Origin of the sequence: Burkholderia sp. WAC0059, assembly GCF_002870125.1 — a bacterium.
Lineage (GTDB): Bacteria > Pseudomonadota > Gammaproteobacteria > Burkholderiales > Burkholderiaceae > Paraburkholderia.
Genome location: NZ_PNEO01000025.1, coordinates 1 through 54830 on the forward strand (window position 1 = coordinate 1; position 54830 = coordinate 54830).

Genomic DNA, 54830 nt, shown 5'->3' on the forward strand with positions numbered 1-54830 from the left:
TGACGGTGGGCACGGACAACGTGCACAGCCTGCAGCCGTACGTGGGGGTGTCGTTCGGCAGGACGTTCGGCCGCGTGCGGCCGGTGACCGTGGGGCTGGACCTGGGGTACGCGCACGAGCTGCTGGGCACCGCGCGCGCCGTGTTGGTCCAGGCCCCGGACGGCACGCCCTTCGGGGCCCCCGGGGTCGCGCTGCCCCACAATCGCGTGAGCGTGGGCCTGCACCTCGAGGACACCCTCACCTCCAACCTCCGGATCGGCATCGGATACGGCGCCACCTTCGGCATCGGCTCGGGCTCCACTCAGGCCGTCAACCTCTCCATGCGATATGTCTACTGAGCGTACTAACAGGGATTTGCAATGAAGACGCAATTGATCGCCGGGCAATACGCCATTCCGATGATCAATCCATTTTCGGATCTGCCCGCGCCGTTCGGCGAGGGACAGTCGTTGCCGCCGGAGCAGCCGGCGGCGGAGGCGCCGCGCCATCTCGTGGTCGTGAGCGAGCCGGCGGTCGAGGCGTCGTTCGAGAGGATCGCACCTGAAGGCGCGCGTCCGCGATCCGTCACGCGCTATCTCGTGCTGTTCGGCCTCGTCTGCGCGAGCCTCGCGGCCGGCATGGCGTTGCGCAGCCTCTACGACGAATCGGGCAGCGTGCTGCTCGCCCGGTGGGGCGGGGCGCATCGGTCTGCCTCCACTGGGGCGTCTGCGTTGCCGGCGCCCGCGAGCCGCGCGGCGCCGGCCGTGCCGCTGCCTGCCGCGCCGCCTCCTGCTCCTCCCGTGCAGGCTCCGTCGCCTGCCGCGCCCGCCGTGTCCACTGTGCCCGCCGTTCGGCACGAAGAGCCGGAGCCGCGGCGCGCGCCGCCGTCGCCTGCGTCGCGTAGAACGGAAGACCCGCAGCGGGCCGGCGCGCATCGTGCCCGCCGGGCCGCGCCCGCCGTCGGGACCGGGCGCGAGCGCGACCTGTCCGTTCGCGAGGTGATCGTTCCGGATGCCGGCGATGCCGCGCCGCAGGATCCGCTCGCGGCGCCGGCGGCATCGGGCGGCGATTCCCGACCGCCGTCGCCGGACGACGACGGCGTATGGCTGCAGCAACGCCGGCTGACCGACGAATGATGTACCGCGTCCAAACCGTTGTACCCTCCATGCGAATTCACGAGACTGGCTGAACAGGTGCGACCCACGATGAAGCAACCCGAAACGACTCCTTCCGGCGAAAAAGCGGGCGCAGGCGCGCCAGTCAAACCCGCGTCGGCCCAGACGCAGAAACCGGCCTATCCGCCGCCTGCACCGGTGCCGGTAGAGGCGGGGCCGCACGGCATCCGCTTCGACTTCAACGACGGCTGCCGGGTCAGTCTGCCGCCCGGCAGTTGGCGCGTCTGCCTGCGCGATCTCGACACCGGCAACGTGCTGTTCGAAACGGAGATCGGCGCGGGCTCGGTGGCGAGCACGAAAAAGTACTACGTGCGTTTCGGCGTCACGGTGTGGGATCTGTCCTTGCCGAAAGGGCGGGACGCCGAACCGATCTTCGATCACGCGCTCGACCTCAAGGACCGGGACGTGCTCGTGCAGTTTCCCGTCGGCACGCTCGGCGATACGGTCGGCTGGCTGCCCTACGCGGTGCAGTTCCAGCGCAAGCACGGTTGCCGGCTCACCTGCGCGATGTCGGGCCTCATCATTCCGCTCTTTCGCGACGCCTACCCGGACATCGAGTTCGTCACGCACGAGGAGATGAAGGTCGAGCGCTACTACGCGACCTACAGCGTCGGCCTCTTTTTCGACGATCACGACGGCGTGCGCCAGCCGAGCGATTTTCGTCTCGTGGGCCTGCATCGCACGGCCGGCTACATTCTCGGCGTCGATCCCGCCGAACATCCGCCGCGCATCGTGATCGAGGACGATTCGCGGCCGATTCCCGAGCCCTACGTCTGCATCGCGACGCAGAGCTCGACGCAGAGCAAGTACTGGAACAACCCGAACGGCTGGCACGAGGTCATCGCGTTTCTCAAGGAGCGCGGCTACCGCGTGATCTGCATCGACCAGAAGCCCGTGCACGGCTCGGGCATCGTCTGGAACCACCTCCCGCACGGGGCCGAAAACGAGACCGGCGACCGGCCGCTCGCCGAGCGGGCGCGCTGGATCAGGCACGCGGACTTTTTCGTCGGCCTCTCGAGCGGGCTGTCGTGGCTGGCCTGGGCCGTGGGCACGCCGGTCGTGATGGTCAGCGGCTTCACGCATCCGAGCAACGAATTCAGCACGCCGTACCGGATCGTCAACTATCACACCTGCAATAGCTGCTGGAACGATCCGCGCCTGCGCTTCGACCACCACGACTTCCTCTGGTGTCCGCGCCACAAGGGCACGTCGCGGCAGTTCGAATGCACGCGGCTCATCCAGGCGAAGCAGGTCATCGATTCGATCCGGACGATTCCGGCATTCGTGCAGCGCGCCGCGGCTTTCGCGACGGCGTCCGCCGCGTCCGCGCCGTCTGCACTGTCTGAGCCGTCCGCGCCGAAGGAATCCGCCGCGCCCTCGGGCCAGCGCCGTTCGCGCGCATAGAGATCGGGCGCAGGCCGGGCCGGCCCGCCTCCCCGGGGCGTCGGTGCGGGGCTGTTTCCGGGGCCGCCTCGTCCCGCGCATTGCGTACCGGAGAACGCTCCGGAGCGGGCAGGCGCGCACCGGAACGCTCTGGCGCGTTCCAGGACACGCCAGGGCTATCCGGCGGCGCTCCCGCTCCGGCCGTGCCGGTCCGGCATTCCGCGCTTCGGGCGCCAGGCCGGCCGTGCGGGTTCGCCGCCTTGCCGCGCCGATCCCTCTGTACAATGGGTTCCATCGACAACCCGGGCCGGGCCGCGCGTCTTCGCGCGCCCGCCGTCCCGAAAGAGCACGTCCCTCATGGCCATTACCTACAAGTCCCCCGCCGACATCGAGCGGCTGCGCGTTTCCGGCCGCCTCGCGGCCGACGTGCTGGCGATGATCGGCGAACACGTGCAGGCGGGCGTTTCCACCGACGATCTCGACGCGATCTGCAACGACTACATCGTCAACACGCTCAAGGCGGTGCCGGCGAACGTCGGCTATCTCGGCTTTCCGAAAACGATTTGCACGTCGGTCAACCAGGTCGTCTGCCACGGCATTCCGAATCGCAAGGAAGTCCTCAGGGACGGCGACATCATCAACATCGACGTGGCCGTCATCAAGGACGGCTACTTCGGCGACACGAGCCGCATGTATTGCGTCGGCACGCCGGGCGCGGCGGGGCGCAGGCTCGTCGACACGACCTACGAGGCGATGGTGGCCGGCATTCGCGCGGTGAAGCCGGGCGCGACGCTCGGCGACGTCGGCCATGCGATCCAGCAGCGCGCGCAGGCCGAGGGCTTTTCGATCGTGCGCGACTACTGCGGCCACGGCATCGGCAAGGTCTATCACGAGGAGCCGCAGGTATTGCATTTCGGCCAGCCGGGACAGGGCCTGCGCCTGAAGACGGGCATGGTGTTCACGATCGAGCCGATGATCAACGCGGGCCGCGCGGGCACGAGCGTGCTCGGCGACGGCTGGACCGTGGTGACGCGGGATCGCTCGCTGTCGGCGCAGTGGGAGCACATGGTGGCCGTGACCGACGACGGCTTCGAACTTCTCACGCCCTGGCCCGACGGCACCGGCGCCTACGAGGCGCCCTGACCTTGTCGTACGGTGCACCGCTTTGTTGCGAAATAAGGATTTGACTCGGGTGTGGGTTAGGGTTAAAGCTAGGCGTTACTGCTTTCAGGGATTTACGACTGCATGAGTCCGTCACTGACCGTCCGCCGGATCGCCGCCGATCAGGGTGCCGTGCTCCTCGAGTTGCGCAATGCCTCGCTGCGAGACGTCCCCCACGCATTCGGCGATCTGCCCGGGGACACGCTGTCGGCCGACACGTCGGTCTGCAATGCCGCTGCGGAGCGCCACGCGGTTTCGCGCGACAGCACGACGTTCATTCTTTACACGGAAGGCTATCCGGCAGGTCTCGTCGGCGCGGCCTTCGAGAGCGCCGCGCCGCGCCGCGCGTTCGTTTTCGCGCTGTGGGTGGCGCCCGCGGTACGGCATCTGCGCGGCGGCGAACTGCTCGTCAACACGGCGGGCAGATGGCTCGCGAACGAGGGCGCGACGCAGATCTACGCATGGGTGCCCGACACCAACGTGACCGCGAAACGTTTTTACGAGCGCCTCGGTTTCGCGCCCGCCGGAGAGCGCATCCGCAGCAGCGACGCCGAGGATCAGTGGGCGACGCTCCTGATGCGCGACGCGCCGCACGCATCGCCCTCCGCGTAATCCTCTCGTCCGCGGCGGAATTTTCCCGGCTATTTTCGATTCTTCCGCGGCTTTTCCCTGTTTCGCCGCGGTTTCCCCGTTGTTTCGCTTTCGGCGGCGATTTCGACGCTCGCGCATCGGCTGGCATGGCGCCTCGTCGCGCGCGCCGCATTTGCGCTTTTCTGCCCGATTGAACGGCATCGCTAAAAATAATGGCCGGGTGCGTCGACGCCTGTAAAATACGCAAAATTTTTCGCCGAACGCCATGTCGCCCAGAAAATCGCCTTATTTCGAGCTGAAGAGCGGTTCAGTCGATACGCTTCTGTTCGTGGTTAAAACGACCGGGCTCGACGCGATGCGCGCCGAGCTGACGAGACGGTTCGAGGCGACGCCCGAATTCTTCGCGAACGACGTGGTCGCGATCGACGTGCGCCGCCTCGGCGAGGACGAACAGGTGCCGCTCGACGACATCGCGCGGCTGCTCGAAAGCGTGCGCATGCGGCCCGTCGGCGTGGTCGCGCATCCCGGGCAGGGCTGGGCGGCGCAGGCCGGTCTGCCGCTCCTCGAGGCGCGCGACCGGCGCGCGGCGAAGCCGGTCGAGGACGAAGCGCCGGCGGCGGTCGTTCCCGTCGTTCCCGTCGAAATCGGCGTGACGCCCGAGTTTCCCGAAATGGCCGAACTGGTCCCTCCGGCCGCTCCGGCCACGGCGTCGGCCGACGTCGAAGCGCCGCCGGCCGACGCCGCCGAACGCGGCACCGCGCCCGTGCCGGCGCTCGTCGTCGACCGGCCGCTGCGCTCGGGCCAGCGCATTTACGCGAAGGGCGACCTCGTCGTGCTCGGGCTCGTCAGCAACGGCGCCGAAGTCATCGCGGAAGGCAACATTCACATCTATGCCCCGTTGCGCGGCCGCGCGCTCGCGGGCGTGCACGGCAATCACGACGCGCGCATTTTCTGCACCTGCCTCGAAGCGGAACTGATTTCGATCGCCGGCATTTACCGCACCACCGAAAACCCGCTGCCGGCCGAGGTGCTGGGCAAGCCGGTGCAGATCCGGCTCGACGGGGACGAGAAGCTGCTGATCGAGCCGCTGCGGCTCACCTGAAGCTTCCGGGCCATCGCGCACGGGGCGGGGTAGACCAGGCTGAAGAATTGACGAACTGACGAATGCAAGGGAACGGAATGGCAAAAATCATTGTGGTGACTTCGGGCAAGGGCGGGGTCGGCAAGACGACCACGAGCGCGAGCTTCGCATCGGGCCTCGCGCTGCGCGGCCACAAGACCGCGGTCATCGATTTCGACGTGGGCCTGCGCAATCTCGACCTCATCATGGGTTGCGAGCGCCGGGTCGTCTACGACCTCATCAACGTGATCCATGGCGAAGCGAACCTGAATCAGGCGCTCATCAAGGACAAGAAGTGCGAGAACCTGTTCATCCTGCCGGCTTCGCAGACGCGCGACAAGGATGCGCTCACGCAGGAAGGCGTCGAGAAGGTCATCAACGGCCTCATCGAGATGGAGTTCGAGTACATCGTCTGCGATTCGCCGGCCGGCATCGAGTCGGGCGCGCTGCTTGCGATGTATTTCGCCGACGAGGCGCTTATCGTGACGAACCCGGAAGTCTCGTCGGTGCGCGACTCGGACCGCATTCTCGGCATTCTCTCGTCGAAGACGAAGCGCGCCGTGGAAGGCAAGGAGCCGATCAAGGAGCATCTGCTCATCACGCGCTACAACCCGAAGCGCGTCAGCGAGGGCGAGATGCTTTCGCTGACCGACATTCAGGAAATCCTGCGCATCGAGCTGATCGGCGTGATTCCCGAATCGGAAGCCGTGCTGCAGGCCTCGAACCAGGGGCTGCCGGCCGTGCATCTGGACGGCACCGACGTGGCCGAGGCCTACAAGGACGTGGTCGTGCGGTTCCTCGGCGAAGAGAAGGCGCTTCGCTTCACCGACTACCAGAAGCCGGGCCTGCTGCAGCGCCTCTTCGGCAACAAGTAAGGGAGTCGCTCGCCATGTCGATTCTTTCGTTTTTGCTGGGCGAGAAGAAGAAGTCCGCGTCGGTGGCCAAGGAGCGCCTGCAGCTCATCATCGCTCACGAGCGGGCGGGCGGCCATCCGCCCGCCGATTATCTGCCGGCGCTGCAGCGCGACCTCGTCGCGGTGATCTCGAAGTACGTGAAGATTTCCGACGACGACATCCGCGTGAGTCTCGAGCGTCAGGACGACCTCGAAGTGCTCGAGGTCAAGATCGAGATTCCGCAGGCCTGAGCCGGGCGGCGGAATCATGGCGCGCCGATTTGCCCCCGGCGCGCCGCGTTGCCTTGCGCGCTACGAATGCGGCGGCGCGCCGTCGGTGCCCGTCGGTTCGGGTTCGGCGCTGCGCAGCGGCTCGGGCACTTCGGGCGTCGGAGCCGGCGCCGGTTGCGGTAGCGGCGCGTGATAGCGCTGCGACAGCGTTTCGTAGAGCGGCGGCGCGAACAGGCGCGACACGCGGCTTGCGATCAGCGAGGTTGCCATCAGCGAGATCACGAGCGCGTGGCCGTTGATCATTTCCATCACGATCACGAACGAGGTGATCGGCGCCTGCGTGACGGCGGCCAGATAGCCGACCATCGCGAGCGCGATCAGCATCGTGAGCTGCAGGCTGCCGAACACCGAGTGCAGGAGGTTGCCGAAGCCGGCGCCGATCGACAGCGACGGCGCGAAAATACCGCCGGGAATGCCGGGCAGATACGAGCCGACCATCGACGCCATCTTGAGGAACGGATACGCGGGCGACAGATGCTCGTGCCCGTCGAGCAGGCCCTGGGCCTCGGCATAGCCGCTGCCGAAGGTCGTGCCGCCCGAGACGAGCCCGATGGCGGCGATGGCGAGCCCGCAGCCGGCCGCGAACGCTACGGGCCGCGTGCCGTGCAACTGGCGCAGCGGGCCTGGAATCCAGCGCGCCGTGTTGAGCAGCAGCCAGCAGAACGCGCCGCCCGCGATGCCCGTGACGATGGCCGTGAGCACGACCGCGACGGCCAGCAGGTCGGGGAAGCGCGAGCCGATCTCGATCGTGCCGAAGTAGGTGTAGTTGCCGTTCAGGCCGAGCGCGATCACGCCCGCGATGATGATGGCGGTGATGACGGTGCCGCTCGCGCGCGCCTCGAAGCTGCGCGTGAGCTCCTCGATGGCGAACACGATGCCGGCCAGCGGCGTGTTGAACGCCGCCGAGAGCCCGGCGGCGGCCCCGGCGAGGACCAGTTGCCGCCGGATCAGCGCGCTCGAACGCGGATAGAGCCGCTGCAGATTGAACATCAGCGCTGCGCCGACCTGGACGGTCGGTCCTTCGCGGCCGATCGTGAAGCCGCCGAGGATGCCGAGGAACGAGACGGCGATCTTGCCGAGCAGGATGCGCAGCGTGAGGAGTTGCGCGCCCGATTCGCCCGGTTTCGCGTGCAGCGAGGCGATGACCTGGGGGATGCCGCTGCCTTCCGCGCCGCGAAAGAACGTGCGCGTGAGCCAGACGGACAGCGCGGCGAACGCGGGCGTGACGAGGAGCGGCAGCCAGACGTGCCGGTGCTGGGCCGCGCGAAACGCGGCGTAGCCCCAGTCGATCAGTCGTGCATAGAACACGGCGACGAGACCGACGGCGATCGCGCCCAGCCAGAACACGCCGTACTGGCGCCAGAGGCGCCGCGCGTGGCGCGCGACGCGCGAGTCGAAACCGGACCGGGCGTGGAGCATGATGGGTTGGGCGACGGGAAAGAAGGCCGATTATAGCGGCGCGATGGGGGTCGTCGGCGGCCGTTCGCGCAGTCCGCTAGAATTCCGCTGCGGAGAGTTCGCAGTCAATACGTAACGTAGATAACGATGAAACGGATTCTGATAGTCAAGGTGACCTCGCTCGGCGACATCGTCGAGGCGCTTCCCGTCGTCGCCGACGTGCAGCGGGCATTTCCCGGCGTCAAGGTGGACTGGGCGGCGGACGAGGCCTTTGCCGACATCGTGCGCTGGAGCACGCGCGTGGACCGCGTGCTGTGCGCGCCGCTGCGGCGCTTCAAGAAAGCGCGCAAATGGAGCGATTTCAGGGCGATCGCCGCTTCCATCGCCGAGCTGCGCGCGCATCGCTACGACGCGGTGATCGACATTCACGGCGTCTACAAGAGCGCGATCATCGCCCGGCTCGCGCGCGCGCGGCGGCGCTTCGGCTATCGGAACAAGGATCTCGGCGAGCTCGGCGCGGCGTTCGCCTATAACGGCCGTTTCGGGCCGCGCCCGCAATGCGACGCCTGGCACGGCATGCGGATCAGCACCTCCGAGGCGCTCGGCTATACCGTCGAGGGTCCGCCGCAGTTCGACCTGCGCGTGCCGCGCGACGCGCAGGCTGCGCGCGAGCCGGACGGCGCGCCGGTCGCGATGCTGTTTCACGCGACTTCGAAGGACGAAAAGAAATGGCCCGTCGCCCACTGGGGCGAGTTGGGTCGCGAGCTCGTCTCGCGCGGTCTGCGTATCGAACTGCCGTGGGGTTCCGCGCATGAGCACGCGACCGCGCTGGAAATCGCCGCGCTCGTGCCCGGCGCCGCCGTGCTGCCGAAGCTGAGCATCGCCGAGCTTGCGCAGCGCATCGAGGATGCCGCGCTCGTCGTCGGCACCGACACCGGCCTCGTCCACCTTTCCCACGCGCTGCTCAGGCCGACCGTGATGATCTTCGTCGCGACGTCCGCCGATCATTGCGGCGTGCATGCGCCGCAGCGCTCCGTTTCCATCGGCAACGGCCGCTACGTGCCGGACGTCGCCCAGGCGATCGACGCCATAAACCAGGTGTATCCGCACCGGCATGCCGCTGCGGCGGCGGCCTAGGCCGACCTCGACTTCGCCGCGTTCGCGCCGCATTACACGTCTGTTAAATCTGTCGCCGCCGGTTGGCCGGAGCGCCGTGCAAGGCCGCGCGCGGCGCAAGGCGTAACGGCGTCCGCACCGCTACTTACAAATTGCAACGCCTCCGGCGAGCCCCGTCGTGTTCAATGGGATCGTGCCTGGCCGCCCTTCGGGCTGCCGCACCCCTGATCCTGATTCGATGGGAGAACGAAGTGAAACGACTGGCGCGCGCGCTGATTGCGGGGATGTTTCTGGCGGCGACCCTCGGCGGATGCATCGTGGTGCCGGCGCCGGGCTACTACCACGACGGCGGCCATTACCGTCACTGGCACGATTACCACTGATGGGCCCCCGCTCATGCGAGGGCCCGGCGGCAGGGCGTCAGGCCAGTTGGACGTCGCGCGTTTCTCGCATGCACAGCACGCCGAACAGGCTGACGAGCGCCGCGATCGACACGTAGGCGCCGACCCAGCTCAGTCCGCCATGCGCGGCCAGCACCTGGGCGATGTACGGCGCGACCGAGGCGCCGAGAATCCCGCCGACGTTGTAGGCGACGCCGGCGCCCGTGTAGCGCACGCTGGTCGGGAACAGCTCCGGCAGCAACGCGCCCATCGGCGCGAACGTGGCGCCCATCAGGAACAGTTCGATGACGAGGAAGAGCAGCACGAGCGGCATCGACCCGCTGCCGAGCAGCGGCGCCATCGCGAAGCCCGACGCGACGGCGAGGAGGCAACCGGCGATCAGCACGGGCTTGCGTCCGTAGCGGTCGCAGGCCCAGGCCGAGAGCGGCGTGGCGAGCCCCATGAAGACGACGGCGACGCAGAGCATGCCGAGGAAGGTCTGACGCGGGAAGTGCAGGGCCGTCACGCCCCAGGAAAGCGAGAACACGGTCGAGATGTAGAACAGCGTGTAGCAGACCACCATCGCGAGCGCGCCGAGCAGCGTCGCTCCGCCGTGTTTCGTCAACAGCGCGACGAGCGGCACGCGCACACGTTCTTCCCGTTCGATCGCCGCCCTGAACGCCGGGGTTTCGGCGATCTTCAGACGCACGTACAGCCCGAGCGCGACGAGCACCGAGCTGACCACGAACGGCACGCGCCAGCCCCACTCGCGGAACTGCTGGTCGGAGAGCGACAGCGCGAGGCCGAAGAACAGGGCGTTCGAGGCGAGAAAGCCGATCGACGGTCCGAGCTGCGGGAACATGCCGAACCAGCCGCGCTTGCCGGCGGGCGCGTATTCGGTGGCGAGCAGCGCGGCGCCGCCCCATTCGCCGCCGAGGCCGATGCCCTGGCCGAAGCGCAGCAGGCACAGCAGGATCGGCGCGAGGCTGCCGATCGAGTCGTAGCCGGGCACGAAGCCGATCAGCGTCGTGGAGAGCCCCATGACGAGCAGCGACGCGACGAGCGTCGACTTGCGGCCGATGCGGTCGCCGAAGTGTCCGAACAGGAACGAGCCGATCGGCCGCGCGACGAACGCGATGCCGAACGTGACGAAGGCGGACAGCGCCTGCGCGGTGGCCGAGCCGTGCGGAAAGAATACCGGGCCGATCACGAGCGCGGCGGCCGTCGCGTACACGTAGAAATCGTAGAACTCGATCGCTGTGCCGATGAAGCTCGCGAAGATCACGCGCGACGTGCGGGTCTGCCGTGCCGTGTCCGACGGGCCCGAGTGCGCGAGAGGGGAGGTAGACATGCGGGTCTCCGTTTGTGCGACGCACGCGGCTCGCGGCACTGTGGCGCGAGCCGCGCGTGCCGCGCCTTTCTCGAGGGGCGGGCACGGCATGATGCGTCTTTGCTTTGTTCAGGGTTCGGAGCCGGGATACCGGAGCGGCCGCGCGATGTTCGCGAGGCCGGGCGAGGGCGCCGGCAACGATTCGACGTATTGCATCGCGCGACGCCGGCTGAGTGCCGCACGGCGTGAGAGGGCGATGCCGGATCGTCGGAGCGCGTCGCACGGATGAGGCGGCGCAGCGGCGATCCCGGCCTGTCGGCGCGCAGCGGATGGGCGGGCGGCGGCAAGCGTGCCGGACAGGGCCGGCGGGCGTTAGCGCGCAATTATAGCGATCGTGCCGTCCGCGCAGCAAGGCGGGGCGGACCTGGGTGAGCCGGCGACCCGCGCAAGCTTGTTGCCGGCGTCGGCAGACGCTAGTCGAAGCTCTGCGCCTGGGGCGAGGCGAGCGTGCGCAACTGGAACTTGCCGTCGTCGTCGAAGAGCCAGTCTTCCATCAGCTCGATCTGGCCGCGGGCGTTGAGAAGTTGCGGAGGCGGCGGTGGCAATGGGCCGGCGCGGCGCAGCGTCGAGAGCGCGGTGTGGTTCGCCTCGTCGTCGCCGTTGGTCCGGTAGACCGACGACGCCACGATTTGCCCGCGGCCGTCGACGGTGAACGCGACCACGACGAGCGAGCGCAGCATGGCCTGCGGATTGCCCGCGAACACGCGGGACGGGCTGCGTTCGACGATGCGCTCGGCGACGGCCAGGCGGTATCGGTCGAGCGCCGCGCGATCGACGGATTCGGGGAAATGGCCGGTCAGCGGGCGGGGCGGCGTGACCGTGCAGGCCGCCACGAGGGCGGCTGCAAGCATGGGCAGGACGCGTGAGGCGCGTCCGGCGCGGGCCGGGAGGCCTCGACGGGAGACGCGTGCGCTGGCGGGCATGGGCCGTGGACCGGGGAGCTGAGGGTATCCCGATCGTAGCGGAAACCGCCGCCGTGCAGGCGGGGAAACGGACGGATCAAACCGGCCGGAGGGCGTGGGCCCGGAACCGGGGGCTTGCCGGCCGCATCTACCGGATACGGCAGGATGCGGGGTTCAAACGATTGCTTCGGCGGCTTACTGAACCGGCAATTGCGCGCACGGGTCGTTCACGGCCATGGAGCAGGCGTACGAGTATTCGCCGCTTTTCACGAACAGCTCCTTGCCCTGTTGCAGGCCGAAGCGCAGGTCGGGCGAGGTTTCGTAGGCAATGAAGGCGGAGCAGAGCGCTGCGGACATGACGACGAACGTAAAGGCGATTTTTTCGAGCAACTGATAACGGTGTGGCATGGCAGTACCTTCCTTGATGTCGGAATGATACCGCAAAACTAGGGTTTTCACCTAGTCAATAATTGTCGAGTCTGGCCCAAGCCTTGCTTGGAAATCGGGCCAAATGGACTCGTTTGCTTATGTTTTGTGAAAGGAAGGCGGGCTAAACTGTCGACCTCCCAACTGAAGGATGTTTATTTCACATGAAGTCTCGTCATTTCGCCGTCGCGGTTCTGGGTAGTGCCCTGTTCGCCATTTCCGGGGCGGCTTCGGCCGCCGGTTGCCTGAAGGGCGCTGTCGTTGGCGGCGTGGCCGGGCACTATGCCGGGCATCATGCCGTCGTGGGCGCCGTCGGCGGCTGCATCGTCGGCCACCATCTCGCGAAGAAGCAGGCGCAGGAACGGGCCACGGCCAAAGCCCAGGCGCAGCAGGCCGCGGTTGCGGCGAATTAGGCGAATCGGTTTTTCGGGTGGACTTTTCCGGTCCGCCTTTCGCTGCGGGCCATGGGGGGGCCTTGGTGTGGCAGCCGGCCATGAGATGCCGTTCGAGTGGAGCGCCAGGGTCCCATCAGGCCGCGTCATATGGCGAACGGCGTCATGAAGCGAGAGCCGGTATCGGCTGCACGTTTCAAGTCTTGCTGGGCGGGGCTGTCTGTTTTGGGTGCCGTGCGAGTCGTGCGAATCGCTCGCGCCGCCGCTACGGAAAATGGCGGCCTTTGTGGCAGGCAGAAATTGAAAACGGGCTAGGAGGCCCGTCCGATATGCCTCTCTGGCGGAGGCGGTGAGATTCGAACTCACGGAAGGGTTGCCCCTTCGCCGGTTTTCAAGACCGGTGCATTCAACCGCTCTGCCACACCTCCGAAGGCGCGCATTGTAACCTGAAACCGTAGCGGGGCCGTGTGCGCGCCGCCTCGCGCGTTCAGCCCCGGTCCTTCAGAAACAGCGCCTGCAGGTCGTTCAGAAAGCGCTGCCCGAGCGGGGTCGGTGCGATTTTTTCGTGCGTGCGCTCGAGCAGGCCGCGTTGTTCGGCTTCTCGCAAGGCGGGCTCGATCGCCGTGATCGAGAGGCCCGTGAGTTCGGCGAAACGGTGCACGGGAAAACCTTCCGCGAGCCGCAGGGCATTCAGCATGAATTCGAACGGCAGGTCGTGCGGCCCGACTTCGTGTTCCTCCTGCACCGGCTTGCCGGCGCGCGCCTCCTCGATATAGGTCGCCGGGTGCCTGTAACGCGCCTGACGCAGGATGCGCTGCGGAAACGACAGCTTCGAGTGCGCGCCCGCGCCGATGCCGAGGTAGTCGCCGAAACGCCAGTAATTGAGGTTGTGCCGGCTTTGCCGGTGCGGCCGGGCGTAGGCGGAGACCTCGTAGCGCTCGTAACCGGCGGCGGCCGTGCGCTCGTGGATCCAGTCCTGCATGTCGGCCGAGGCGTCGTCGTCGGGCAGCGCCGGCGGAAACTTCGCGAACAGCGTGTTCGGCTCGAGCGTCAGGTGGTAAAGCGACAGATGCGGCGGCGCGAACGACAGCGCGGTCTCGACGTCGGCCTGGCATTCGGCGAGCGTCTGCCGCGGCAGCGCGAACATCAGGTCGAGGTTGAAGTTGTCGAAGTTGCGCGCGGCGATCTCGACCGCACGGCGCGCTTCCCCCGCGTCGTGAATGCGGCCGAGCGCCTTCAGGTGCGCATCGTTGAAGCTCTGGATGCCGATCGACAGCCGGTTCACGCCGCTCGCGCGAAATTGCGCGAACTTCTCCGCCTCGAACGTGCCGGGGTTGGCTTCGAGCGTGATTTCGGCGTCGGCGTCGAGCGGCAGCAGCGCGCGCGCGTCCGAAAGCAGCCTGTCGAGCCCGGCTGCCGAGAGCAGGCTCGGCGTGCCGCCGCCGATGAACACGGTGTGCACCTGGCGTCCCCATACGAGCGGCAGCGCGTGCTCGAGGTCCGCGCGCAGCGCGTCGAGATAGTCGTCTTCGGGGAAGCGCTCGCCTTTCCACTCGTGCGAATTGAAATCGCAGTACGGGCATTTGCGCACGCACCACGGAAAATGCACGTACAGCGCGAGCGGCGGCAACGCGGTCAGCCGGATGCCGCCCGGCTTCGTGAAGGTCGCGATGACGCCCGCGCGGCCGGCTGAGGGCCTCATGCGTCCTCCTGCAGCCGCGCGAGCAGATGGCGGAGCGCGAGTGCGCGATGGCTCATCGCGTTCTTGACCGCCGGTTCGAGTTCGGCGGCGGTCCGGTTTTGCCCGGGCACGAGGAAATACGGGTCGTAGCCGAAGCCGTTCGCGCCGCGCGGCGCATCGAGCACGACGCCATGCCAGCGGCCTTCGGCAATCAGCGGTTCGGGATCTTCCGCGTGACGCACGAGCGCCAGCACGCAGTAGTAGTAGGCGCGGCGATCGGCGTGCGCGCGCAATTGCCCGATCAGGCGTGCGTTGTTGGCCGCGTCGCTTTTCTCGCCGCCGGCGAGTTGGGCATAGCGCGCCGAATGGACGCCCGGCGCGCCGCCGAGCGCGCGCACGCACAGGCCCGAGTCGTCGGCGAGCGCGGGCAGGCCGGTCAGCTTCGAGGCATGACGTGCTTTCGCGAGCGCGTTTTCGACGAACGTGGGGTGGGGTTCGTCGGCTTCGGGTACGTTCAGGTCGCCCTGCGGCACGAGTTCGATGCCGGCCGCGCCGAGCAGCGCGGTGAACTCGCGGAGCTTGCCCGCGTTGTTCGACGCGAGCACGACGCGCGCGAGCCCATCTTTTGCCGTGCCGGCGGGCGCTTGCGGATCAGCCATGCGCGATCTCCAGCGCAGCCTTCTGCTTGCCGATCAGGGTTTCTATGCCGCTTTGCGCGAGGTCGAGCAGCGAATTCATTTCGGCGCGCGAGAACGGCGCGCCTTCGGCAGTGCCCTGGACTTCGACGAGACCGCCCGAACCCGTCATCACGACGTTCATGTCGGTGTCGCACCGGGAGTCTTCCGCATAGTCGAGGTCGAGCACGGGCACGCCTTCGTAGATGCCGACCGAGATCGCGGCCACGTAGTCGGTGATCGGCGAGCGTTCGATACGGCCAGCCTCGAGCAGCTTCGAGACCGCGTCGTGGGCGGCGACGAACGCGCCCGTGATGCTCGCCGTGCGCGTGCCGCCGTCGGCCTGGAGCACGTCGCAATCGAGGTTCAGCGTGCGCGGCCCGAGCGCCTCGAGGTCGAACACGGCGCGCAGCGCGCGGCCGATGAGACGCTGGATTTCCTGCGTGCGGCCGGTCTGTTTCCCGCGCGCGGCTTCGCGATCGCTGCGGGTGTGGGTGGCGCGCGGCAGCATGCCGTATTCGGCCGTGAGCCACCCCTGGCCGCGATCGCGCAGAAAATCCGGCACGCGTTCGGAGACGCTCGCCGTGCACAGCACCTTCGTGTCGCCGAATTCGACCAGTACGGATCCTTCGGCATACTTCGTATAGTGGCGGGCGATGCGAACTTCGCGTAGCTGGTCGGCGTTCCGGCGGCTGGGGCGGAGGAGGGAGGAGTCGGTCATGGTCGGGTGCGCGTCCGGCGGTCGGGGAGGGAAACGCTGATTTTACCGTCTGCGCGGCGCGAGGGCGGTCCGTGCTTCGGGTCGCGCCGGGCCGGCCGCCGATTATCGCGAGCCGCGGCGAGGCCGCCCGCCAGGGCGCAGGCTCAAAAATGGGATAATGGATGCTTGTCCGCCCCGCGTTCCGCACACGCCGGGCGCCTCCCTGGTTTTCCCCCCCGCGCATCGCGGCAGCATGCGATGCGCCGGCTTTCCCGCGAGACGAACCATGATTTACAGCATGACCGGCTACGCAAGCGCGACACGCGAGCTTGCGGCGGCATCGGGCACCGGCGGCGTGAGCGTATCCGTCGAGTTACGCACCGTGAATTCGCGTTTTCTCGACCTGAACTTTCGCATGCCCGAGGACGTGAGGGCATGCGAGCCGACGCTGCGCGAAATGCTGATGACCCGGCTGTCGCGCGGCAAGGTCGACATCCGCATCAACCTGCAGCGCAGCGAGCAGACCGCGAACGCGGGCGCGCTGAATCGCGAGGCGCTCTCGCAGCTCGCCACGTTCGAACGCGCGGTGCTCAACGCGTTTCCCGAGGCCGGGCGGCTGGGCGCCGGAGAAATCCTGCGCTGGCCCGGCGTACTGGCCGAAAGCAGCATCGCGCCGGAAACGCTGCGCGACGCGGTGCTCGATTGCGGCAGGCAGGCGCTTGCGGAACTGATCGACGTGCGCGCGAGGGAAGGCGCGCAACTGGCGAACGTGCTGCTCGCCAACGTCGCCGAAATGGAGACGATCGTCGCGAAGATCACGCCGCTCGTGCCGGAGCTGATCGTCAGGCATCAGCAGAAGATCGTCGAGCGGCTCGAGGAAGCGCTCGGCATCGTCGTGCCCGAGGGCAGCGCCGGCGGCGTGTCGCGCGAGGAGATCGCCGAGCGCATTCGCCAGGAGGTGACGATGTACGGCATTCGCATCGACGTCGCCGAGGAGCTGGCGCGCCTCACCGCGCATCTGGGCGAAACGCGCCACGTCATCGAGAAGGGCGGCAAGGTCGGCAAGCGGCTCGACTTCATGATGCAGGAGCTCAATCGCGAGGCGAACACGCTCGGCTCGAAGGCGGCGGCGAGGGAACTCGCGGACGCGTCGATGACGCTCAAGCTGCTCATCGAGCAGATGCGCGAGCAGGTACAGAATCTCGAATGACGCAGCGAGGAGGACACGAACGATGACCGTAGAGACGAGCGAAAGCGGCAAGCCGCAGAGTCCCAATCCGTACGCGGGCGTCTATCCCGGCAACCTCTTCATGGTGGTGGCGCCCTCGGGCGCGGGCAAGTCCACGCTCGTGAACGCGCTGCTTTCGGAGGACCGCGCGATTCGCCTGTCGATTTCGTACACGACGCGCGCGCCGCGTCCGAAGGAGCGCGACGGCGAGCACTATCACTTCACGACGGCCGACGACTTTCTCGCGCGCCACGCGCGGGGCGAGTTTCTCGAGAGCGCGGAGGTGCACGGCAACTACTATGGGACTTCGCGTCTGTGGATCGAGGAGCAGATGAAAAACGGCCACGACGTGCTGCTCGAAATCGACTGGCAGGGCGCGCAGCAGGTCCGGAAGCAGTTTCGCAACGCGGTCGGCATCTTCATCCTGCCGCCGTCGCTCGAGGCGCTCGAGGAGCGGCTGAAGAAGCGCGGCCAGGACGAGCCGAACGTCATCACGCGACGCCTGCTCGCGGCCGGCAGCGAGATGGCGCACGCGAGCGAGGCCGAGTACGTCGTCATCAACGAGCACTTCGATACGGCGCTCGACGAATTGCGCCGCGTCGTCGCCGCGACGCGACTGCGCTTCGTTTCGCAATACGCGCGTCATACGGCGCTTTTCGTGCAGCTCGGCATTCACCTGCCTCAGTCCGGCGCATCGGGCACATAAGGTAGAATAGGAACGTATTGAGAAAGAAGGAAACCGACATGGCCCGCATCACCGTCGAAGATTGCCTGAAACAGATTCCGAACCGTTTCGAGTTGGCGCTTGCCGCGACCTATCGCGCGCGTCAGCTCGCGCAAGGTCACACGCCGAAGCTCGAAAGTCGCGACAAACCCACGGTGGTCGCGCTGCGCGAAATCGCGGCGGGCCAGGTCGGCGTGGAAATGCTGAAGAAGGTGCCCGTTTAAACCTGCTTGATATGCGCTGCCGCACCTCGTGCGTTTCAGCGTCTGCCATGTAGTTTATCGCGTGTGCAGTCGGATCGCGCCTGGTCGACGGTTGACCTGATACGGAGGCGAACATGAGTACCACCCCCTCGCCGGCCGCCACGGAAGTGGACCAGGAAGCCGAGACCGTCGCGCCTGCACGCAACTATATCGACGCGGTCCTCGAACAGTCGTTCCGGCATCTGTTCGGGCCGACCGCGACGCCGGAGCAGCCTCGCAAGCACGGCGTCGTCTCCATCGCCAGTCTGACCGCCGCCCTCGCCGGCTATCTGTCGCCGGACGAGATCAAGGAGGTCAAGGCCGCCTTCCATTTCAGCGACGAGGCCCACCTCGGCCAGTATCGCCAGAGCGGCGAACCCTACATCACTCATCCCGTCGCCGTCGCGGAAATCTGCGCCGGCTGGAAGCTCGACGCCCAGGCCATCATGGCCGCGCTGCTGCACGACGTGATGGAGGATCAGGGCGTGACCAAGGCGGAGCTTGCCGAACGCTTTGGCCCCAAGGTCGCGGAACTGGTGGACGGTTTGTCGAAACTCGACAAGATGGAGTTTCGCAACCGCGAGGAGGCGCAGGCCGAAAACTTCCGCAAGATGCTGCTCGCGATGGCGCGCGACGTGCGCGTGATCCTCGTGAAGCTCGCGGACCGTCTGCACAACATGCGCACGCTCGGCGCGGTGCCGATGGAAAAGCGCCGCCGCGTCGCGCGCGAAACGCTCGACATCTATGCGCCGATCGCTCACCGGCTCGGCCTGAACAACACCTACCGCGAGCTGCAGGATCTGAGCTTCGCGAACTTCAATCCGCACCGCTACGCGACACTCGAAAAGGCGGTGAAATCGGCGCGCGGCAATCGCCGCGAGGTGGTCGGCAAGATTCTCGAATCGGTGCAGCGCGCCATCGCGGACGCGAAGCTCGACGCCGAAGTGACGGGGCGCGAGAAGACGATCTACAGCATCTACAAGAAGATGCGCGACAAGCAGTTGTCGTTCTCGCAGGTGCTCGACGTGTACGGCTTTCGCGTCGTCGTCGAGAGCGCGCTCGAATGCTATACGTGCATCGGCGCGCTGCATGCGCTCTACAAGCCCGTGCCGGGCAAGTTCAAGGATTACATCGCGATTCCGAAGGTGAACGGCTACCAGTCGCTGCATACGACGCTCGTGGGGCCGTTCGGCGCGCCGATCGAATTCCAGGTGCGCACGCGCAAGATGCACGAGATCGCCGAAGCGGGCGTGGCCGCGCACTGGCTCTACAAGAACGGCGGCGCCGATCTGAACGACGTGCAAAAGCGCGCGCACCAGTGGCTGAAGTCGCTGCTCGACATCCAGAGCGAGGCCGGCGATTCGAGCGAATTCCTCGAGCACGTGAAGATCGACCTGTTCCCGGACGCGGTCTACGTGTTCACGCCGAAGTCGAAGATCATGGCGCTGCCGCGCAGCGCCACGGCGCTCGACTTTGCCTACTCGATCCACAGCGACCTCGGCAACCAGTGCGTCGCCGTCAAGATCAACAACGAGCTGCTGCCGCTGCGAACCGAGCTCAAGAGCGGCGACATCGTCGAGGTCATCACGGCGCCGTATTCGAAGCCTAATCCCGCCTGGCTCGGCTTCGTGCGTACCGGCAAGGCGCGTTCGGCGATCCGTCACTACCTGAAGACGATGCGCCTGACCGAGTCGGTGCAGCTCGGCGAGCGGCTCGTCGAACAGTCGCTGAAGGGCTATGGCTACGTGCTGGCCGACGTGACGCCCGAGGTCTGGGACAAGCTCGTGCAGTGGACCGGCAACAAGGATCGTCAGGAAATTTTTGCCGACATCGGGCTCGGCCGCCGGGTCGCGGCCGTGATGGCCAAGCGCATCGAGGTGCTGATGAGCGGCCAGGATGCGGACGACGACGATCACCATGCGCGCGACGCCGCCCACGCGCCGCATGCGCCGCCCGTCGTCATTACCGGCACCGAGGGCATGTCGGTGCAACTGGCGGCGTGCTGCCGGCCGATTCCGGGTGACGACATCATGGGCTACATCGGCATCGGTCTCGGCATGGCGATTCACACCACCGATTGCCGCGTCGCGCAGCGCATTCACCGGCGCGATCCGGGTCGGTGGATCGACGTCGCCTGGGCGCCGCAGCCGGGACGGCTCTTCGACGTGGCCGTGAAGGTGCTGGTCAAGAACACGAAGGGCGTTTTCGCGCGCGTCGCCGCGGACATCACGTCGGCCGACGCGAACATCGTGCACATCGCGATGGACGAGGACCTGTCGCAGGAATCGAATTTGCTGCGCTTCGTTATCCAGGTCAGCGACCGCGTGCATCTCGCGAACGTGATGCGCCGCGTGCGGACCAATCCGGACGTCATGCGCATTGCGCGCGAGCGTCCGAGCGACGAGGGGCATCATCGGCATGATGGCGGCATGCGCATCGACCGCGAGCGCGCGGATTACTGATCCGTCCGGGCGGGACGACGAGTAGAGAAAGAGAAATCCGGGCCGAAAAGCAAAAGGCCTTCCTGATTGCTCAGGAAGGCCTTTTCACAGGTGGTGCGGCTGGCAGGATTCGAACCCACGACCCCTTGGTTCGTAGCCAAGTACTCTATCCAACTGAGCTACAGCCGCACGCTGAAGACGGGTTTCGCGCCTTTTCCGTATGGAGACGACCATTGTCGGGCGCGAAATAAAAGGGCCTTCCGGATGAGGAAGGCCCTCGAAAAAATGGTGCGGCTGGCAGGATTCGAACCCACGACCCCTTGGTTCGTAGCCAAGTACTCTATCCAACTGAGCTACAGCCGCACGCAGAAACGGGATTATAGCAAAGCTGTGAAAAAAGGGAAGATGAGGGCGGCGATTTGCCGGACGAGAGGCTTCGTGTAACCTGTGAAGCAGTTATGTATTGTTGCCATTTCGATCATGAACAAGGCTTTTGTCAAGGAGTCGTCCGATGAGGGCGACGACGACCTCGATGTCGCCCAGCCCGAGATTCCGGCGGGTGCGAAGAACTACATCACCCCGGCCGGCTATCAGCGCATGCGGGCCGAACTGCTGCACCTGATCGACGACGAGCGGCCCGAGGTCGTCAGGCTCGTGTCGTGGGCCGCGTCGAACGGAGATCGCTCCGAGAACGGCGACTATATTTACGGCAAGCGCCGGCTACGCGAAATCGACCGGCGGATCCGCTTTCTGACCAAACGCCTCGATCTGGCCGAAGTCGTCGACAGCAGCCGTCAGGAGAACGTCGATCAGGTGTTTTTCGGGGCGACGGTCGAGTACGGGAGCGAGGACGGAGAAACGCATACGGTGACGATCGTCGGCGTGGACGAAGTGGATCTCGACCACGGGTGCGTAAGCTGGATTTCTCCCGTCGCGCGCGCCTTGCTGAAGGCGAAGATCGGCGATCAGGTCACGCTGCATACGCCGGCCGGCCCGGAAGCGATCGACGTGCTCGACGTTCTCTATCCGCCGGCATCGGGCGGGTAGGCCGCGGGGAGGCGGCCGGAGCGGGACCGATTCCCCGCCCCGATCCTGGCCGGGGCGGGAATAAAAAAGGCGCCGCAAGCGGCGCCTTTTGCTACTGCATCAAGCCTTGTGGGGCTTAGAAGCGGTGACGCATACCGATCGTCACAGCGACCTGGCTTTGAGCCGGATCGGCACCGCCGTTCGACGGGGTCGACAGACCGTTGATCCACGGAGCCAGACCAGCGCTGTTGCTGCTGATGTGCTGGTATTCGCCCTGGACGTACACGTCGGTACGACGCGACAGGAAGTAGTCAGCCTGCAGGTTGACCTGGTTCCAGTTCGGCGAGATTTCGCCGAGGTTGCCGCGGGTGTACACGTACGAACCGTTCAGGCTCAGGGCCGGGGTCAGCGCGTAGCGGATGTTGCCTTCAAAGTTCTGGAAGCGGGCGCTGTCGCCTTCGGCGAGGCCAGCCACGGCCAGACCGTGGATCGGATCCGTGCCAGCACCACCCACGCCGCTCAGGTTCGTCTGCGTGTAGACGAAGCCGACCGTCGCCGGGCCGAACGTGTAGTTCAGGCCGCCACCGAACGTGCGTTGACGCGCCGCGACGAAGCTGCCGTCGCCAGCGATCGAGCCCGACGAGGAAGCGCCGAAGTTCAGCGTGCTGTCCGGGTTGTTGTTCAGTTGCAGGTAACCGGCAGCAGCCTTCAAGCCGCCGTAGGTGTACGACGCGCCGAAGCTGTACGAGCGGTCGGTGTCGAAGCCGTCGGCGTTGTTCGAGAAGCCATACAGGCCGCCGAACTGGAAGCCGGCGTAGTTGACGCTCGTGTACTTGATCGTGTTGTCAAGACGGAACGAGTTGTTCAGGTTGTCGTTGTCGAACGGGTGGGCGAACTGCGTGTCCCAGGCCATCGACAGCGGAGCGACGTAGTCGACCACGCTATCGTATTGGCGACCGAGGGTCACGGCACCGAACTGGTTGCTCGACAGGCCGACGAACGCTTGACGACCGAAGATACGGCTCGATTGACCGAGCTGGCCGTTGTTGATCGTGAAGCCGTTTTCCAAGGTGAAGATCGCCTTCAGACCACCGCCCAGATCTTCGGAACCGCGCAGACCCCAGCGGCTGCCGTTGATCGAACCGCTGGTTTCTTGCCAGTTGCTGTGGCCGCCCTGGTTGTTCGTGTAGGTGAGGCCTTCATCGATCAAGCCGTACAGCGTGACGCTGCTTTGCGCGTGCGCGGCCGTTGCAAAAACGCCCGTGAGGGCAGCGACCATGAGAGTCTTTTTCATCTTTGTAAACTCCGAGAACAGGATGGGTTTGGGTGAACCCAGGCTTGTGGAAACCGCCATGCGCACGCAACAAGAAGCAAAAACGCACATGCAACGTATTGGTCCGGCAAGCGTGTCGGTTTCCGGACAGGCAAAGTTTAGAGACGGCTTACTGGAGCGGGGATTTCAATTTAAGCAATAAAGTGTTGTGTAATTTGAAATTGTTGACCGATGCCCCGAAAGCCTTGCTGGTGAAGGGTTTGGCGGGGGCGGGCTTTCTGGGGCCGCAGGTGTCAACCGGAATACCGTTGTGCGATTGCTACAGCCCGTAGGCCATGGAAGCCGCTTTGCGCAAGCCTCTCCGGTTTTTCAGGCTATTTGTCCGCCCGGTGTTGGGCGTGGGGGCAAAGAAAACGGATTGTACCGTGCGGTCCTGGCTGATTTCCAGGGCCGGATTGCATTTCGGGGATTGTCGGGGTGGCTTTTCGCTGCCGGAAAAGCGGACTGACGGTCGGCGCGATGAGCGCGCTCTATATAGATACGGCTATGGCGGTATCTGCCGGGTGAGGGGGCGTGCTCCGGCGGGTCCGGAGTCCGCCTGCGATCAGAGGCTCCAATCTTCCATGACGTAGTGCCGCGCATCCATCGGGCAGCTCAGCAGATTTTGCCAATGGTTGCCGTGCGGGATGAAGTCGAACGTGGTTGCTGACTCGGCGGAACCGACCGTCGGGACGGTTGCGGAATGGTCGGATTGAAAGAGCCAGGCGGCAAGGCGTTGCAGGCCGGTCATCATGATTTTCTCCTGAAGCAGGCTGACGCAATAAATCATGAATTACGAATATTGCGCAGACAACCGGGGGAAATACTTACGCTTGACACTAATTGTTACATATCGGGAAAAATTCCTCGGCTTGCTAATCGCGGAACATATTCTGGTAAAAATGACGCGGCGGGGCCGGTAATTTTATCTGTCTTGTTTAATGCGGTTTTCAGCATGCCTTTGCTTTTCGCATAAACGGGAAAGCTGCTATAAAAAATTCGCTTGACGGTCGATTTGGGTTCCCTCTATAAAACGATGGTGCCGGTTCCACGGCGCCCTGGGAGTCCGCCGACGGCAGGCACCAGGGCTGGCTGGCGGAGATCGGTCGTCAGTGCATGGGTGATGCGTGCGTCATTAAAATTTCGAGGGAAACTGGATTATGGAAACCGGCATTGTCAAATGGTTTAACGACGCGAAGGGATTTGGTTTCATTACGTCCGATGTTGGCGGAGACGATCTGTTTGCGCATTTTTCAGAAATTCGTAGCGAGGGGTTCAAGTCTCTAAAGGAAAACCAGCGCGTTTCGTTCGATGTCAAGGTCGGACCGAAGGGCAAGCAGGCCGCGAACATTCAGCCGATATAACCGATGACTGGATGATTGGCGGCCCCACTGGAAAAACCCCGCATTGGCGGGGTTTTTATTTTGTCGGCTCCGGGAACGGTAGTCGGGATGCGGTTCGATTGTGGCTGCGAGATCGTGGCGACGCGGCGAACTGATGCATACTTGACCCGGTTCCGTTCGCCTGTTTTCGCTTTTATTTCCCATCCATGTCCGAAGCGCCTTTGCCTGTCTGTACCGAGCCGATTGTCGACGGTCCTGTTGTGTTCGTCGATCTCGAAACGACCGGCGGGCTTGCCGGCGAGCATCGCATTACCGAGGTCGGGGTGGTCGAGGTCGCGGACGGGCAGGTGTCGCAATGGAGCACGCTCGTCAATCCCCGGCAGCCGATTCCGCCTTTCATCCAGCAGTTGACCGGCATTACCGACGAGATGGTGTGTGACGCGCCGACTTTCGACGAAATCGCCCCGTCCCTGTTCGAACGGCTCTCGGGCCGGCTGTTCGTTGCTCATAACGCAAACTTCGATCGCGGGTTCCTGCGCGCCGAATTCGAGCGGATCGGGCTTTCGTTTCATCCGGACATGCTCTGCACCGTGCGTCTTTCGCGCGCGCTGTTTCCGTCCGAGAAGCGGCACGGCCTCGACGCGCTGGTCGAGCGCCATGCGCTGGTTCCGTCCGGCCGCCATCGGGCGCTCGCGGACGCCGACCTGCTGTGGCAGTTCTGGCGGCGCCTGCCCGCGCTCGTGCCGCCGGCTGTATTGCGCGCGCAAGTCGAGCGCACCGTGCGCCGCTATCGTCTCGCGGGAGAAATCACCGGCGATCTGATCGAAGCCGCGCCGGCGGGACACGGCGTCTACGTTCTCTATGGCGAGAACGACGCCCCCCTTTATGTCGGCCGAAGCGTGCGCGTTCGTCAGCGGCTGCGCGCCCTGTTTGCCGGCGAGCGCCGCTCGGCGCGCGAACTGCGCCTGGCCGGGCAGGTGCTGCGAATCGAATGGCAGGCGACCGGCGGCGAGCTCGGCGCGCTGCTGGTCGAAGCGCAATGGATCGAAAAGCTGCGTCCCGCGTTCAACCGTCTGCCGCGCCGGGTAAAGGGCGAGCCGTCGACGGCGCCCTGGCCTTTCGACGGCGCCGTGCTGTTCGAGCAGACGGACGAGGCGACCGGCGAGCGGGCGTTTCACGTGATCGACGGCTGGCGCTACGCCGGGCAGGCGTCGACGAGGACCGAAGCAGCCGCGCTGGTGTTCGGGCGCGGCGCGGGCGCCTTCGAGCCGGCGACCTGGCGGATTCTGCAGACGCACCTTGCGCGCGGACTGCGTTTGCTCCCGGTCGAGCGTACCGCGCCCGCCATCTGATCATCTCCGGCGCGCCGCCGCCCGGCGGCGACGTCGTTACGCCGTGCCGCCGACGCCGCCCGATTCGCAGACGTGCTCGAGCGCCTGCGTCAGCGCAGTGGTGCGAGCGTCGTCATAGCGGGTCAGTTGTTTCCAGTTCTCGATGCCCTGGGCCACAAGCACCGGGCAGTCGGGGCTCGCGCGCAGCGGCTGCACGCGAACGAGCCCGACGATCAGTTGCCGGTCCAGCCGGTCGAATTGAGGCCGGGTGCTGTGGACGAGATCGGGGGCCGATCCGGTTGGCGGAGCGGTTTTCCAGGCGTCGAAGAGCTCGCTTTGCACGCTCTTGCTGGCGTCGATCTGGTCCTGGAAAAAGGCTTGCACGAATGACAGATCGAGGTCGGCCGCCGTGCCGCGCTTCCGCATGTCGGCGAGCAGCGCCTGCTCGCGCGACGTATCGCTGACGGGCCGGTGGTTGACCCATTTCCAGTGCGCAACCGGTTCGGCGAGCGCAAGTCGTTGCGAGGCGAGGGCGATCAGATTGGTGAGCGCGGTATCGTCGTCGTCGTCGGCATGGGCCAGCGGGCCGTGCGAGAGGCCGAACGACAGGGCGGCACAGGCGAGCGCCGCGCGAAAAACGGATTTCATCGGGGATGATTCGAGGGGACGGCTATTGGCCCGACCAGGCGTCGCCGCGCAGCGCTGGCGATTGGCCGGGAGCGGCGGAAAGCGCGGGCGTAATCGGCATTCGCGGGCGGATTCTACTGGAAGAGGCGAGTCAGGCAAAAAATACCCGTCGGCGGCGGGCATTGCCGTCCGCCGCCACAGCGACTACGCATCGCACGTGCCCTGCTGCCGCGTGCAACGAAGCCGTCATTTCTGCTCGTGGGCCTTGTGCTGCTCGTCCAGAAAAGCCCGGACATGCGCGGGCAACTCGTCGCCGAGAAACTCGACGGCCGCCGGTTCCGGGTCCGGGCTGAAGACCTTGTCCGGCGTTGGAATCCTTGGGGGCTTCTCGTCCATGATCTTTCTCCTGTCGAATCCGATTATCGGGCCCGGCGTTCCCTTACGCCAACCTTCTGGCGTTGCAACAATGTATTCCAGGTTCGCGCGTTGCTTTAACCGCACACTGACATTTCAGGGAAAACGTCGGGGCCTATAATCAGCCGGTTGCTCCGTCTGCAAACAAGGGAGCATCGCCGTTCTTGCTTCTTTTGCCGGCGTTCCGCATTCGGTCGCGCGGTTGCGCTCTGGCTACGCAACCCGGGCAGCGACGCTCCCACCATTTCCTGTTTAACGGCTGTTCGTCGGGATAGTTGACGCCCCGATATCTGCTTTCCGGCGACGTGGGGCGATAAGCGTCCTGGGCTGCGCGGACTTTCGGGGGATGGGAACGGCGGAAGCGGCGGAAAAGAAAAAGCCCGTGCGGATATTGCACGGGCTTTCGAGATGATGCATGGTGCCGGAAAGAGGAATCGAACCCCCGACCTTCGCATTACGAATGCGAGTGTATTGGCACTCATTGGTGTTGATGACTATTCCTGTTTTAAATATTTTTCCTTTATAAACAATGGAATAGTTGATTTAGGTGGATTTATCAGGTTGACGGAAATTGATTGATTCCTCCAGAATCCGGTTACATGGTGGTTACATGGAAAGGCGTGTAACCGGTTCTTGGAGTGTCGAATGGCTAAGATCAACTTTACGGCGACACGGGTAGACGCGTACAAATGCCCGATCGACAAACAGCAGGCGTTTATCTGGGACAGCAAGGCTCCGGGGCTAGGGTTGCGCGCAACGAAGGGCGGTGCAAAGGCGTACGTCTTCCAGGGGAAACTGCACGGTGACACCGTGCGGGTCACGATTGGCGATCCACGGAACTGGACAATCGACCGGGCGCAGGAGCGGGCGCGTAGCCTGCAATGTCTCATCGATGACGGTATCGACCCGCGAGTGCAGGAAGCAGAGCAGCGTGTCGCCCTTGAGATGCGAAAAGCGGAGACTCGACGTCATCAGGTAACCGTTGGCGAGGCTTGGGCCAAATATCTTGACTATCTCCGAACGTCGATTTCCCCAAAAACTAAGCGTCCTCGGTCGGAGCGGTATATCGCTGACCATGAGGCATTCGCAGCGCCCGGAGGTCAGCCGAAGAAGCGTGGGAAGGGGCTGACCGTAGCGGGGCCTTTGGCGCCGCTGATGGTGCTGAACCTGTCAGCGTTGAGCGATCGATGCGTGACCGAGTGGCTGGCCGAGGAGGCGGATGAGCGCCCAACCAATGCGGCCCATGCGTTCCGGTTGCTCCGTGCATTTGTGCACTGGCTGGCCGGCGAAGACGACTACAAGGGCGTGGTATCAGCCGACACCTGCGATTCGCCCAAGGTGCAGGCGGTGTTGCCGGCGAGTAATACCAAGGACGGCGACTGCCTTCAGCGTGAACAGTTGGCAGGATGGTTCGCGGCCGTTCGCCAGATCGGTAACCCGATCATTGCGGCATATCTTCAAGGCTTGCTGCTGAATGGACCGCGCCGGAACGAACTGGCCGCATTACGCTGGGATGAAGTGGATTTCCGCTGGCACAGCGTGACGCTGGCTGACAAGGTTGAGGGCGCGCGGGTAATTCCGCTGACTCCGTACTTCGAATCGCTATTGCTGGAACTTTATCGCTTGAACAACACGCCACCAGACGAGGTGCAGTTCAAACGCATGAGGGAGAAAGGCGAAGAGTGGAAACCGTCGGAATGGGTGTTTGCCAGCCGGACGTCTGCCAGCGGTCACATTGAGGAGCCGCGTTTTCAGCACGCCAAGGCGCTGGAGGAGGCTGGTATCCCGCACGTCACCGTTCACGGCCTGCGTCGCTCGTTTGGCACATTGTCTGAATGGTGCGAGGTGCCAGTCGGCATTGTCGCCCAGATACAGGGTCATAAGCCCAGTGCGCTTGCGGAGAAACATTATCGCCGTCGTCCTCTCGATCTTCTGCGTCTCTGGCACAGGCGTATCGAGGCATGGATGCTTGAGCAGGCCGGGATCGACATTCAGTCAGCGCAGGAAGAACGACTAGCGCAGGCAGTAGCCTGATTCTCAGGGACGCAATGTCGTACTGTTCTGGTTTATATTAAAAAATTTATAACTATCAATAAGTTATGCTGCTCTATCTCTGAAAATTTTGTTCTGGCTACCTATCTAGCTACCCATTTGAGGCGCAATAGTGTGATTGTCCCAAGCCGTAGCTAGTCCCCTGGCTTGGGCTTCTACTCCTCCAATTCGATGTCGACGAACTTCAATTTGCCCTTGGGTAACTTGAGGACATCGGTTTTGGCTTCGCCGGCGTGCTGATCGGCGATGTGTCGCATGGCCAGTCCCGGCAGATAGGCAACGGATGGCGTGGGCACGCAGTACGGCACGGACAGCTTTCTGTCGCGGACGAGCACAAACGACGTCAGCACCGAACTGGATGTTTTTTCGCGACTGCTCGTGATGGACATTCCGTTTTCGGTCTCGTACAAGGTTACCGACAAGCTGACGGTCGGCGGATCGCTGGACGCGATCTGGACCTCCGAGAATCTGGGGCTGCTGCTCGATACGACGCAAATTGGCGCGCTGGCCGCACAGGGCCGCTTGGGCGGCGGGTTGTTGCCGGCCCTGATCGGTATTCCTCAGCTATCGGGTGGCTATCTGAACGTCAACAACGGGAAGATGGTCGAGGGCGCGGCGGACGCGTGGGGTATCGGTGGCCGGCTCGGTCTGACTTACCAGGTCGATCCGAAAACACGGCTGGGCCTTGCCTACCAGTTCAAGACCGATGTGGGCGATCTGTCAGGACCGTCCACACTGACCGCGGTGGCCGGCAATGACCCGCTACACGGAACGGTTCGGCCGCGTGACTTCCAGATGCCGGCGGCGCTCACGCTCGGCGTCAGCCGCGATTTCACGGACAAACTGTCGATTGCGGTGGATTATCAGCGGGTCTTCTGGCACGACGTGATGAAGAACATCCAGGTTGGCTTCACGCAGGCCAGCACGGGGCAGGCGTTAGGCCTGACATTGCCATTGAACTATCGCGACATCAATGTCTTTTCCATTGGCGGGCAATACCGGTACAACGCGAGCTGGACCTTCCGGAACGGTTTCAACTACGCGCAGGAGGCGACGCCAGGCATTGGCATGTTGGCGATTCTGCCCGCGACGCCGACGGCCAACGTGACGGCGGGGGTGTCGAACTTGTTCGATCAGAGCATGAAGGTCGATGGTGCACCGACCTACGCCTTTCCAAAGACGGTGACCAACGCGGGTCTGCCGAACACCAGCGTGCCGATCAGTGTGCGGATGTCATAGATCACTGCCGCCCTGGCTTTCACCCTGCGGTTCTGACGTGGCCGCGCGGAATGGCGGTGGTGCGCCGCAGCATCGAAAGATGCCGTCACGGGTTGACCTGTCCATTCAACAGCGTGACAATAAAAAGACGGACCAGTCTGTTTTTAACTGTGAAAGTCGAAGCATCTGGAATCAAGCGACAGGGATCAGAATGAACGAGGACATCAACAGGATCGTGATCGTCGGCGCGGGCCAGGCCGGGGCAACGGTGGCGTTCGGCCTGCGCCGCGGCGGCTTCGCCGGCGAGATCACGCTGGTGGGAGAGGAAACGCATTTGCCGTATGAGCGGCCGCAGTTGTCGAAGGAAATGCTCAGGCCGGAACCGGCGGCGCTTCGCTCCATCAAGACGCAGGGTGAATTCGAAGCGGGCGGGATCCAGCTGAGCCTCGGCCGCAGGGTGATCCGGGTAGACACGAACGATCGGCGAATCGAACTCGACAACGGGTCACCGCTCGCGTTCGACCGACTGGTGATCGCCACGGGGGTTAGCCCGCGCCAATTGCCCGGCGGCCCCCATGATCCGCACAGGGTACGGTATCTGCGCACTGTCGAAGACGCGGTCAATCTGCGCGCGGATCTGAAGGCCGGCAAGCCCGTCGTCATCGTGGGGGGCGGCGTGATCGGCCTGGAGGTGGCGGTGGCCGCGCGCGCGCTGGGTTGTCGGGTGACGGTGATCGAAACCTCAGATCGGCTGATGTCGCGAAGCATCGATGAGACCGTCTCGGATTATCTTGACCGCGCGCATCGAAATAATGGCGTGGACATTCGCTACGGGGTGAGCGCAACGGAACTGCTCGACGATGGATGGTTGAAGCTGTCGGACGGCAGCTGCATCGCGGCGGAAAGCGTGCTCGTCGGCATCGGCGTGACACCGAACGTCGTGGGGTTCGAAGACCTTGGTATTACCGATGCGTCGGGCGTGCGCGTGGATGCGCACGGTCAGACGGCTCTCCCTGGCATCTATGCGACCGGCGACATTGCTTCGCAACCGAATGGCGTCGGCTATGGACGAATCGAGACGTGGGCTAATGCGCAGGACCACGCACTAAATGTCGTCGCCAACCTGCTGGGCGACGCCGTACGCTATGAGGCACCGGTGTGGTTCTGGTCCGATCAGGGGCCGATAAACCTACAGGTTGTAGGGCACGCCACGCATGGCAAACGGGTGATTCGCGGCGACGCGGCTGGCGAAACGTTCAACGTCTTCTGGTTGAGCGACGACGATCGCGTCACTGGCTGCGCCACGGTCAATGCAGCGAAGGACATGGCAGTCGCACGCCGCTGGGTGAAACAGGGAAGTCGGGTCGACCCTAGGCAAATCGCCGATTCGGGTATTCCATTACGTCATTGTGCGCTGTGAACGCGCACGGTCAGAACCACGAGGATACGGTTATGGTTAGCGAGACGAAGTTGGTGGAGGTTAGCGAGAAGGACCTCCAGTTCCGGGTGGCCCGGGAGGCGTTTGTCAGCGAACAGATTCTGTTCGACGAATACGAGAAGATTTTCGACCGATGCTGGCTCTATGTCGGACACGTGTCGGAGTTCAGGAAGCCAGGGGATTTCGTCACCCGCACGATCGCGCGTCGCAATCTGCTGGTGACCATGGGCATGGATAGCAGGATCAACGCGTTTTTTAACACGTGTCCGCACCGTGGCGCCACGGTCTGCCGAGATCGCTCCGGCAACTCGAAGAACTTCCAGTGCTTCTATCACGGCTGGGTGTTCGGCTGCGACGGCAACCTGAAGAGTCAGCCGGGCAAGGATCGATATTGCGAGGACTTCATCGCCAGCGGTGCAGGCAACCTAGTGCCGGTGCCGAAGTTCGACATTTATGCCGGCTTCTGCTTCATCAGTTTCAATGCGGAGGTGGAACCGCTGCCCGACTATTTGGCGGGCGCGAAGGAATACCTCGACCTGGTGTCGAAGTATTCGGAGAGCGGCATGGCGATTTCCAGCGGCACGCAGGAATATGCGATTCGCGCGAACTGGAAGCTACTGGTGGAGAACAGCGTGGACGGCTATCACGCGGTCAGCACGCACGCGACCTACCTTGATTATCTGAAGAACACCAATGGCAGCCTGTCGAGCACGAAGCTCGAAGGCACGAGCTATGACCTCGGCAACGGTCACGCCGTGCTCGAGTACACCGCGCCTTGGGGCCGTCCGATTGCGTCCTGGGTACCGCTGTGGGGCGAGGAGGGCAAGAAGGAAATCGACGGCATCTATGCGCGCCTCGTCGAATTGCACGGCGAGGAGATGGCGGCTCGCATGGCGCACAAGAACCGCAATCTGCTGATTTTCCCGAACCTCGTCATCAACGACATCATGGCGATCACGGTGCGGACGTTCTATCCGCAGGCGCCCAACTACATGCTGATCAACGGCTGGTCGCTCGCGCCCAATGAAGAATCCGACTGGGCGAAGAAATTTCGGCTCAGTAACTTCCTCGAGTTTCTCGGGCCGGGCGGGTTTGCCACGCCGGACGACGTGGAGGCGCTGGAGTCGTGCCAGAACGGGTTCAACAACTACCGTCTCGTTCCGTGGAGCGACATCTCCAAGGGAATGGGTAAAGAGTCGACCAGCTACGACGACGAGCTGCAGATGCGCGCGTTCTGGACGCGATGGAATCAGTACATCAGCGAGTCGTCGCCGTCAAAGTCGAAGGTTCATCAAATCCTGCCGGAAACCGCTGCTTGAGGAGGGCACGCACATGAACGACGTAACCATCGAGAAGGAACCCGTGCGTATCCCATCGTCGAGCGACTTCGCGGACTACGTGACGAAAACCGAGGTCGAAGACCTGCTGTTTTACGAAGCGGAACTGCTTGACACGTGGCAGCTCCACGACTGGCTGTCGCTCTTCACCGACGACGGTACGTACTATGTGCCGTCCACCGACCTCCCGCGCACCGCGAGCGCGGACGACAGCCTGTTCTACATCGCGGACGACCCGGTGCGGCTGCGCGAACGCGTGATCCGGCTGATGAAGAAGAGCGCACACTCGGAATATCCCCGCTCGCGCACCCGGCATATGGTCAGCAACGTCCGCATTCTCGGTGCCGGCCCGGACGAAATTCGGGTCGCGGCGGCTTTCGTGACTTACCGGATCAAATTCGGCAGCAACGATGCGTATATCGGCAGTATGCACTATCGCCTGCGGCGCGTCGGCGGTCAGCTGCGGATCGTGGAAAAGCGCTGTTTCCTCGACCTCGAAGCGCTTCGCCCGCATGGTCGGGTGAGCATCATTCTCTGACGGGGGACGGGCATGGATATCACGCTTCCTTTCCGCTACAAGAAGCTCGGTTACGCCGCGATCAACGTCACTGATCTCGACCGCTCGATCGCGTTTTACACCGATGTGGTCGGCCTCGAACTCATGCAACGGGTAGAGGGCGTCGCGTACCTGCGATGCAGCCGGGACCATCACAGCATGCTGCTGTGCGAGTCGAAGACGCATGGACTTAAGCGCGTGAGCTTCGAACTGGAGCAGGAAAGCGACGTACGGTCGGCATTCAACCATTTCGAACGGCTCGGCATGGCACCGGTCTGGGTGCCGGAAGAAGAATCCCGGCAGATGAAGCAGGGCCCGGGGTTCCGCGTGCGGGAGCGCCATAGCGGGCTGCTGTTCGAGCTGTTCGTCGGCAACCAGCATATGGGCAAGCCGTTCGTGCCGACGGTCGCGAAGATCGCCCGCCTCGGCCACGTGGTGATCGGCTCGGCGCATTTTGAAGCGAGCCGCGATTCGCTGGTGCGCGACTTCGGTTTCCGGATCTCGGACCTGATCGAGGATCGCATCGCGTTCATGCGCTGTCATCCGAATCCGTTTCACCACACGTTTGCGGTTGGGCCGGCGAGCAGCAACCATTTCCATCACGTGAACTTCATGGTGACGGACATCGACGACATCGGCCGGGCGCTCTACCGGGTCAGGAAGCACGACGTGAAGGTGGTGTTCGGCCCGGGCAGGCATCCGCCGTCCGACAGCATCTTCTTCTACTTCCTCGATCCAGACGGGATCACGGTGGAGTACAGCTTCGGCATGGAGGAGTTCGCGGAACACGGCGCACGGCCGCCGCGCTATATGGAACCCGTGCCGGAATCGCTCGACGTCTGGGGCGCCGTGCCCGATGGCCAGTTCGGCCGCAGCGGTCCTATCGAGCAGGACGAAGCCGAAGAAGCGTCCGCTTTGAGGATACAGGAAGTGGTCGGTTAAGCGACATGAAAAACAAACAGATCAGTCTGGATGGAAGAGTGGCGGTAGTCACCGGCGGTGCGCACGGGATCGGACTTGGTATCGTCGAGCGGCTGCTGCAGATGGGCGCGAAGGTCGTCGCGTCGGACCTGAATCGGGAAGAACTGGCCGCGAGTCGGGAACGCCTCGCGAAATCGTTCGGCGACGCGATTGCCGCGCACGCGGCGGATCTTTCGAAGGAGCGCGGCGCGCAGTCGCTGCACCGGGCGGTCACGAAGCGCTTCGGGCCGGCGCAGATTCTCGTCAACTGTGCGGGCGGCGGCGTGATCCGTCCGTTCCTCGAGCACACGCCGCAAACGCTGAAGGCGACCATCGACCGGAACCTGTGGACCGCCATCTGGTGCAGCCGCGTGTTCCTTCCGGACATGGTAGCCGCGAAGTACGGCCGGATCGTCAACATCGGCGCCGATTCGGTGCGAAATGGCCTGCCGGATCACGCAGCCTATAACGCGGCGAAAGGCGGCATGCACGCGCTGACGACGGGACTGGCGCGCGAATTCGCGCTGAGCGGCATTACCGTGAACACGGTGGCGCCGTGCGCGGTGAATACGCAGGCGTGGGTGAGGGTGAAGAAGTCGAACCCGAAGCTCGCTCAACGGTTCGTCGACGTGATTCCGATGGGTCGCGTGGGCGAGGTCGGGGAGGTGGCCTCGATGGTGGGCTACCTGGCATTGCCGGAGGCGGCATTCGTTACCGGCCAGGTCATCAGTGTCAACGGCGGCAGCGCGATGTTGTGAGGAACCGGGATGAACACAACCACTGAAATGGTCGAACTGTGCGGGGTGGACGACGTGGCCGAAGGCGAAATTCTTCGCGGTGCGCTTCCTTCGGGACATGCTCTCGCGATCTATCGTGTCAACGGCGAATTCTACGTAACCGACGATATCTGCTCGCATGGGGAAGCGTCGTTGTCCGAAGATGGGTCGCTCGACGGTTATGAAGTCGAATGCAACTGGCACTTCGGTCGGTTCGATGTCCGTAGCGGTGCGCCTTGCGCGATGCCGTGCGAGCATGCGATCCGTAGCTGGCCGGTGAAAATCGATGGCGGTCGGGTCTTCGTCGATGCCGGAGCGCACGCGTTATGAGCGGCGCCGATCTCACCGTCCTCCAGCGCCGCGTACGCGTGGCGGCGAGAGCACTCGCGCGCCACGGCCTCGTGCAGGCGTGGGGGCACTGCAGTGCGCGGATCGACGAGACGTCGTTCCTCGTTTGCGCGTCGCGGCCGATGGGATGCCTCGGCGAGGACGAGCCGGGCACTGTCGTCCGGGTGGACGCGCCGCTGCCGCCGGGCGTGCTCGGCGAGGTGCGCATTCACCAGCAGATCTATCGGATGCGCGCGGACGTCGGCGGCGTGTGCCGCGTGATGCCGCCGCATCTGGTGGCGCTGTCGACGCTGCGCATCGTGCCGAGACCCCGGCACGGCGTCGGCGCGTTCAATGCGGCCTGCCGGTTCTGGGAAGACCCCAGGCTGTTGCGGGACGATGCGCTGGCCGCGCAACTGGCTGCGCATCTGGGCGACGCCCCATCGCTCGTGATGCGGGCGAACGGCGCCGTTGCCGTGGGGCCCAGTATCGAACTCGCCGCGGGCTTCGCGTGGTGCTTGGAAGACGCCGCGCGTATCGAGACGCTGGTCCGTTCCGCTGCCGGCGAGCAGCGCGCGGAGTCGGCGTGCCTGACTCGCGACGAGATCGCCCTGCGTCAGGTCAGTTCGGGTTCGGTGTTCGAACGGTTGTGGGAATACCTGACGGCGGGTGATCCGGAGGCCGTCGACACCGCCGTCGACTTTCCGCCGCCCGCTTGGGGAACATTGTGATGAGGTCCGGATATGGCCGGTCCGTGGAGCCGACAGCGCGTCTGTCCGGTGTTGCCGCTTGCTGCCAGGTCGCCGTGTGGGGTAGTGTAATGCCGGTTTCAGCAGACTCAACACGGAACGATGATAAAAAAAGTGCCAGAACGACGTCGCAGCCAGGCGGAAAGGCGGGAGGAAATGCGCGCGCGGATACTGGAAGCCGCGGTCAGCGAGTTGATGAGCAAAGGCTATGCGGGATTCCGGGTCGAGCAGGTCGCCGCCACGGCGAATGTATCGCGCGGGGCGCAGTCGCATCATTTCCCGACCAAGGAGGCGCTGGTGCTCGGCGCGCTGCAAAAGCTCTACCAGGCCTCCACCGAAGCCAGCATGAAGGTGATCGACGGTCTGAAGCCGGGGGACGACGTCTTCGACGCGCTGATGCAGGATTCGGCCCGGTTCTACCTAGGGCCGAATTTCACGATATCGATGTCGCTGTTGAACCTCGGCGATCACGAACCGGAACTGCGGCAAAAGGTTCGCGCGATCTCGCGCAAGTACCGGCTGCCGATCGAAAAGGCATGGCTCGATGCGTTGCTGCGCATCGGGCTTGCGGAAGAACCGGCACGCACCGTCCTGAACATCACGCAGAGCATCTATCGCGGGATGGTGATCCGTCGTTTCCTGCGCAACGACGCGGAATACACGCGCTTCACGATCGAGCAGTGGTCGAAGATCGCGCGCGCGTATCTGAGCGTGAACCTGCCGCTGCGCTAACGCGCGTATTTGCCGGCCCGCTGCCGGCTTCCCCGCGTCACCCCCCTCTTTTCGACGCCACCCGTGCGGGCTCCGCACGGGTGGCGTTGTCGTATCCGCTTCTTTTCAAGGAAAAAATCATGAGTTTGTGGCTTGATCTGCTTGGCGCGGAAATCCGCTATGTCGACACGAAGCATTTCGGCACGATCCGTATCGCCGAGGCCGGCAAAGGCAATCCCGAAACGCTGATTTTCCAGCACGGCATCAACGGCCATCTGGAAGCGTACGCGAAGAACATCGTGCCGCTGTCGAAGGACTTCCACGTGGTCGCCTTCGACTATGTGGGCCAGGGGCTGTCCAGCAAGCCGGTTCGGGATTACAACCCGATCATGCTCGCCGAACAGCTCGGCGAACTGATGGACGCGCTCGGCATCGAAGCGGCCCACCTGTCGGGCGAATCGCTCGGCGGCTGGGTGTCCGCGCACTTCGCGGCGGCGAACCCGCAGCGCGTGCGGCGCCTGATGCTGAACACGGCGGGCGGCATCCCGATCGTGACGGAGAAGGGCAAGCAGGACCTGGCGACCTTCATCGGGCTGAACAAACGCAACATCGACAACACGCCCACCTACGAATCGGTGCAGGCCCGCATGCACTGGCTGATGCATCCGGATAACCGTCACCTCGTGGACGGGGAACTGGTCGATCTGCGTCTGCGTATGTACCTGCGCCCGGAAAGTCGCGCGGTGTTGCCGAAGCTCAACGAAATCCTCGCGCACCACGATGAGTATCTGATTCCGCTGGACAAGCTACCCGAGGGGACGCTGTTCCTGTGGACGCACGACAACCCGATTCACGATACCGAATCGGTGAAGGCCGCACAGGCGAAGGTACCCGGCAGCATCCTCTACTTCATGAAGGGCAACGCGGCCCACTGGCCGCAGTATGAAGCGGTCGACGAGTTCAACGACGTCGCGGTTAGGTTCTTCAAGACCGGCACGGTCCAGTGAGCAGCCAGACATGAACGTGGAAAACGACATCGCGGAATTGCTGTGGAATGCGCAGCAACGCAACGAACCCTGTATCCCGGTGCGGGACCGCTTCGAAGGTCGGGACGAAAGCGCGCAGGCGGCACTCGCCTATGCGGTTCAGCAGATCAACGTCCAGCGCCAGGTGCAGCGCGGCCGACGGATCGTCGGTCGCAAGATCGGCCTGACGTCGCCGGCCGTTCAACAGCAGCTCGGCGTCGATCGCCCGGACTTCGGCACGCTGCTCGACGACATGGCCGTCGTGGACGGCGAGCCGATCGACACGAGCCGCCTGCTGCAGCCAAAGGCCGAGGCTGAGATCGCCCTCGTGCTGGAGAAGGATCTCGACCATGAGCGGCATACCGTGGCCGACCTGATTGGCGCAACGGCCTATGCGTTGGCGGCGATCGAAGTGGTGGCGAGTCGCATCGCCGGCTGGAACATTCGCTTCGTGGACACGGTCGCGGACAATGCATCGTCGGGCCTGTTCGTGCTCGGCACACAGCCCGTTCCGCTCGCGAAACTCGACCTGGCGGGTCTGTCGATGCGCATGACCTGCGGCGACGAGACGGTATCGCGGGGAGCGGGCGCCGCGTGTCTGGGCAACCCGCTGAATGCGGCCCGCTGGCTCGCCGACACGATGGTCCAGGTCGGCACCCCGATGCGCGCCGGCGACGTGATTCTCACCGGCGCGCTTGGCCCGATGGTCGCGGTACAGGCCGATCGTACCTATACGGCGCATATCGACGGTTTTGCCCCAGTACGGGCGATCTTTTCCTGACGAGGTACCTTTCATGAACGCCATGGGCGAAAAGCACGCGGTCGCGATCATCGGATCCGGAAATATCGGCACCGATCTGATGGTGAAAATCCTGCGCCACGGAAAGCACCTGAAAATGGGCGCGTTCGTCGGCATCGATCCCGAATCGGACGGCCTGAAGCGGGCCGAACGCATGGGGGTAACGACCGTGGCTAGCGGGATCGACGGACTGCTCGCGCATCCCGATTTCGACTCCATCCGCTATGTGTTCGACGCGACGAGCGCGGGCGCGCACGCACGGCACGAACAGTTGCTGCGGCCGTACGGCGTGCGGGTGATCGATCTGACGCCGGCGGCGATCGGCCCGTTTGTCGTCCCCGCCGTCAACATCGATCAGCATCTCGACTCGCCGAACGTGAATATGGTGACCTGCGGCGGGCAGGCGACGATTCCGATGGTCGCCGCGGTGTCGCGCGTCGCGCCGGTCGAATACGCCGAGATCGTCGCGTCGATCTCGAGCCGCTCCGCCGGCCCGGGTACGCGGGCCAATATCGACGAGTTCACCGAGACCACGTCGAACGCGATCGTGCGGGTGGGCGGCGCGAAGGCCGGCAAGGCGATCATCGTCCTCAACCCGGCGGAGCCGCCGCTGATCATGCGCGACACGGTGTATTGCCTGGTTCCGGGAGATGCCGACCGGACCGCGATCGTCGATTCGGTCGAGCAGATGGTGGCCTCGGTTCGCGCGTATGTGCCCGGGTATCGCCTCAAGCAGGCCGTGCAGTTCGACGAGTTCGACGGACGCATGCCGCAGGAACCGGATGTCGCGCGGGCACCGCGCCTGAAGGTGTCGATTTTCCTCGAGGTCGAGGGCGCGGGGCACTACCTGCCGAGCTACGCCGGGAACCTGGACATCATGACCAGCGCGGCTCTCGCGACCGCCGAGCGCATGGCGGCACGCCAGCCGGTCGTGGCTTAAGGAGTCAATTGATCATGTACGACAAGAGCAAGAAGATCTACGTTTCGGATGTGACGCTGCGTGACGGCATGCATGCCATCCGGCATCAATACAGCGTGGCGGACGCCCGGTGCATCGCTCGGGCGCTGGATGCCGCCGGCGTGGACAGCATTGAGGTTGCTCATGGCGATGGCCTGCGAGGATCATCGTTCAACTACGGTTTTGGCGCGCACACGGATCTTGAATGGATCGCGGCGGTGGCCGATGTGGTCGGGCGGGCGAAGATTGCCACGCTGCTCTTGCCAGGCATCGGCACGACTCACGATCTGAAGGCCGCTTACGACGCGGGCGCGCGTGTCGTTCGCGTCGCGACGCACTGCACCGAGGCCGACATTTCGAAGCAGCATATCGAATATGCGCGCTCGCTCGGCATGGACACGGTCGGCTTTCTGATGATGAGCCATATGACCACGCCGGAGACCCTGGCCGTCGAGGCGAAAAAGATGGAGCGCTATGGCGCGACGTGCGTCTACGTCGTCGATTCCGGCGGCGCGATGACCATGGGTGACATCCGCGATCGCTTCCGGGCACTGAAGGCGGTGCTCGACCCGGTGACGCAGACCGGCATTCACGCGCACCACAACCTGAGCCTCGGCGTCGCGAATTCCATCGTTGCGGTCGAGGAGGGGTGCGATCGGGTGGACGCGAGCCTCGCCGGCATGGGCGCGGGGGCGGGCAACGCCCCGCTCGAGGTGTTCGTCGCAGCAGCGGAACGACTCGGCTGGAATCATGGGACCGACCTTTACGCATTGATGGACGCCGCCGACGACGTCGTGCGGCCGTTGCAGGACCGGCCGGTGCGGGTCGATCGCGAGACGCTCGCGCTCGGTTATGCCGGCGTGTATTCGAGCTTCCTACGGCACTCGGAAGTTGCGGCGAGCAAGCACGGCTTGAAAACGGTGAACATTCTCGTCGAGTTGGGGCGCAGGAAAATGGTGGGTGGTCAGGAGGACATGATCGTGGACGTGGCGCTGGATCTGCTGAGAAATCGGGCGTGACGGGAGGGCTGGCAGGCCGAAGGCGTGTGGGAGCAACTGCATCTGGCGATGCTTCGCCGGTTGAGTGAGCATGACCAGATTGATTGGGAACGAGCGAGTCTTGATGCCAACAGTGTTTCCATTCCCCGCGGGGGGCCCTATATCCTTCGTCAAGCGTTAGGGGCTGACCTGGGTTGGTAAATGGTGCCGTCGCGCAGCATGGCGAACAGGACGTCAGCGTCGCCATGCCAGCCCGATGAGCGCCTGGTTGTGGCGCTTGCCCTGCTGGATCTTGCGCGCGTAGTAAGCCCGCGAGACAGGATCTCGCAATGCCGCGAAGGCGGAGAGGAACAAGGCGCGCTTGAGCACTTTGTTGTCTCGCCTGGATGGGCGCTCGCTGCGGATCGACGAACCTGAGCGCCGGGTTACGGGCGCCAAGCCCGCGTAGGCCGCCAGATGCGCGGCGGAGGCGAAGGCTTTGTGTGCAACTTCGGTCAGGAGTCTGGCTGCGGTCCTGACGCCGACTCCCGGCACGCTGGTCAAGACAGGCCAAAGAGGGTGAGCAAGCACCAGTCGCTCAACTTCGGCGGCGATCTCGTCGCGTTGCTTACGCAAGGCCGCAAGCTGCTGGGCCAGGCGAGGCATGACGATGGTGGCAGCTTGCGTGCCGGTCACGGCTTGTTCGCTCAGTGCCTGAACGATCTCGGCCGCCAAGCCCTTGCCCATGCGAGGAGCGAGCTTGGTCAGGCGATTGGCGAGCGTCTTCTCGCTGGTGGCGGCAAGCGTGGCGGGAGACGGGTAGCGCTCCAGCAGATCGAGCACCGCCGGATGGTCGAGGCGCGGTCCCAGAACGCGTTCGAGAGCGGGATGGATCTGGGTGAGCATGCCGAATGCGATTGCTGGTTTGAGTGATCTGGTCGGCGAGATCGTCGTCGAAGCCGTACAGCATGGTGAGTTCGGCGAGCTGCTCATCGGCCAACCGAAGCGAGCGCAGTGTGTGCGGCATCGAGCGAGCGGCTTCGGCAATGATCGCGGCATCGCGGGCATCGGTCTTGGCTTCGCCGGCGTGCAGATCAGCGATGCGGCGCATGGCCAGTCCCGGCAGATAGGCGACGAGTACGCCTTCATCGCGGGCAACGGCCACGGGAAGCGCGCCGATGGTGGAAGGCTGATCGACGACGAACAGGAGTCGGTCGTGAGTCTTGAGTTCGGCCATGAGGGCGCGGAGCTTGGCCTCGTCGTTGGGTAACGCCTTGTTGTACAGGCGCTTGCCGTTCCGATCGAGCGCGACGGCGTGATGCTGGCCTTTACCGACATCGACGCCGATGAAGACATCGACGCCGCCATGTTGTTGAGTGTTTTGCATCGAAGTATGAGCAGAGTGAACGGATTAGCCTGCAACAACGGTGGCAAGTCTCGGCATCTACGTTACGGACGGCGTCGGGATATCCCGGCCAAACCCCTATTAGCCATCACCAGCCACCCACCGGGCCCGGTGACAACACCCCCGGATCATGACTGCGACCGGGGGCGAGAATCATGCCGGGCCTGGCTGGCCAAAGCCCCAATTATTGGGGCGTGAAGATAGTAACGGGGGGCAGGAAACAGGCCCGAATCCGATGCCCATTGGCTGCCGAGCCTGAAATGGAAAACGGCGCAGGAATCCTCCATCTGAGCGACCGTCAACGGTACGCCGGAGGAGCGAGTGGAGGTATCTGGTGTCTGCTGGAGTGGGCGATGAAATTGGCCAACGTTGTTAGTTCCTGATCACGGCCAGTGTCCAGCTGGGGTCTCCATTCCGCAACGCCCGAATGTCAGTCATAGGTGGAGCCCCAAACTGTCGCCGGTATTCCCTGTTGAATTGGGTGGTGCTCTCATAGCCGACGCGAACAGCTGCGGACTTCGTATCAAGTCCGTCATTGAGCATGAGTCGCCGAGCTTCATGCAGGCGTAATTGTTTCTGGTATTGCAATGGAGACATGGCCGTCAGTAACCGGAAATGATGGTGCAAGGTCGACACCCCCATGTTCGCCATCGCGGCTAGGTCTTCTATGCGAAGCGGTTGCAGATAGTTTTCTCGCAACCAGTTGACAACCTTGGCAATGCGGTTACTTTGGGTGCCAGCATGGACGATTTGCCGAAGTCGTGCGCCTGCGGGGCTGGTCAGAACCCTATAAAACATACCCCGCATAATTATCCTGCTCATGATTGGGATGTCCTTGGATTCATCCAGCAGATCAAGCAGTCGAACTGCGTCCTCGAAAAGAGTTTCCGTCGAAGGGCCGATCGCTGTGCCAGTGGATTGCGAGGTCGGATCGACGTCAAGCATGTCGATTTCCGTAATCAACTCGCGAACGACCCGCAGATCGAGCTTCAACAGAATCGACAGGTATGGCATTTCCTCAGTTGCATTAATGACTTCGACAATTGTGGGAAGGTCAATTGCGGTCAGCAAGAAGTGCGTGTCGTCGTGGATGTATGTCTCATTGCCGACGATGGTTCGCTTTCCACCTTGGGCAATAATTGCAAGGCTCGGCTCGTAGATGACTGCCTGCGGAGCAACAGGGCCGGGACGTCGGAAAACAGTGACATTAGGAATCGCTGTGGGCAGCACTTCGGTGTCGGCGGTCAGCTCCAGGATCCGGGCTGCCAGTCGTAGGCGCGAATTGTGACCAAGTGAATCTGGCATGGCTGATGTCTTCCAAATGGCCAATTCCTCACTATGAATTGGTACTGGAAATTTTACTGAATTCAAGAATTTTAGGCAATTCAGAGGTTTTTTCGCCGGACACCGGCTGCGATGATATTCCCTAAAAATGATGGCGAGTGTACTGGCCCGCGCGGCTGTCCGCAGCCCATTCATTTTCAGAACAAGAGAATTAGGCAGCGGATAGGAAGGATCATATCTTTGTCGGCTCTGTGGGCGCGCGTAGCATTTCAATTCATGCTATCGGCAGCTTTTGCTACTTCGGAGAATCGTTATGAAGACTTGGCTTATCACTGGCGCGAATCGCGGACTCGGCCTTGAAATCGCCCGCTCGGCACTTGAAGCAGGCCACAGCGTGGTTGCGACGGCCCGCAAGCCCGAACAGATCCCGGCAGTTCTTACCGGATACGGTGACCGGCTGGCCGCGGTGCCGTTGGATGTCACGTCCAACGCTTCGGTGAGTAGCGCCGTGAAAGTGGCCGTCGACCGGTTTGGGCGCATCGACGTCCTGGTCAACAACGCCGGTTTCGGGCAACTGGGCTTCTTCGAAGAGGTCTCGTCTGAACTCGTGCGCAAGCAATTCGATACCAACGTATTCGGCGTGTTCAATGTGACGCGGGCGGTATTGCCCATCATGCGTGAGCAGCGATCTGGCCATGTGGTCACGATCTCCTCAATCTGCGGCATTATCGGCTTCGACGGTGCATCCATGTACTGCGCAACGAAGTTCGCGGTCTCCGGCTGGTCCGAATCTTTGAGCATTGAGCTGGCGCGATTCGGTATCAGGGCGACGTGCGTTCATCCGGGACCCTTCCGCACCGATTTTCTTGATCCACGCTCGGTCGTGTTCGGGGATGTCTCCATTGACGATTACACGCAGGCCAGCCAGACCCGGCGCGAGGCGCTGGCTCAGGCCAATCACAATCAGGACGGCGATCCCGTCAAGTTCGGCAAGGCCGTGGTCAAGCTGGTCGAGTCTGAAAATCCCCCTGTGCGATGGGGCGCAGGCACAAACGCCCTCGATACACTGCTGGCCCGTGCTGACGACCTTCAAGGCAGCGCCCTAGTGTGGCAGGAACTGTCGAAGTCGACCGACATCGAGTGAACGACACACTTCCGCCCCGATCTTCGTGGAGAGAGCTGACTGATATGTCTGCCAAACATATAGAACCTGTTGCAAAGACGACTGTCAGCGAGCAGAACCGAAGCGATATACGCGAGGCGTCGCAGGACCTGCTTGCCTGGGAATCAAATGTTTCGTCTGAACTGATTCCAATATCGCTGCAGGTGGTAGCAAGTCCGCAAGATGAATCTCCGCAGATTCTGTCGCGGTTCCGGCGAATTTCCGTGCTACGCTCAGCGCAGATGTCGGTTAGAGGTATCACAGCTCGACCCCGGCTCGGCAATGGCACGCAGTTCGACTATCTGAAGATATTGTTCGTGACGAAGGGCAGAAGCCGAATGTCGGGTGCGAATATGGAGGTCTTGCTAGATGCCGGAATGTGGACTGTCTACAACCCTGCTCAACCCTACCAGCTTGATGCTGTTGAACCCTACGAATGTGTTGCACTCGCGATGCCTGCGAAAATTTTTACAGCAGCTGGACAATGGTCGCAGAGTTCAGCGATGCATTCTTTACCTATTCGCGGAAATATCTCTCTGGCTTTGCAGTCAATCATGCTCTATCTCGACACAGGGCAAGAGTTCGACGCTCTGGAGGAGTCAGCCGCTGCCAGTACAATCGTGACATTAATCCGCTCAGGTCTTGGGCGCCTTGCAAACGTGCCAATTGGTGTTTCGGTCTCGAATGAAACGGCGTTACGTGCCCGTATTGATGCCGAAATTGCAGCTCAATCGAGTGATCCAGATTTTACGGTGGAACGCCTGGCGGAACGGCTGGGGGTTTCGCGTCGTACGCTATACAAAGCTTTCGAATCCGGGACTACTACTCCGCACAAGGCGATCTTGGGGCACCGCTTGGAGGCAAGCGGTCGCGCATTGTCAGATCCAACGCTTTGGCATAGAAGCGTGACCGATATAGCTTTGGATGCGGGATTTCCCGACAGCGCCCATTTCTCGCGTGTCTTTAGCCACCATTTTGGAGTCACGCCAAGCGCTTATCGGCGTCATTTTTTTAACAGCTAGGTTTTCTTTCTGCAACTTATTCATTCCGGGCCGCTACGAAAGCAGGGGTAGCAAAGGAATGCGCGCGTTCCAACGCCGTGTGGAGCTGCGACTTTGTGTTTGATGCCTGCGGGAACGGACCGCAACTGAAGTGTCTGACGGTGGTCGACAAATATCCAAAGAGTTCTGGCACACCGGTTGTCGTAAACGGGAATTGCACTCAACCAGCGTCGGGAGCCAACCGGGACTCTACCCCACATTGCCTCGACAAAATCACGCGCGGTTTGCAAACTGACATCTACTGGAAGCTGCTTTCCCCTTACCACGCAATAATCGCCTCTCTCTGCACGTATTGGTGAGAGTCCTGCACAGAGTGGCGCGCAAAGACAGGCGCACGTCCTTACGATAAGTATCGTGTATATCCGATTAACTGCGATATGCACGATACCTTTCGTAAGGAGCAGAGCATGTTTCAATACCGGTTACCATCGGATCCGACTGCGGAGCAGGTCGGAGATCACATTCAACGGATGAAAGAGGCCCAGCTCGATGCCGGAGCACCGACTCTCGATGTTCGCAAGGATCGGCTCAATCGGGCCATCGATCTGCTGCGTAACCATCGCGACGAGCTGATTGACGCCATCCGAGCCGATTACGGAAACCGGAGCCGGCAGCAAACTCTGTTCGCGGACATCTTTGCCCCCATCGAAGCGTTGCGCCATAGCCGAGATCATCTCGATGAATGGATGAGGAAGCCGACTGTGATCGAACCTCTGCCGGGGACAATGGCGTGGGTCGAACATCAGCCTCTGGGCGTGGTGGGTGTGATTAGCCCGTGGAATTTCCCGATCGTGCTGGCGTTCGGTCCACTAGCAGACGTCTTCGCAGCAGGCAACCGCGCGATGCTCAAGCCATCTGAACTCACGCCACAAACATCGGAACTGCTCGCGGAGCTGATCTCGCGCTACTTTGAGCCAACCGAGCTCACAACGGTGTTGGGCGGGACAAGCACCGGCGCGATGTTCAGCAGCCAACCATTCGATCACCTGGTATTTACCGGCAGCACACAGGTAGCGCATCACGTTATGCGTGCTGCGTCGGATAACCTTGTACCGGTGACGCTCGAGCTCGGCGGCAAGTCTCCGGTGCTTGTCGATCATGACGCAAACTTGCGCACGGTGGCAGAGCGGGTGTTGACGATCAAGACGTTTAATGCCGGGCAGATCTGCTTGTCGCCGGATTACGTACTAATCCAAGCGGACAGGATCGAGGCGTTCGTCGAGCACGCGAAAGGCGTCGTGGCGCAGATGTACCCAACGATGCGTGATAATCCAGACTACACAGCAATGCTCAATTCGCGTGGCTTCGAACGGCAGATGGCACTGGTTGCGGATGCGAAGGAGAAAGGCGCGCGCATCGTAAGTCTGGCACCGAACGGCGAGGACCTGACTGATCCGGTTATACACAAGATGGCGCCCACGCTGGTTGTAGGCACAACGCCAACGATGCGACTGACGCAGGAAGAGATTTTCGGACCGGTACTACCAATGGTAACGTATGAGACGTTCGATCAAGCCGTCGCATACATCAATGCACGGGAACGACCACTCGCGATCTATTATTTCGGAGGCGACACGAAGCACCGGGAGAAAATTGCGGGGGAAACGACCTCGGGGGCGCTGGTGGTGAACGACGCGATGACTCACGCATTCTTCGCTTCTCTGCCGTTTGGTGGTGTCGGTGCATCAGGAATGGGCCATTACCATGGCGAATATGGATTCCGCGCATTCAGTCATGCCAAGCCGGTACTGCTGCAGAGCGATACTGGCGAATCGAACCTGCCAATGCGCGCCCCTTACAGGTTGGACGGGGAAGCGCAGATTGAAGCAATGATCGAGGGCTAACTTACGACCTCGCCCTTCGGCCTGCCATCCACAACGGTTTCCCCCGAGTTTGATTGAGTTGTATATAGAGGGCCGTTTTCCGTTCGATCCACTGGTGAAATTCTATGGGTTCGAAGACATCACCCGAGCGGTTGCAGACAGCGTGAAGGGCGAGACGATCGCAGCTATTCCGAAACTCTCTTCTTGACCACGCGTCTTAGGCGCCAGCGAAGAAATATCCCCGGTGGCCATAGTGTCATCGGCACCTGCCAAAGGTGTCTCTGTGCCAGGGAAGACCCTAGACATTCACAGGATCATCCTAGAAAACCGATTCGCCGCCTCCGAATCGAGAATCTTTGCAATGTAGCCGGCCCAGATCAGACCCGAACTCGCGAATCTCGATCTTGAACTCCGAGACCTGTTGGCAGTACCGGGCCTGGGTGCTGGTTGGAAAACGCTTAGGATACCGCAGACATCAGCCGGACAGGAAGGAATCTGAACACCATGAACACCGTGTCCAGAGCTGCGCTTGCGCGCGCCATCGACCCGTCCCGACGCCGTGTGGTGGTGACCGCCGTGCTCGTGCTGGCCACCCATATCGGCCTGCTTGTCATCGCGCTGAACGTAGCGCAACGGATAGCGTGGAGGCGACATGGCAGTAAGCCCGTTCTCCGACGATGACGTGATGAGCATCAACATGACCCCGCTAGTCGACGTGATACTGGTGCTGCTGATCCTCCTCCTCGTGACGGTGCTGGTCACCATGCATCACGCGGTCAGGATCGCCCTGCCACACGCGAGCAGCCAGCCGGAGGACGTGACGCCCGCTCAGGTGGATGTGTCGATCCGCGTTGACGATCCTGTGTTATGGGGCGACCAGGTGGCGGACGCCGCCGCGCTGTGCGTGAAGATCGCGGGTGCGGCGCAGGCAAACCCGCAATCCGAACTGCATCTAAGGGTAGACCGGACCGTAGCCTACGAACAGGAGGCCGACCTGATGTCGGAAGCGTAGTCCGCAGGCTTGAGCCGGATCGGTTTCATGCCGGCCCCGGCGAGTAGCCTTGTGGCAGCGAAGCATTGACCGTTGAAATCAGCGCCAGGCAATGGCTATCTGCGCAGGACTCGGTGTCCTGCAGGAAAATATATGGAGGATTAGTACGGACTGGGTAACGCAGGAATGAATTTCTTGCGCCAACCCTATATTGAAATTATTAGCCCTGCTTTGAAATCAAGGGAATGCGGTTCAATTGTCCGTGATGTTTACCGCGACGGGATGAATTGGCTCACTGTGCGCGAAGACGATATCAGGATTTTTTCCTGCGGGCGCTATTTGCCTTGCGGCGTTTTATCTTGTAGGCGACGTAATGTTCGATTTCTTCCCGGTCTTCGCAGGGCAGCGTATCGAAATCGGCTGGGGTGATGCCGGGAAACGGCCAGCGGACATACTGTCCGCCCCGTAGTTTCCTGCCAGAGCCTGTCGTTGTGTGTCCGAGGTTTGGGCTGAGCAACTGCCACGTTTCCAGCCCGAAGAACAGCGCAATGGTTTCCAGTATCTCGATGGTGGGGTTTCCCTTGCCGTACTGGATCGAGCCAAGGGTGCCATCCGCGACCTTCATTTCCCTTGAAAGGTTCAGGCGCGACGTCTCCGGGCGCGTCGCAAGCAGCGCCTTGAGATTCTCCTGAAGGACTTTCCGGATATCTAGCATGATATTGCTAGTCTACCGTGAAAATCATCCCGTTCATATGTCGCTTGTGAGTCTAGCGTCATAGTGCTAGATTTAAGAAATATCTAGCATAAAAATGAGAAATCATGTCGATCATTGCATCCATACGTACGGCACTCCTAGCACGAAAGGGTAACTGGCGAAAAATCTGTGACGAGACCAATCTGTCTTACTGGTGGCTGACAAAGTTTGCACAAGGTCGCATCAGTAATCCCGGTACAGTGAATCTTGAAATACTCAGAACCTATCTTGAAAAGGAGGGCGGCATTCTCTGGCAAGGGGAAGAACCCGATGAGCAGTAAACCGTTGAAATTTTCTAGGACAAAGGCATTGATGCGGTTCGAATCGACTCTCCCGTAATTTCTCATCATGCCGATATAGAAATCGGACGTAGTGTCGTTTAGTCAGGCTGTCCTTGACGGGGTGTAGAGGCACTCGCCTGCATGTTTCGGTGAGGGCAAGCTTATGCGTGGGCTCAAGGATGCTCTGTACGGTGGCGATCACACAGGCTCAGTCGAGAGCCGGCTGTTGCGATGGGGCCGTATTTCGCGCGCAGGTTCGGATGGGTTGAGTCCGTCTGATCTGCGTGAATACGAGTTGATCACAAGAGCTTGGCGGCGCCTGGCCGTGCCGTATCGAGACATGATCAAGATGGTCTATGTCTGGCGCGCGAACCGTGAGGTCATCTGTCGTCGTCTGCGTATCCGGCGATCACCCGCAACGTTCTACGACCTGGAACTGGGCGCCGCGCGGCGCGCGATGATCGCCGAAATCCGCAGGCAGCTGGCCGATGCCGGTTTCTGATCGGGATAGTTTTCAGGTGAGTTTCTTGACACGTGCATTTGCGCTTCTATACTTGCTTTCACAACCTGATTTCCGGTTCCGGCTCACGCCGACCGAGTTTCCACCCAGCGGTGGGTCCGATGTAGCCAGGCGACCGACGCCTGTACTCTGGCCGGAATCAGTCCAGACCCGTCAAGCCCGTGATCAGCATTGATGACACGGGCTTTTGTTTTCCCTCTGACTTTTCGCGCTGTTTTCCCGTCTCCTGCTACAGCGGATCGTGCCGCGCCATGACGTAGCGACGACGGTATGAAAACACTGACGATCTGGACGCAGAAAGGCGGCGTAGGCAAGACCGCGATGGCCTGCCAGCTAGCCCATGTACTGCGCGCCCGCGGTCATCGGGTGCTCGTGATTGACCTGGACAGCCAGGGCAATGCGGGTGCCGCGCTGCTGCGCGCTGAGAGGGCCGTGGCGCTCGCGATTTCCGCTGCGTCACTGCTGATGAATGGCACCCTGGCCGTGACGTTGCCCGCTGTCGCGTTCGCCGTGATCTGCGCCACGCCTGAACTGGTCCGCATTCCCGAACAGCCCGACGAATTCGGCCGCTTCCATGCCAACCTCAAGACCAACCTTGCGCACATTGCGCCGGCCTTCGATGTCTGTCTGATCGACTGCCCTCCGTCGGATGACTTGCGCGTGCTGCTCGCGCTGACCGTGGCTGACTTTGTGCTCAGTCCGATCCAGCTTAACCAGGAGGCGATCGAAGGCATCGTCAGGACGCTGCGCGGCACGCGCGGCGTGGAGCGTATCCGCGAGAAGTTCAATCCGTCGCTGCAGTTCCTCGGCATCGTGCCGAACATGGTCGAAGCGACCGCGCTGCAGAAGCGCAATTTCATCGAAGTGCTGGAGAGTTTCGGCCGCTATCTCGTGATGGACGAACGGGGCAATCCACTGCGTGTCCTGCGACGCTCTTCTATTGCGGAAGCGCAGGAGCTTGGTGTTGCATTGCCGGAACTCGGGCGCAGCAAGACCGCAGCGCGAGAGGCGTGGACCGAACTGGCGCCGACGCTCAACCGAATTGCCTATCTGATGATGACGGAGCCGCTGGCCGAGGCTGCGGAACTGCCCGCAGTGGAGGTCGATCATGGCGCTTGACCTGTCCATGCTCGATGAGCCGCACACGCCTGCAGTGATTGCCGTACTCGATCTGCCGATTGACGAGATCGAGGAAGATCCGGCCCAGCCGCGCAAGACGTTTTCCCAGGCATCGCTCGATGCGATGGCCGCGCGCATCCGCCAGAAAGGGCAGGTGGAAGTGCCGGTAACAGTGCACCCGAAACGGCGGGGTAAATATCGTCTGGTCGACGGTGCCCGCCGTTATCGCTCATCGCTTATCGCGGGTATGTCCACGATCCGGGCTATTGTCGAACCCGATCACACGATCGACCCGTATACGCAGGTCGTCGTGAACCTGCAGCGCGAAGAGCTGAAGCCGGTGGAAGTCGCGCAGTTCATCAAGCAGCGCCGCGTTGCAGGCGATTCGCTGGGCGCGGTTGCCGACGCGCTGGGTCTCAGTGCGCGGGACGTAACGGCACATCTGTCGTTGCTCGATGCGCCAGCACTGATCCTCGCGGCATTCGAGGCGGGGCGGATTCGTAGCGTGCACGGCGTCTACGATCTCTGTCGGCTGCACGGACAGCATGCCGAAGCCGTGGATGCGTTCATGGCGGAACACGCCGATGAGGAAATCACCCGCAGCATGATCAGCCGTCTGCAGGCTGTCGCGCGACATGGGAATGATACGGGCAACGGAGATACGTCAGGCTTCTTGGCCAGTCGCCGGGCCGCGCCCGGGGATGGCATGCCGTTGGCATCCGGTCTGCCGGACGATTCTCCACCGCCGCATGAGGATGCCGTTATCGCATCGGTAGCAGATGTGTCTTCCACGCATTCGTTGCCCTTCCACAACCCCGATACCGAGCGCGCGTCGAAGCCGTCAAGGCTGCACGATCCTACCCGCATCCGCAAGCCGCTGCTGCTCGCTGACCACGAGGGCCGTGCGGTAATGCTGTGCCTCGACCGCAAGCCGACAGCGCTGGGCCTGGCTTTCATCAGATACGAAGACGGGCGCGGCGACCGGGAAGTCGAGCTCGGCATGCTTCGCAACTGGACCCTGACCGATTCGAAGGTGTGACGATGAACCACGCGATCCGACGACTTTTGCGCAACGTGCTGGTGACCCTGTCGCTGGCGATGACGCTGTCGGCTATGCCAACCTTGGCACACGCCGATGACTGGGGCTGTCAGGTGCTGCTGTGCCTGGCCAATCCGGGCGGCCCGGAACAGTACAGCGCGTGCGTGCCGCCCATCGAAAAACTCTGGACGGCCCTGCGCCACGGCGATCCGTTTCCGACCTGCGATTTCAGCGCGGGGCTCGTCAGCCTGTCGCCTGACGTCCGCAATGCGATTCCGGCCGCGTGGCTCGCGAACCTTGGTGCGGGAACGGGCGCATCGAACACGTGGGCGGGCAGCGGGTATTGCCGCGAGGACCTGCTGTACTGGGGCGGTCTTGAAGAGAGCATGCCTCTGTGCCGGGCCGCCGGTGCGATCAACGTCATGATTGACGGCACGCTCTATACGCGCGTGTGGTGGGGAACAGGCGGTATCGAGGGCAGTTCGACCATCACGGAATACTATGGTCCACCCGACCTGCCGGGTGTGCCGGATCAGGTGGCCTACGACCCGACCGAGGCGTTCGCGCGCTGGATGCAGGCGCAGGACGACGCGTCCAGTCGGAACTGATGAGGGCGACGTCATGATGCCAGCCGATCTTCCGATGCTCGTGGCGCAGTGTGCTCCGGGCATTCATCCGGTCACGATGCAGGCTGTCGTGCGTACTGAATCCGGTGGCAACCCGTATGCCATTGGTGTCGTTGGTGGCCATCTTGTCCGCCAGCCGCGCACGCTCGGCGAAGCGGTTGCTACGGCGCATGTGCTGGAGCATGCAGGATGGAACTACAGCGTGGGCCTCGCGCAGGTGAACCGCGGCCACCTGGCCGGATATGGGCTGACCGGGGCGGCGGCATTCGATGCCTGCCGCAACCTCGCGGCCGGTGCTGACATCCTCGCGCACTGCTATGGGGGGGCGGTGCGTCGCGGACGTCCGGTACATTCGGGGCAGGTCGCGCTGCGCGACGCCCTGTCGTGCTACGCCAGCGGCAATTTCCAGACCGGATACCGCACCGGCTACGTGCAGCGTGTTGTGCTTAGTGTGGCGCAGGATTCGGTGCGTGATCAACGGATCGATGTTCCCGCCATTGACGCGCGCGAAGTCATTCCCGTGATACCGGTGGCACATCCGTCTGGCGAGGCCGCCTCGCGTGCAGCATGGTCGACATATCCTGTCTGGCGCGCGAGTGCAGCGTCGCTAGACGACGCGAACGGAAGCGGGCAGGCTCGCGCGGCTGACGCGGCTGACGCGGCTGCGACGCCCGACAACAGTGCGGTGGTGTTCTGATGAAAGCGCTCATTCTTGTCGAAAAACCTTCGGTCGCGAACGACATCGCGGCGGCCCTGGGCGAGTTTTCGCAAACGGAGAAAAACCTGTTCGAGCGCGACGATCTGGTGGTGACCAGCGCGGCCGGGCACCTCGTCGAAATTGCCTCGCCGGAAGCGATCGCGCATCTGACGCCGGTGATTCCGGAACGGTTTGCGCTCGTCGTGCGCGAGACCGCATCGGAGCGCCTGAAAGCCGTGCTCCGGCAGATGCGCCGCAGCGATATCGACACGCTGATCAATGCCTGCGATGCAGGCCGGGAAGGCGAACTGATTTTCCGGCTGATCGTTGAGTTCGCGCAGAGCCACAAGCCGGTCCGTCGCATGTGGCTGCAGTCGATGACGCCGCAGGCGATCCGCGCCAGCTTTGCCGCGCTACGCACTGACGAACAGATGCAGCCGCTCGCGGCAGCGGCCCGTGCCCGTGCCCGTGCCGAGGCGGACTGGATCGTCGGCATCAACGGTTCGCGCCTGTGCCGCCGGCTGACCGGTGTCACGACGCCCGTGGGGCGCGTGCAGACGCCGGCCCTGATGCTGGTGGTCGCGCGCGAGGACGTAATCCGCACGTTCGAGCCGCGCATCTATCACGGAGTCCATCTGACGGTGGCGTTGCAGGCTGGTGAATTCGTTGCGCGCTGGCAGGACCCGGATCTCGGGGCGTCTCCTGTATCAGCTGGGAGCGAGCCGGGTGTTGCCGATGCAGGTGCTGCAGAACGGCGCGAGCGCATCTGGAGCGTACAGCCGGCCCGTGCTATCGCGGCGCGCTGTGCCGGACGCGATCCCGAGCTGATCACGGACGACACGCAGCCATCGATACGCAGCGCGCCGGCGCTGTTCGACCTGACAACCCTCCAGCGCGAGGCGAATCGGCTCTACGGCCTGTCGGCGAAACAGACGCTCGATCTGGCCCAGATCCTCTATCAGGACCACAAGGTGCTGACGTATCCGCGCACCGATGCGAAGGCGCTGCCCGAGGACTACGTGCCAACGATCACGAAGATCATCGGCACACTGACTGACGGTCCGTATGCGCCACAGGCCCGGCGCGTCCTGGACAGCGGCTGGATTCGGCCGGTGAAGCGGATTTTCGATAACGCGAAGATCAGCGACCATTTCGCGATCGTTCCGACCGGTGCATCCGCATCGGGCCTCTCGGAGGCCGAATGGACAGTCTACGACCTCGTCGTGCGCCGCACGCTCGCCGCGTTCTATCCGGATGCGGAGTTTGCGGTGACCACGCGCACGGTGGAACTGCTGGACGATGTTTTCGTCGCCCGCGGCCGGGTCATGGTGCAGCCGGGGTGGCTTGCTGTCTATCGGGCGGAGATTGACAGTGGGAGCAGGGCCGACACCGCTGAGGCGCTGGCTGCGCTGCCGGCGCTGAAGGTGAGCGAGACAGGCCGCAATGCCGGCGTATCGGTGGTTGAGAAAAAGACGCGTGCACCTGCCCGGTATACCGAGGCGACGCTGCTGTCCGCGATGGAGCACGCCGGGCGTGAGGTCGAGGACGAAGCGCTGCGCGAGGCGATGGCCGAACGCGGGCTCGGTACCCCCGCGACGCGCGCGGCCATCATCGAAGGCCTGCTCGCTGACGGCTATCTGGAGCGCCAGAAAAAGCTGCTGGTGCCGACTGCGCGTGGAATCTCACTCAGGAAACTGCTCTTTATGCTGCAGGGCGAAGCGCTGCTGTCGCCGATGCTTACCGGCGAGTGGGAATCGCAGTTGCGTGCGATCGAGCGGAACGAAATCTCCGCCGCAAGCTTCCGCACGCCCGTCGAGGCGTTCGTGCGTGCACTCGCGAAGCGCAC

At 63.2% G+C, this 54830-nt stretch carries 58 protein-coding genes, 3 tRNA genes and 2 pseudogenes (1 of these 63 running past the window's edge); 45 read left to right on the forward strand and 18 right to left on the reverse strand.

All coding sequences use genetic code 11. The features are described 5' to 3' along the window. The 8 genes from CY652_RS21055 to minE form a co-directional block, all read left to right on the forward strand. On the forward strand, positions 1–338 hold a 338-nt coding region (locus tag CY652_RS21055; protein WP_146010173.1), incomplete at its 5' end, for an autotransporter outer membrane beta-barrel domain-containing protein. 21 nt (positions 339–359) lie between these two features. Then, positions 360–1115 carry a hypothetical protein gene (locus tag CY652_RS24585; RefSeq protein WP_102132665.1) on the forward strand — a complete coding sequence of 252 codons (756 nt, stop codon included), beginning with the start codon at positions 360–362 and terminating at the stop codon, positions 1113–1115. A 69-nt stretch (positions 1116–1184) separates the two neighbouring features. Next, on the forward strand, positions 1185–2558 hold the full coding sequence (locus tag CY652_RS21065; protein ID WP_102132666.1) for an autotransporter strand-loop-strand O-heptosyltransferase: 1374 nt from the start codon (positions 1185–1187) through the stop codon (positions 2556–2558). A 336-nt stretch (positions 2559–2894) separates the two neighbouring features. Next, positions 2895–3680: a type I methionyl aminopeptidase gene (gene map / locus CY652_RS21070; protein ID WP_102132667.1), complete on the forward strand. Its 786-nt coding sequence runs from the start codon at positions 2895–2897 to the stop codon at positions 3678–3680. 102 nt (positions 3681–3782) lie between these two features. Continuing rightward, positions 3783–4310, forward strand: a complete 528-nt coding sequence (locus CY652_RS21075) for a GNAT family N-acetyltransferase (protein WP_102132668.1) — start codon at positions 3783–3785, stop codon at positions 4308–4310. A 244-nt stretch (positions 4311–4554) separates the two neighbouring features. Beyond that, positions 4555–5391 (forward strand): septum site-determining protein MinC, encoded by an 837-nt coding sequence (gene minC, locus CY652_RS21080; RefSeq protein WP_102132669.1) that lies wholly within the window; start codon positions 4555–4557, stop codon positions 5389–5391. A gap of 77 nt (positions 5392–5468) precedes the next feature. Beyond that, positions 5469–6284 (forward strand): septum site-determining protein MinD, encoded by an 816-nt coding sequence (gene minD, locus CY652_RS21085; RefSeq protein WP_102132670.1) that lies wholly within the window; start codon positions 5469–5471, stop codon positions 6282–6284. A 14-nt stretch (positions 6285–6298) separates the two neighbouring features. Next, positions 6299–6553 (forward strand): cell division topological specificity factor MinE, encoded by a 255-nt coding sequence (minE, locus tag CY652_RS21090; protein ID WP_102132671.1) that lies wholly within the window; start codon positions 6299–6301, stop codon positions 6551–6553. A 60-nt stretch (positions 6554–6613) separates the two neighbouring features. On the opposite strand, the gene CY652_RS21095 is transcribed toward minE, so the two are convergent. After that, positions 6614–8011 carry a chloride channel protein gene (locus CY652_RS21095; RefSeq protein ID WP_102132672.1) on the reverse strand — a complete coding sequence of 466 codons (1398 nt, stop codon included), beginning with the start codon at positions 8009–8011 and terminating at the stop codon, positions 6614–6616. Positions 8012–8137: 126 nt separating this feature from the next. Between CY652_RS21095 and waaC the strand changes: the two genes are divergently transcribed. Both waaC and CY652_RS24950 read left to right on the forward strand, forming a co-directional pair. Then, positions 8138–9127, forward strand: coding sequence for a lipopolysaccharide heptosyltransferase I (gene waaC, locus CY652_RS21100; RefSeq protein WP_102132673.1), 990 nt, complete (start codon positions 8138–8140; stop codon positions 9125–9127). Positions 9128–9357: 230 nt separating this feature from the next. Then, the gene (locus tag CY652_RS24950; RefSeq protein WP_258002395.1) at positions 9358–9489 is read left to right on the forward strand and encodes a hypothetical protein; all 132 of its coding nucleotides are present in this window, start codon (positions 9358–9360) and stop codon (positions 9487–9489) included. 37 nt (positions 9490–9526) lie between these two features. On the opposite strand, the gene CY652_RS21105 is transcribed toward CY652_RS24950, so the two are convergent. The 3 genes from CY652_RS21105 to CY652_RS21115 all read right to left on the reverse strand — a co-directional run bounded on the left by CY652_RS21105 (position 9527) and on the right by CY652_RS21115 (position 12186). Continuing rightward, positions 9527–10837 (reverse strand): MFS transporter, encoded by a 1311-nt coding sequence (locus CY652_RS21105; RefSeq protein WP_102132674.1) that lies wholly within the window; start codon positions 10835–10837, stop codon positions 9527–9529. Positions 10838–11289: 452 nt separating this feature from the next. Beyond that, positions 11290–11727 carry a TonB family protein gene (locus tag CY652_RS21110; RefSeq protein WP_258002396.1) on the reverse strand — a complete coding sequence of 146 codons (438 nt, stop codon included), beginning with the start codon at positions 11725–11727 and terminating at the stop codon, positions 11290–11292. 246 nt (positions 11728–11973) lie between these two features. Next, positions 11974–12186: a hypothetical protein gene (locus CY652_RS21115; protein ID WP_102132676.1), complete on the reverse strand. Its 213-nt coding sequence runs from the start codon at positions 12184–12186 to the stop codon at positions 11974–11976. A 182-nt stretch (positions 12187–12368) separates the two neighbouring features. On the opposite strand from CY652_RS21115, the gene CY652_RS21120 reads away from it, so the two are divergent. Beyond that, positions 12369–12617: a hypothetical protein gene (locus CY652_RS21120; RefSeq protein ID WP_102132677.1), complete on the forward strand. Its 249-nt coding sequence runs from the start codon at positions 12369–12371 to the stop codon at positions 12615–12617. Positions 12618–12934: 317 nt separating this feature from the next. On the opposite strand, the gene CY652_RS21125 is transcribed toward CY652_RS21120, so the two are convergent. The 4 genes from CY652_RS21125 to rph all read right to left on the reverse strand — a co-directional run bounded on the left by CY652_RS21125 (position 12935) and on the right by rph (position 15672). Further along, positions 12935–13024 (reverse strand) — tRNA-Ser (locus CY652_RS21125). A 59-nt stretch (positions 13025–13083) separates the two neighbouring features. Beyond that, positions 13084–14298 carry a radical SAM family heme chaperone HemW gene (gene hemW, locus CY652_RS21130; protein WP_102132678.1) on the reverse strand — a complete coding sequence of 405 codons (1215 nt, stop codon included), beginning with the start codon at positions 14296–14298 and terminating at the stop codon, positions 13084–13086. Beyond that, positions 14295–14936: an RdgB/HAM1 family non-canonical purine NTP pyrophosphatase gene (gene rdgB / locus CY652_RS21135; RefSeq protein ID WP_102132679.1), complete on the reverse strand. Its 642-nt coding sequence runs from the start codon at positions 14934–14936 to the stop codon at positions 14295–14297. Before rdgB ends, hemW begins: the two co-directional genes overlap by 4 nt. After that, entirely contained in the window at positions 14929–15672 is a 744-nt protein-coding gene (gene rph, locus CY652_RS21140; protein WP_102132680.1) for a ribonuclease PH, read from the reverse strand. Before rph ends, rdgB begins: the two co-directional genes overlap by 8 nt. A 265-nt stretch (positions 15673–15937) precedes the next feature. On the opposite strand from rph, the gene CY652_RS21145 reads away from it, so the two are divergent. From CY652_RS21145 to CY652_RS21160, 4 genes are all read left to right on the forward strand, one after another. After that, positions 15938–16861, forward strand: coding sequence for a YicC/YloC family endoribonuclease (locus CY652_RS21145; protein WP_102132681.1), 924 nt, complete (start codon positions 15938–15940; stop codon positions 16859–16861). A 22-nt stretch (positions 16862–16883) separates the two neighbouring features. Continuing rightward, positions 16884–17585, forward strand: a complete 702-nt coding sequence (gmk, locus tag CY652_RS21150; RefSeq protein WP_102132682.1) for a guanylate kinase — start codon at positions 16884–16886, stop codon at positions 17583–17585. A 38-nt stretch (positions 17586–17623) separates the two neighbouring features. Then, positions 17624–17827, forward strand: a complete 204-nt coding sequence (gene rpoZ / locus CY652_RS21155) for a DNA-directed RNA polymerase subunit omega (protein WP_102132683.1) — start codon at positions 17624–17626, stop codon at positions 17825–17827. Between the two features lie 113 nt (positions 17828–17940). Further along, on the forward strand, positions 17941–20307 hold the full coding sequence (locus tag CY652_RS21160; RefSeq protein ID WP_102132684.1) for a RelA/SpoT family protein: 2367 nt from the start codon (positions 17941–17943) through the stop codon (positions 20305–20307). Positions 20308–20398: 91 nt separating this feature from the next. Here CY652_RS21160 and CY652_RS21165 read toward each other — a convergent pair. Both CY652_RS21165 and CY652_RS21170 read right to left on the reverse strand, forming a co-directional pair. Next, positions 20399–20475: transfer RNA gene (locus tag CY652_RS21165), tRNA-Arg, on the reverse strand. Between the two features lie 97 nt (positions 20476–20572). Continuing rightward, a tRNA-Arg gene (locus tag CY652_RS21170) sits at positions 20573–20649 on the reverse strand. A 117-nt stretch (positions 20650–20766) separates the two neighbouring features. Here CY652_RS21170 and greB point away from each other — a divergent pair. Beyond that, positions 20767–21333, forward strand: a complete 567-nt coding sequence (gene greB / locus CY652_RS21175; protein WP_102132685.1) for a transcription elongation factor GreB — start codon at positions 20767–20769, stop codon at positions 21331–21333. 115 nt (positions 21334–21448) lie between these two features. Here greB and CY652_RS21180 read toward each other — a convergent pair whose 3' ends face one another. Then, entirely contained in the window at positions 21449–22606 is a 1158-nt protein-coding gene (locus CY652_RS21180) for a porin (RefSeq protein ID WP_102132686.1), read from the reverse strand. A 583-nt stretch (positions 22607–23189) separates the two neighbouring features. Further along, positions 23190–23378: a hypothetical protein gene (locus CY652_RS21185; protein ID WP_374703686.1), complete on the reverse strand. Its 189-nt coding sequence runs from the start codon at positions 23376–23378 to the stop codon at positions 23190–23192. 406 nt (positions 23379–23784) lie between these two features. Here CY652_RS21185 and CY652_RS21190 point away from each other — a divergent pair, with 406 nt between their 5' ends. Both CY652_RS21190 and CY652_RS21195 read left to right on the forward strand, forming a co-directional pair. Then, on the forward strand, positions 23785–23988 hold the full coding sequence (locus CY652_RS21190) for a cold-shock protein (RefSeq protein ID WP_102132687.1): 204 nt from the start codon (positions 23785–23787) through the stop codon (positions 23986–23988). 185 nt (positions 23989–24173) lie between these two features. Next, the gene (locus CY652_RS21195; RefSeq protein ID WP_102132688.1) at positions 24174–25319 is read left to right on the forward strand and encodes an exonuclease domain-containing protein; all 1146 of its coding nucleotides are present in this window, start codon (positions 24174–24176) and stop codon (positions 25317–25319) included. A 36-nt stretch (positions 25320–25355) separates the two neighbouring features. Here CY652_RS21195 and CY652_RS21200 read toward each other — a convergent pair whose 3' ends face one another. Both CY652_RS21200 and CY652_RS24590 read right to left on the reverse strand, forming a co-directional pair. Then, a complete protein-coding gene (locus CY652_RS21200) occupies positions 25356–25946 on the reverse strand; it encodes a chorismate mutase (protein WP_102132689.1) in 591 nt (196 codons plus the stop codon). Between the two features lie 225 nt (positions 25947–26171). Beyond that, positions 26172–26321, reverse strand: coding sequence for a hypothetical protein (locus tag CY652_RS24590; protein WP_180970712.1), 150 nt, complete (start codon positions 26319–26321; stop codon positions 26172–26174). A 663-nt stretch (positions 26322–26984) separates the two neighbouring features. Here CY652_RS24590 and CY652_RS21210 point away from each other — a divergent pair. After that, positions 26985–28373 (forward strand): tyrosine-type recombinase/integrase, encoded by a 1389-nt coding sequence (locus CY652_RS21210; RefSeq protein WP_102132690.1) that lies wholly within the window; start codon positions 26985–26987, stop codon positions 28371–28373. 173 nt (positions 28374–28546) lie between these two features. Here the strand turns inward: CY652_RS21210 and CY652_RS24595 are convergent, their stop codons facing one another. Beyond that, positions 28547–28780, reverse strand: a complete 234-nt coding sequence (locus tag CY652_RS24595; RefSeq protein ID WP_180970717.1) for a hypothetical protein — start codon at positions 28778–28780, stop codon at positions 28547–28549. Between CY652_RS24595 and CY652_RS21215 the strand changes: the two genes are divergently transcribed. The 14 genes and pseudogenes from CY652_RS21215 to CY652_RS24955 form a co-directional block, all read left to right on the forward strand. Then, a complete protein-coding gene (locus CY652_RS21215) occupies positions 28773–29630 on the forward strand; it encodes an OmpP1/FadL family transporter (protein WP_258002397.1) in 858 nt (285 codons plus the stop codon). The two genes, CY652_RS24595 and CY652_RS21215, sit on opposite strands and share 8 nt — an antisense overlap. 190 nt (positions 29631–29820) lie before the next feature. After that, positions 29821–31029, forward strand: coding sequence for an NAD(P)/FAD-dependent oxidoreductase (locus CY652_RS21220; RefSeq protein WP_102132692.1), 1209 nt, complete (start codon positions 29821–29823; stop codon positions 31027–31029). A gap of 32 nt (positions 31030–31061) precedes the next feature. Then, entirely contained in the window at positions 31062–32366 is a 1305-nt protein-coding gene (locus CY652_RS21225; RefSeq protein WP_102132729.1) for an aromatic ring-hydroxylating oxygenase subunit alpha, read from the forward strand. Positions 32367–32379: 13 nt separating this feature from the next. Next, a complete protein-coding gene (locus CY652_RS21230; RefSeq protein ID WP_102132693.1) occupies positions 32380–32922 on the forward strand; it encodes an aromatic-ring-hydroxylating dioxygenase subunit beta in 543 nt (180 codons plus the stop codon). Positions 32923–32934: 12 nt separating this feature from the next. Further along, positions 32935–33882, forward strand: coding sequence for a VOC family protein (locus CY652_RS21235; protein ID WP_102132694.1), 948 nt, complete (start codon positions 32935–32937; stop codon positions 33880–33882). A gap of 5 nt (positions 33883–33887) precedes the next feature. Then, positions 33888–34658 carry an SDR family oxidoreductase gene (locus tag CY652_RS21240; protein ID WP_102132695.1) on the forward strand — a complete coding sequence of 257 codons (771 nt, stop codon included), beginning with the start codon at positions 33888–33890 and terminating at the stop codon, positions 34656–34658. A 9-nt stretch (positions 34659–34667) separates the two neighbouring features. Then, positions 34668–35006, forward strand: coding sequence for a non-heme iron oxygenase ferredoxin subunit (locus CY652_RS21245; RefSeq protein WP_102132696.1), 339 nt, complete (start codon positions 34668–34670; stop codon positions 35004–35006). Continuing rightward, positions 35003–35734: a class II aldolase/adducin family protein gene (locus tag CY652_RS21250; protein WP_102132697.1), complete on the forward strand. Its 732-nt coding sequence runs from the start codon at positions 35003–35005 to the stop codon at positions 35732–35734. The genes CY652_RS21245 and CY652_RS21250 overlap by 4 nt, the downstream gene beginning before the upstream one ends. A gap of 174 nt (positions 35735–35908) precedes the next feature. Beyond that, positions 35909–36484 carry a TetR/AcrR family transcriptional regulator gene (locus tag CY652_RS21255; RefSeq protein ID WP_258002398.1) on the forward strand — a complete coding sequence of 192 codons (576 nt, stop codon included), beginning with the start codon at positions 35909–35911 and terminating at the stop codon, positions 36482–36484. 119 nt (positions 36485–36603) lie between these two features. Further along, positions 36604–37470 (forward strand): alpha/beta fold hydrolase, encoded by an 867-nt coding sequence (locus tag CY652_RS21260; protein WP_102132731.1) that lies wholly within the window; start codon positions 36604–36606, stop codon positions 37468–37470. Positions 37471–37480: 10 nt separating this feature from the next. Then, positions 37481–38269, forward strand: a complete 789-nt coding sequence (locus CY652_RS21265; RefSeq protein WP_102132698.1) for a 2-keto-4-pentenoate hydratase — start codon at positions 37481–37483, stop codon at positions 38267–38269. 13 nt (positions 38270–38282) lie between these two features. Continuing rightward, positions 38283–39227: an acetaldehyde dehydrogenase (acetylating) gene (locus CY652_RS21270; RefSeq protein ID WP_102132699.1), complete on the forward strand. Its 945-nt coding sequence runs from the start codon at positions 38283–38285 to the stop codon at positions 39225–39227. 14 nt (positions 39228–39241) lie between these two features. Beyond that, the gene (gene dmpG / locus CY652_RS21275; protein WP_102132700.1) at positions 39242–40264 is read left to right on the forward strand and encodes a 4-hydroxy-2-oxovalerate aldolase; all 1023 of its coding nucleotides are present in this window, start codon (positions 39242–39244) and stop codon (positions 40262–40264) included. A 9-nt stretch (positions 40265–40273) separates the two neighbouring features. Then, positions 40274–40399: pseudogene (locus CY652_RS24955) on the forward strand (IS5/IS1182 family transposase); the annotation flags it as partial. Between the two features lie 14 nt (positions 40400–40413). Here the strand turns inward: CY652_RS24955 and CY652_RS21280 are convergent. Together CY652_RS21280 and CY652_RS21285 are read right to left on the reverse strand one after the other, a co-directional pair. Beyond that, positions 40414–41609 (reverse strand): annotated as a pseudogene (locus CY652_RS21280) (IS110 family transposase). 390 nt (positions 41610–41999) lie between these two features. Beyond that, entirely contained in the window at positions 42000–42932 is a 933-nt protein-coding gene (locus CY652_RS21285) for an AraC family transcriptional regulator (RefSeq protein ID WP_102132701.1), read from the reverse strand. 292 nt (positions 42933–43224) lie between these two features. Here CY652_RS21285 and CY652_RS21290 point away from each other — a divergent pair, with 292 nt between their 5' ends. The 5 genes from CY652_RS21290 (at position 43225) to CY652_RS21310 (ending at position 47969) form a co-directional block, all read left to right on the forward strand. After that, entirely contained in the window at positions 43225–44055 is an 831-nt protein-coding gene (locus CY652_RS21290; RefSeq protein WP_102132702.1) for an oxidoreductase, read from the forward strand. Between the two features lie 44 nt (positions 44056–44099). Beyond that, positions 44100–45095: an AraC family transcriptional regulator gene (locus tag CY652_RS21295; protein ID WP_102132703.1), complete on the forward strand. Its 996-nt coding sequence runs from the start codon at positions 44100–44102 to the stop codon at positions 45093–45095. 446 nt (positions 45096–45541) lie between these two features. Beyond that, positions 45542–46978, forward strand: coding sequence for a coniferyl aldehyde dehydrogenase (locus CY652_RS21305; RefSeq protein WP_219723797.1), 1437 nt, complete (start codon positions 45542–45544; stop codon positions 46976–46978). 483 nt (positions 46979–47461) lie between these two features. Further along, positions 47462–47638 carry a hypothetical protein gene (locus tag CY652_RS24600; protein ID WP_180970714.1) on the forward strand — a complete coding sequence of 59 codons (177 nt, stop codon included), beginning with the start codon at positions 47462–47464 and terminating at the stop codon, positions 47636–47638. Beyond that, a complete protein-coding gene (locus tag CY652_RS21310; protein ID WP_102132706.1) occupies positions 47610–47969 on the forward strand; it encodes an ExbD/TolR family protein in 360 nt (119 codons plus the stop codon). Before CY652_RS24600 ends, CY652_RS21310 begins: the two co-directional genes overlap by 29 nt. Positions 47970–48261: 292 nt before the next feature. Here CY652_RS21310 and CY652_RS21315 read toward each other — a convergent pair whose 3' ends face one another. Further along, complete coding sequence (locus CY652_RS21315) at positions 48262–48663, reverse strand: hypothetical protein (RefSeq protein WP_102132707.1); 402 nt, start codon at positions 48661–48663, stop codon at positions 48262–48264. Positions 48664–48767: 104 nt separating this feature from the next. On the opposite strand from CY652_RS21315, the gene CY652_RS24245 reads away from it, so the two are divergent. From CY652_RS24245 to CY652_RS21345, 7 genes are all read left to right on the forward strand, one after another. Further along, complete coding sequence (locus CY652_RS24245) at positions 48768–48983, forward strand: hypothetical protein (RefSeq protein WP_146010176.1); 216 nt, start codon at positions 48768–48770, stop codon at positions 48981–48983. Between the two features lie 340 nt (positions 48984–49323). After that, complete coding sequence (locus tag CY652_RS24960; RefSeq protein WP_258002399.1) at positions 49324–49485, forward strand: hypothetical protein; 162 nt, start codon at positions 49324–49326, stop codon at positions 49483–49485. A 288-nt stretch (positions 49486–49773) separates the two neighbouring features. Next, positions 49774–50622, forward strand: a complete 849-nt coding sequence (locus CY652_RS21325; protein WP_102132709.1) for a ParA family protein — start codon at positions 49774–49776, stop codon at positions 50620–50622. Continuing rightward, complete coding sequence (locus CY652_RS21330; protein ID WP_102132710.1) at positions 50612–51661, forward strand: ParB/RepB/Spo0J family partition protein; 1050 nt, start codon at positions 50612–50614, stop codon at positions 51659–51661. Before CY652_RS21325 ends, CY652_RS21330 begins: the two co-directional genes overlap by 11 nt. Positions 51662–51663: 2 nt before the next feature. Then, on the forward strand, positions 51664–52269 hold the full coding sequence (locus CY652_RS21335) for a hypothetical protein (protein WP_102132711.1): 606 nt from the start codon (positions 51664–51666) through the stop codon (positions 52267–52269). Between the two features lie 13 nt (positions 52270–52282). Further along, positions 52283–52984 carry a lytic transglycosylase domain-containing protein gene (locus tag CY652_RS21340; protein WP_102132712.1) on the forward strand — a complete coding sequence of 234 codons (702 nt, stop codon included), beginning with the start codon at positions 52283–52285 and terminating at the stop codon, positions 52982–52984. Next, positions 52984–54830: the 5' portion of a DNA topoisomerase gene (locus tag CY652_RS21345; protein WP_102132713.1), read on the forward strand. 349 nt of this gene lie beyond the right edge of the window; the window shows 1847 of its 2196 coding nt (coding positions 1–1847); its start codon is at positions 52984–52986; its stop codon lies off the right edge, out of view. Before CY652_RS21340 ends, CY652_RS21345 begins: the two co-directional genes overlap by 1 nt.

What these genes read in the sequence shown, in the direction of transcription:
- CY652_RS21065 (WP_102132666.1), top strand. Translation starts at nt 1,185, where the DNA reads ATGAAGCAACCCGAAACGACTCCTTCCGGCGAAAAAGCGGGCGCAGGC.
- dmpG (WP_102132700.1), top strand. Translation starts at nt 39,242, where the DNA reads ATGTACGACAAGAGCAAGAAGATCTACGTTTCGGATGTGACGCTGCGT.
- CY652_RS21235 (WP_102132694.1), top strand. Translation starts at nt 32,935, where the DNA reads ATGGATATCACGCTTCCTTTCCGCTACAAGAAGCTCGGTTACGCCGCG.
- CY652_RS24585 (WP_102132665.1), top strand. Translation starts at nt 360, where the DNA reads ATGAAGACGCAATTGATCGCCGGGCAATACGCCATTCCGATGATCAAT.
- CY652_RS21225 (WP_102132729.1), top strand. Translation starts at nt 31,062, where the DNA reads ATGGTTAGCGAGACGAAGTTGGTGGAGGTTAGCGAGAAGGACCTCCAG.
- CY652_RS24600 (WP_180970714.1), top strand. Translation starts at nt 47,462, where the DNA reads ATGAACACCGTGTCCAGAGCTGCGCTTGCGCGCGCCATCGACCCGTCC.
- CY652_RS21315 (WP_102132707.1), bottom strand. Translation starts at nt 48,663, where the DNA reads ATGCTAGATATCCGGAAAGTCCTTCAGGAGAATCTCAAGGCGCTGCTT.
- hemW (WP_102132678.1), bottom strand. Translation starts at nt 14,298, where the DNA reads ATGAGGCCCTCAGCCGGCCGCGCGGGCGTCATCGCGACCTTCACGAAG.
- map (WP_102132667.1), top strand. Translation starts at nt 2,895, where the DNA reads ATGGCCATTACCTACAAGTCCCCCGCCGACATCGAGCGGCTGCGCGTT.
- CY652_RS21330 (WP_102132710.1), top strand. Translation starts at nt 50,612, where the DNA reads ATGGCGCTTGACCTGTCCATGCTCGATGAGCCGCACACGCCTGCAGTG.
- CY652_RS21105 (WP_102132674.1), bottom strand. Translation starts at nt 10,837, where the DNA reads ATGTCTACCTCCCCTCTCGCGCACTCGGGCCCGTCGGACACGGCACGG.
- CY652_RS21185 (WP_374703686.1), bottom strand. Translation starts at nt 23,378, where the DNA reads ATGATGACCGGCCTGCAACGCCTTGCCGCCTGGCTCTTTCAATCCGAC.
- gmk (WP_102132682.1), top strand. Translation starts at nt 16,884, where the DNA reads ATGACCGTAGAGACGAGCGAAAGCGGCAAGCCGCAGAGTCCCAATCCG.
- CY652_RS21190 (WP_102132687.1), top strand. Translation starts at nt 23,785, where the DNA reads ATGGAAACCGGCATTGTCAAATGGTTTAACGACGCGAAGGGATTTGGT.
- CY652_RS21295 (WP_102132703.1), top strand. Translation starts at nt 44,100, where the DNA reads ATGTCTGCCAAACATATAGAACCTGTTGCAAAGACGACTGTCAGCGAG.
- CY652_RS21145 (WP_102132681.1), top strand. Translation starts at nt 15,938, where the DNA reads ATGATTTACAGCATGACCGGCTACGCAAGCGCGACACGCGAGCTTGCG.
- CY652_RS21310 (WP_102132706.1), top strand. Translation starts at nt 47,610, where the DNA reads ATGGCAGTAAGCCCGTTCTCCGACGATGACGTGATGAGCATCAACATG.
- CY652_RS21110 (WP_258002396.1), bottom strand. Translation starts at nt 11,727, where the DNA reads ATGCTTGCAGCCGCCCTCGTGGCGGCCTGCACGGTCACGCCGCCCCGC.
- rdgB (WP_102132679.1), bottom strand. Translation starts at nt 14,936, where the DNA reads ATGGCTGATCCGCAAGCGCCCGCCGGCACGGCAAAAGATGGGCTCGCG.
- CY652_RS21220 (WP_102132692.1), top strand. Translation starts at nt 29,821, where the DNA reads ATGAACGAGGACATCAACAGGATCGTGATCGTCGGCGCGGGCCAGGCC.
- CY652_RS21335 (WP_102132711.1), top strand. Translation starts at nt 51,664, where the DNA reads ATGAACCACGCGATCCGACGACTTTTGCGCAACGTGCTGGTGACCCTG.
- CY652_RS24960 (WP_258002399.1), top strand. Translation starts at nt 49,324, where the DNA reads ATGATCAAGATGGTCTATGTCTGGCGCGCGAACCGTGAGGTCATCTGT.
- CY652_RS21210 (WP_102132690.1), top strand. Translation starts at nt 26,985, where the DNA reads ATGGCTAAGATCAACTTTACGGCGACACGGGTAGACGCGTACAAATGC.
- CY652_RS21270 (WP_102132699.1), top strand. Translation starts at nt 38,283, where the DNA reads ATGAACGCCATGGGCGAAAAGCACGCGGTCGCGATCATCGGATCCGGA.
- rpoZ (WP_102132683.1), top strand. Translation starts at nt 17,624, where the DNA reads ATGGCCCGCATCACCGTCGAAGATTGCCTGAAACAGATTCCGAACCGT.
- rph (WP_102132680.1), bottom strand. Translation starts at nt 15,672, where the DNA reads ATGACCGACTCCTCCCTCCTCCGCCCCAGCCGCCGGAACGCCGACCAG.
- CY652_RS21120 (WP_102132677.1), top strand. Translation starts at nt 12,369, where the DNA reads ATGAAGTCTCGTCATTTCGCCGTCGCGGTTCTGGGTAGTGCCCTGTTC.
- CY652_RS21285 (WP_102132701.1), bottom strand. Translation starts at nt 42,932, where the DNA reads ATGCCAGATTCACTTGGTCACAATTCGCGCCTACGACTGGCAGCCCGG.
- CY652_RS24595 (WP_180970717.1), bottom strand. Translation starts at nt 28,780, where the DNA reads ATGTCCATCACGAGCAGTCGCGAAAAAACATCCAGTTCGGTGCTGACG.
- CY652_RS21075 (WP_102132668.1), top strand. Translation starts at nt 3,783, where the DNA reads ATGAGTCCGTCACTGACCGTCCGCCGGATCGCCGCCGATCAGGGTGCC.
- CY652_RS21340 (WP_102132712.1), top strand. Translation starts at nt 52,283, where the DNA reads ATGATGCCAGCCGATCTTCCGATGCTCGTGGCGCAGTGTGCTCCGGGC.
- CY652_RS21290 (WP_102132702.1), top strand. Translation starts at nt 43,225, where the DNA reads ATGAAGACTTGGCTTATCACTGGCGCGAATCGCGGACTCGGCCTTGAA.
- CY652_RS21305 (WP_219723797.1), top strand. Translation starts at nt 45,542, where the DNA reads ATGTTTCAATACCGGTTACCATCGGATCCGACTGCGGAGCAGGTCGGA.
- CY652_RS24590 (WP_180970712.1), bottom strand. Translation starts at nt 26,321, where the DNA reads ATGGACGAGAAGCCCCCAAGGATTCCAACGCCGGACAAGGTCTTCAGC.
- CY652_RS21245 (WP_102132696.1), top strand. Translation starts at nt 34,668, where the DNA reads ATGAACACAACCACTGAAATGGTCGAACTGTGCGGGGTGGACGACGTG.
- minC (WP_102132669.1), top strand. Translation starts at nt 4,555, where the DNA reads ATGTCGCCCAGAAAATCGCCTTATTTCGAGCTGAAGAGCGGTTCAGTC.
- CY652_RS21230 (WP_102132693.1), top strand. Translation starts at nt 32,380, where the DNA reads ATGAACGACGTAACCATCGAGAAGGAACCCGTGCGTATCCCATCGTCG.
- CY652_RS21115 (WP_102132676.1), bottom strand. Translation starts at nt 12,186, where the DNA reads ATGCCACACCGTTATCAGTTGCTCGAAAAAATCGCCTTTACGTTCGTC.
- CY652_RS21325 (WP_102132709.1), top strand. Translation starts at nt 49,774, where the DNA reads ATGAAAACACTGACGATCTGGACGCAGAAAGGCGGCGTAGGCAAGACC.
- minE (WP_102132671.1), top strand. Translation starts at nt 6,299, where the DNA reads ATGTCGATTCTTTCGTTTTTGCTGGGCGAGAAGAAGAAGTCCGCGTCG.
- minD (WP_102132670.1), top strand. Translation starts at nt 5,469, where the DNA reads ATGGCAAAAATCATTGTGGTGACTTCGGGCAAGGGCGGGGTCGGCAAG.
- waaC (WP_102132673.1), top strand. Translation starts at nt 8,138, where the DNA reads ATGAAACGGATTCTGATAGTCAAGGTGACCTCGCTCGGCGACATCGTC.
- greB (WP_102132685.1), top strand. Translation starts at nt 20,767, where the DNA reads ATGAACAAGGCTTTTGTCAAGGAGTCGTCCGATGAGGGCGACGACGAC.
- CY652_RS21095 (WP_102132672.1), bottom strand. Translation starts at nt 8,011, where the DNA reads ATGCTCCACGCCCGGTCCGGTTTCGACTCGCGCGTCGCGCGCCACGCG.
- CY652_RS21200 (WP_102132689.1), bottom strand. Translation starts at nt 25,946, where the DNA reads ATGAAATCCGTTTTTCGCGCGGCGCTCGCCTGTGCCGCCCTGTCGTTC.
- CY652_RS21255 (WP_258002398.1), top strand. Translation starts at nt 35,909, where the DNA reads ATGCGCGCGCGGATACTGGAAGCCGCGGTCAGCGAGTTGATGAGCAAA.
- CY652_RS21240 (WP_102132695.1), top strand. Translation starts at nt 33,888, where the DNA reads ATGAAAAACAAACAGATCAGTCTGGATGGAAGAGTGGCGGTAGTCACC.
- CY652_RS24245 (WP_146010176.1), top strand. Translation starts at nt 48,768, where the DNA reads ATGTCGATCATTGCATCCATACGTACGGCACTCCTAGCACGAAAGGGT.
- CY652_RS21215 (WP_258002397.1), top strand. Translation starts at nt 28,773, where the DNA reads ATGGACATTCCGTTTTCGGTCTCGTACAAGGTTACCGACAAGCTGACG.
- CY652_RS21195 (WP_102132688.1), top strand. Translation starts at nt 24,174, where the DNA reads ATGTCCGAAGCGCCTTTGCCTGTCTGTACCGAGCCGATTGTCGACGGT.
- CY652_RS21265 (WP_102132698.1), top strand. Translation starts at nt 37,481, where the DNA reads ATGAACGTGGAAAACGACATCGCGGAATTGCTGTGGAATGCGCAGCAA.
- CY652_RS21260 (WP_102132731.1), top strand. Translation starts at nt 36,604, where the DNA reads ATGAGTTTGTGGCTTGATCTGCTTGGCGCGGAAATCCGCTATGTCGAC.
- CY652_RS21160 (WP_102132684.1), top strand. Translation starts at nt 17,941, where the DNA reads ATGAGTACCACCCCCTCGCCGGCCGCCACGGAAGTGGACCAGGAAGCC.
- CY652_RS21250 (WP_102132697.1), top strand. Translation starts at nt 35,003, where the DNA reads ATGAGCGGCGCCGATCTCACCGTCCTCCAGCGCCGCGTACGCGTGGCG.
- CY652_RS21180 (WP_102132686.1), bottom strand. Translation starts at nt 22,606, where the DNA reads ATGAAAAAGACTCTCATGGTCGCTGCCCTCACGGGCGTTTTTGCAACG.